This window comes from Kitasatospora sp. NPDC032150 (assembly GCF_055579945.1).
The window spans coordinates 73172-130842 of sequence record NZ_JBVIMH010000005.1 but is presented as its reverse complement, the minus strand read 5'-3'; the positions used below and the strand labels follow the sequence as shown (position 1 = coordinate 130842).

Below are 57671 nucleotides of genomic sequence, written 5' to 3'. Positions count from 1 at the left end.
GCTGGAACCGGAGCGGCACGCGGACGCCGAGGCGCTGCTGGTGTTGGCCGGCCGGCTCGAACTGGAGGTGGAGCAGATCGCGGTGTCGGTGGGCGCCGGAGAGCTGTACCTGGTGCCGGCGGGTGCGCTGCACGCGGTCCGCCCCGGGAGCTCGGGGACGCTGGTGATCCTTGAACGGGAGGGCAGTTGAGCGATTCCCTCCCGGGCAGGTCGGGGCTCGTGTCGCCGGGGTGGTCGTGGCCTCGCCGGCCACGGTGAGCCCAGCCCGCCGGCGGGCCTTCCCCGGGGCCGCGAAGAGCTGACCGCCGGGGCCGCCGAGGGGCGCCGGCGCGGCGTGCGACAGGATGGCGGTATGACAAGCGATGGCAGGACGGCGGAATCCGGGTACCTCCTCGACAACCGGCAGCGTGAGGCGGGCCGGCGGTTCGATGCGCTGGCCGAACTCTTCGACGGCTGGACCTTCGACCACCTGGACCGGATCGGGCTGACCGAGGGGTGGCGCTGCTGGGAGGTCGGCGCCGGCGGCCCCGGTGTCCCGGCCGGGCTCGCCCGGCGGGTCGGGCCGGCCGGGCGGGTGCTGGCCACCGACCTCGACACCTCCTGGCTGTCGGAACCGCTCCCTTCGCAGGTCGAGGTGGTCAGGCACGACGTGGTCCGGGACGCACCGCCCGCCGGGCCGTTCGACCTGGTGCACGCCCGTCTGGTGCTGGTGCACCTCGCCGACCGGGCGGAGGTGCTGCGGCGGCTGGTCGGAGCGCTGCGTCCTGGCGGCTGGCTGGTGATCGAGGACGCCGACCCGGCACTCCAGCCGCTCGCCTGCCCGGACCAGCGCGGTCCGGCCGAAGAACTGGCCAACCGGATCCGGACGGCCTTCCGCACCCTGCTCGCCCAGCGCGGCGTGGACCTCGGCTACGGCCGCACCCTGCCCAGGGTGCTGCGGGAGGCGGGCCTGGTGGACGTGCAGGCGGAGGGCTACTTCCCGGTCACCTCGCCGGTCGGCCGGGAACTGGAGGCGGCGACGGTCCGCCAGATCCGCGGCCAACTGATCGAGCAGTGCCTCGTCGAGAAGCACGAGATCGACACCCATCTGGCCAACCTGCAGGGGGACGGGCTGGACGTCACCACCGCCCCGCTGATCACCGCGTGGGGCCGTCGACCGGTCTGACGGCCAAGGGGCTCCCTGTGTGGGCCGGCCGCGCGATCCGGCCCCGCATCGGTCGGCCGGCGGAGCGGGACGTTAGGCTGCTGACGAATATCACGCAGTGGACGGGCCATAGGGGGGACCGTGCTGGCACGGCTTGCGGTGGTGTCGGGTGGCGGTACGGGCATCGGCAAGGCCATCGCCCGGGAGCTCGCGGCGGACGGCTGCCGGGTCGTCATCATCGGTCGGCGGGCGGAGGTGCTGGAGCGCACCCGGGAGGAGATCGACCGGGCGGTCGGAGCGGCGAGGGTCGTGCCGGTGAAGGCCGATCTGACGGACTCTCGCCAGGTCTCGGCGGCGGCCGAATCGATAGCGGAGCTGGGCCCGGTCGACGTCCTGGTGAACAACGCCGGTGCGGTGATCACCGACCCTGCGGACGACTCGTTGGCCGCACTGGCCGACGCCTGGCGGCGGGACATAGACACCAACTTGCTGACGGCGGTGCTGCTGACCACTGCCCTGCTGGACCGGCTGCGCCGTCCCGACGGCCGGCTGATCGTGATCAGTTCGGCGGCGGCCCAGCGCGGCGGTGCCGGACCGCACTCGGCGGGCTCGTACGCGGCAGCGAAGGCGGCCCTGCACGGCTGGGCCTTCGGCCTCGCGCGCCAGCTCGGCCCCGACGGGATCACGGTGAACGTGCTCGCGCCCGGCTACGTCGCCGACACCGAGATCTTCGGTGAGCGGTGGACCCCCGAGTTCCATGCCGCGAAGGTGGCCGACACCCTGGTGGGCCGGGCCGGCACCCCCGATGACGTCGCTGCGGCCGTCCGCTACCTGGCCTCCCCTGCGGCGGGCTACCTCACCGGGCAGGTCATCGGCCTCAACGGCGGTGCGGTGCTGGGGCGCTAGCGCTGCGTACCGGTCGGTTGGGGTGCGGGCACCTGGGGCCGGAGTCGCGAAGGGCGGGCGCGCACGGCGGCGGCAGGCCGCCCGCCGCTCGTACGGATGCGCACCCCGCGAGCCGTCAGGAGACCTGCCGCCGGTGCCCGGCCGGAGGATCACCCGGCCGGGCACCCAGGACCGGCCGTCAGGCGACCGGTCCGGTACGGCGACGGCGTCAGCGCAGTGCGTCCAGCAGTGCGGTGCCGTCGGGTACGCCCCAGCCGGTGACGGCGTCGTACCCGGCCAGGACCGGGTAGCCCACCGCCGGCGGATGAGAGCCGTTGTCGTGGCCGACCTTGATGTCCTGGCAGGCGGTCTGTCCGAGCCGCTGGCCGTTGGTGCCGTGCTGGTAGAGCAGCGGGGTCAGGAAGCGCTGGCGCTTGCCGTCCGGCAGCAGGGCGTTGACGCGGGCGATGAGGGCCGCCCACAGGGGGGTGGAGGCGCTGGTGCCGCCGTTGGGCGAGGGCTGGCCCACGAGCGTCAGATCGTAGAGCGGCGAACCGGCCAGCGCGGCGACATCCGGTACCACCCGCCCGTCCCTGCTGTGCTTGTTCAGGGACTTCACCTGCACGTCCTGCCAGTCAGGCCGGTCGAAGAGGATGCTGACACCGCCACCGCTCGCCCCGCCGCCCTTCCTGGTCCGGTGACCGGGCGACTCCCACCAGGCCTGCTCCTCGCCGGATCCGTTGATCATGGTGCCGCCCACACTGAGCACGGACGGACTGGCCGCGGGGAAGTCGACGTGGAAGGCGCCGTCCGCGACCTGGTCGCCGGCTCCGTCGTCACCGGAGGCGACGCAGACGGTGATGCCCAGGGCCGCCGCGGCCTGGAGCCGCTTGTCGATCTCGGTGAGCGCGGCCTGCGACCAGTCGGGGGCGTCCTCGGCGAGGCCCCAGCTGACCGACAGCGTCACCGGCTTGTCCTGGATGGTCTGGTCGAGCAGGTCGATCCAGCCCTTCTGGTCGAACGGTGCGAAGTAGAGCGAGATCGTCGCCCTCGGACAGAGCCCGGCGACGATCTGCACGTCCATCATGACTTCGGGAGTGGCTTCGGAGGCGTCGAGCTGCTCCTGGGGCGGCAGCTGCCGGAGTTCCTCGATGGAGAGCGGAGGGGTGTAGCCCAGGGGCACCACGGCGACCTGTGCCGTCTGCACCCCGTGCTGCGTGCAGAAGGCGTGCAGGTCGTCGGCGAAGTAGCCGCCGCCGAACTCGGCGATGCCGATCTTCTGGCCCTGTCCGTCGCCCTGCGGGAACTTGTAGCGCTTCTCGAGGTCGGCCGGCGTGAGGGATCCCATGGCCCCGGACCCGGGAGCTGCTGCGCGCCGGGCCACCCGCCGCTGGTCGAGCCCGAAGACACCGGTCACGATGCCCTCCAGCTCGGCCGGAATCCTCACCGCGCCCTCGCGGCCGCGGAACTCCCCCTGCTCGGTGCTGTGGTAGATCCCCAGGTTCGCCTGGAAGGCGGCGTTCATGGCCGCCACCGGGCCGCTCACCTCGATGCTGCCCGGCTCCAGCTTGGTTCTGTCGACCTTGAGGCCGTAGCGCTCCAGGACGGTCTTCGTCTTCTCGGCGTCCGCCCGCCGCTGATCCATGTCGGCACCGGTCGCCGGTCCACGCAGGGAGAGGGTCACCGAGACCGGCGCCTGGGCGTCGGCATCCCGTACGCGTGTCGCGTCGCCCTTGGCGGGCCGCTTGCTTCCTTCCAGCAGTGTGTGCTGCTCGGACATTCGAATCCCCTTCGGATGGATGTGGCCGGTGCGGGAGTACTGGGAGATCTCCTCCGGAGCCGCCGGGGCGGTTGCGCCGAGGGCGTTCCCGACGGGTGGCCGGAACCTGCAGGTTGTATCCGAACGATGGCAAGATCACGCGTCGCCGGGAGTCCCAGTCGCCCGGATGGGCCAGGGGCGCGCCGGAGCGGTGGCGCTGCTTCCGGTGTGCGAACGGCCGGAGCTGTCCCGTCGGGCTCGGTGTGCGTACGGTCGGCCCGGATGGGGGCCGGGGCGGCTGCGGCTGCTTCGACGGCCGTCCGATCGGCGGCCCGCGGCCCCGCTCTATCGGCGATCGTACGGAGGATCCGGCGTCCCGTGAGGGAATTGCCAGCGGCGAGTGACCAAACGTTACCGACCGGTCATCCGGAGTTAAGCCGGCGGGGGACCGCCGAAGGGGAGGCGGCTGCGAGGCTACCGGCCATGGAGAGCGAATCGCTGAACGCCGAAGACCACGCGTCGGTGCATCGGGCCGTACGGGAGCTGTCCGCTCGCTACCCGCACGTTCTGACGCTGAGCGCTCGGCTGGGGGCGTGGGCGGACCTCGTCGTGGACGTCGAGGAGGGCCTGGATGCCGTGTGGGCCTGGGACTTCGAGCAGGACGTCGTGGACCGCGACTGGCTCCATGACGCCTGGCCGATCCTGACCGAGCGGGTCCGCCGACTCTGTCAGCCCGAGCTCGACGCCCTGGACGACCGGTTCCGGGCCGCCACGGCGCCGATCGGCTCGCCGGGTGCGCCGGAGGGGGCGGCGGAGGAGCGGTGGTGGCAGTCCCGGTACCCGCTGCGGGTGACGGGCGACCCGCTGGTCCGGCTGCCACCGACCTGGTCGCCGGCCCCCACGTACGTCGGGTGACGCCGGGCAGGCTTCGGTGATCATCTCCGGGGGCCGTGCGGACGGCCCGGGAGCGGTGCGGGCGGATCGGAGCGGGGCGGGCGATGGCGGCGTTCAGAGTGACGTGTTCGCGACAGTAGGGCTGGGTAGGCATGCGGGACCGCCGGCCCGAGGCGACGTCCTCGGGTGACGCGGGCGGGTGCTGGACGGCTGAGGAGGTCATGGCGGAACTGCGGGCTCTCACGGACAACCAGGTTTGCCGCCGAGGCGGTTGGCCGGCGTGTGGTACGTGGGGACGGTTCGCCGGCGGTTTCCGCAGCTCTCCGTGCCGGTGTCCGGCGCTCGGCTCCGATGCTCCTCCGTACCGAAGGGAACGCCTGATGCCGTCCGACCACTTCCCAGACCCGAAGCCGTCCACGAGCGCCGGCCGGGCCGCTCGCCGCGCGTCCAGCAGGCTGCGGACGGCCGGTGCGCTAGTCCTCGTCGGAGCGCTCGCGGTGTGTGCCACCTCCGCCGCCGCCGCGAGCGCGGGCGAGCCGGGCGAGCGATCGGCGGGAGCAGCCGCGGCGGTCCCGCTGGACGGCTGGGACCTGATCCTGCCGGTCGACGCAGCCGGCGGGACCTCGGGCAACCATGCCGCGATCCTGCACCCCGCAGCTCTCACGTCCCCCTACCTGACGAGGGAGCCGGACGGCAGCCTCAACTTCTGGGCGCCGTCGGTCGGTGCGACCACGGCCTCGTCGCGGCACCCGCGCACCGAGTTGGTCGGGCGCGACAGCTGGACCGTCGGGACGCGGAAGCGGATGCTCGCCGCGACCGTCCGGGTCGGCCAGGTGCCCGGTTCCACCCATGACGTGATCGTCGGCCAGATCCACGGGGCGGGCGAGGACGACTCGGTCCCGCTGGCGATGCTGCACTACGACGACGGCGTCGTCCGGGTCACCGTCAAGGACGCCGCCGACCGGTCCACCGTCCACCAACTGCTCACCGGGGTCGGGCTCGACACCGCCTTCAGCTACACGCTCGCCGACAACGGCAACGGCACACTCACCTTCACCGCCCGGGTGGGCGCGGGGAACGCGGTCAGGAAGACCGTCCCCGTGCCCGCGGCCTACCGGGGCATGCGGGTCAGGTTCGCGGCCGGCGACTACGAGCAGGCGAGCGAGGCGCTGCCGTACGGGGACGGCGGCCGGGTGGTCGTGAGCAGGCTGGCGGCCGGATAGTGCGTCGGGGGCCGCGGCTGCGGGGGAGTCACGGGACGTCCCCGCAGCCGCAGCCCCTTCGGACTGGCGCGTGGCCTCGGAACGGACCGGAACCACGCGTCGGCTCCGGAATCGGAATCCGGACGGCCGGAGCGCTAGCGGACCATCAGGGCCAGCACGCTCCGCCAGTCCTCGCCCGGCTCGGCGCGGAGCAGCTCCGCCAGTGCGTCGGCGCGGTACCGCCAGGGGCGCAGCAGTTCGGCGTCGGCCTCGGGGTCGGGGTGTGAGCGCAGCTCGACGGCGCTGGAGGAGCCGATCAACCGGGCCAGTTCCCCGGCCAGTTCGGCCCAGGAGACATGTCCGGAGACGGCATTGACCACCTGTCCGTCCGCCCGGCCGGTGCCGTCGGCGCAGCCGACCACCGCCCGGGCCAGGGCGGCGGAGTGGACCCAGCAGGCGCCGTACCAGGAGGCCCCGTACACCGCGGGGTCGGGAAGCAGCAACGGCCGTCCGGCCTGCGCGGCCTGGAAGAGCGCCCCGGTCGAACCCCAGCGCAGCTGGTCGCGCAGCCGTCGGTGCGGACCCCAGACGATCGGGGAGCGGACCACCGAAGCGGCGCCGCGCCCCTGCGTACCGGCGGTCTCCAGAAGGATCTGCTCGCAGTCCAACTTGCCCTGACCGTAAGGGGATACGGGCAGCTCGGCCGGTACCCCCTCGGCGACCTCGACACCGGCCGGACGGCCGTAGGCGTCGATGCTGCTGACGAAGACGAAGCTGCCGCCCCGCCAGGAGTCCACCATGGCGCGCATAGCCGCGACGTCCACCTCGGGCGAGGTGAAGGTGCAGGCCGCGTGGATGACCGCGTCGACCCCCGTCACCGCGGCTCGCAGGCTGTCGAGGTCGGCGAGGTCGCCCTCCACCACCTCGACCCCGTCCAGCGCCACCAGGTGCGCCGACTCCGGCCTGGCCAGCGCGCGCACCGGGCGGCCCTGCGCCAGCAGCTCCTGCAGCAGGGCGGCGCCGACGCCGCCCGTCCCGCCGGTGAGCAGCACCGTGCCCTCGCGGACCGCGCCGCGCGCCGGGCGTCCCGGCTGCCGGGCCGCGGCCGCGCGCCGGTCGGCCTCCCGCACGTCGAGCAGGGCCGCCACGGCACGCGGGGTGCGCTGCTCCAGGATGTCCAGACCGGTGAGCGGCAGGCCGGTCCGCCCACGCAGCCGCTCGGCGAGCTGGACGGCGACCAGGGAGTGACCGCCCAGCACGAAGAAGTCGGCCTCGGGGTCGGGGCGGGAGCCGAGCAGCTCGCCGAAGGCGGTGCGGACGGTCTCCAGCCTGCCCGGTCCGGCCGGGGTGCCGCTGGCGCCCGGAAGGCGCCCGGGGTCGATCGTGCCGTCGACCCGGCGGGGCAGCGCGTCCAGCAGGGTGACGGCGGCCGGGACGTCTCGGGCCGCCAGTCGGGAGCGCAGCCGCATCCGCAGCTCGGTTCCGCCGGGCGCACCGGCTCCGGAGACCACCGCGTACGCCAGCGGGGGCAGGCCGTCGCGCTCCACCACCAGTGCCTCGGCGACCCGGGGTTCGGCGAGCAGCGCGGTCTCGGCCGGATGGACCGGGGTGAGCAGCGGTTCTCCGGGCAGCAGCGCGAGCCGCCGGCCGCCGTCCTCGGCCACCGCCACGAGCAGCGCGCCGAACGCGGTGAGCAGTTGCCGCGCGGCCGGCTCGCCGAGCACATCGGTGTCGTACTGCACCAGGCAGCGCGGCTGCGGGCCCTCCTCGACGAACAGCCCGAGGTCGAACTTGGCCAGCCCGAGGTCGACCTCCAGCGCCTCGGCCGCCAGGCCGGGCAGCCGCAGCGGGTCCGGCGGCCGGACCACGTCGCAGGTGACCGAGAGCAGCGCGGTGCCGTCCGCGCTCCGGGCCGCCGCGCCCAGGCGCTCGACCACCAGATCGAACGGGACCTGGTGGTGCTGCTGCGCGGTGAGCAGCGCGGTGCGGACCCGGTCGAGCACCTCGGTGAAGGCCGGGTCGCCGCCGAGGTCGGTCCGCACCGGCAGGGTGTTGACGCACAGGCCGATCAAGCGGCGCAGCTCGGGCCGCGAGCGGTGGCCGCTGACGCAGCCCAGGGTGAGGTCGCTCTGGCCGGTGGCGCGGTGCAGGGTGGCGAAGGCCGCCGCCAGCACCACGGCGAACAGGGTGGCGCCCTGCTCACGACCGAGCCGGCGCAGCCCGGCCAGGGCCTCGGCGGGCAGCGGCTCGGTGTGCAGTCCCGCGGTCCGCGTCCGCGGCCCGCCGTGGGCGCGGCGGGGTAGCGGCACCGGGCGTGCTCCGGCCAGGCGGTCGGCCCAGACGTCCACCTCGGTGGCGAGCGAGTCCGCGCGGGAGTGCTCCCAGCGGGCGAAGTCGGCGTACTGGAGCGGGGGTTCGGGTAGCTCGGCGGGTTTCCGGTCGAGTGCCGCCGAGTACAGTGCGGCGAGTTCGGCGGTGAGGGCGGGCAGTGAGCCGCCGTCCACGGCGATGTGGTGCAGGGTGAGGAGCAGGGTGTGGTCGTCCGGGGCGTGCCGTAGGGCCAGGGCGCGCAGCACCGGACCGGTGGCCAGGTCGAAGGGGCGGCCCGCCTCGGTGTTCAGCAGGGCGGGGGCCTCCTCCGGCGTGGCCGGTACCACGGGGACGGGCACCGGCGCGGTGGGCAGCGGCTCCTGGTACGGCTCGTCGCCGTGCTGTCCGTAGCGGGTGCGCAGGATCTGGTGACGGTCAGTCAGGGCGGTGAGCGCGTCGGCGAGCGCCCCGAGGTCGAGCGGGCCGTGCAACCGGGTGGACAGCGGGACGTTGTAGAGCGCGCCGCCCTGGCCGAGGCGGTCCATCAGCCACATCCGCCGCTGGGCGTGCGAGAGCGGCGCGGGGCCGCTCATGCCGCGGGGGATGGCCTCGGGGCGGGTGCCGCCCGCCCGCTGCCTGGCCAGTCGTAGCAGGTCGGCCTGGGCCTGGTCGGTGTGGGTCATCGGGTGCCCTCCGGGCGAGGGTCGGCGTGGGCGGCGAGCAGGGCACGTTCGACCAGTGCCGCCTGGTCGGCCACGGTGGGGTGGGCGAAGAACTCGGCCAGCGTCAGCTCCACGCCCAGGTCCTCGCGGAGGTCGTCGACCACCCACATGGCCATCAGCGAGTGCCCGCCCTCGCCGAGGAAGTCGGCGTCCGGCCGGGAGACCGGGCGGCCGAGCGAGCGGGACCAGGCCTCGGCGACGGCCTGCTGCAGCGGGGTCAGCTCGGCGGCCGGGGCCTGGTCACCGGCGGCCGGCCCGGTCTCGGCCAGGGCACGGCGGTCGATCTTGCCGGCGCCGGTGAGCGGCAGGGCGTCCAGGAAGATCCAGGCGGTGGGGACCAGATGCTCGGGAAGCCGGTCCGCCAGCCGGGCGCGCAGGCCGTCCGCGGTCGGCAGCCGGCCCTCGGCGGGGACCACGCAGGCGGTGAGCGCGCTGTCCGGCTGCCCGGCCCCGCGTACCACGACCGCCGCCTGCGCGACCTCGGGGAGCAGCCGCAGGGCGTGCTCGACCTCGCCCGGCTCGATCCGGAAGCCGCGTACCTTGACCTGGTCGTCGGCCCGTCCGTGGAAGTCCAGGACGCCGTCGGGGCGGGCGGAGGCCAGATCGCCGCTGCGGTACATCGGGCCATGGCCGGGGATCTCCCGGAACCGGTCCGCGGTCAGCTCGGGCTGCCCCCGGTAGCCCAGCGCGAGCCGGGCGCCGCCGATCCACAACTCGCCCTGTGTGCCCGGGAGTACGGGCCGCAGCCGGTCGTCCAGCACGGCGGTGGTGGCGCCGCCGAACGGCCGTCCGATCGGCAGTCGGTCGGCGCAGTCGGCGGGGCTGACCCGGTGCAGGGTGGTGAAGGTGGTGGCCTCGGTCGGCCCGTAGCCGTTCACCAGCCGCAGCCACGGGAAGGCCCGCAGCACGGCGGCGGCGTGCTGTGCGGACATCGCCTCGCCGCCGGCGACCAGGGTGCGCAGTACGCCGAAGATCCGGGACTGCCGGGCGGCCAGCTGGTGGAAGAGCGCGGTGGTCAGGAAGGCCGTGGTGACGCCGAACCGTTCGATGTCACGGGCCAGTTCCTCGGCGGTCGGCCGCTCGGCGGGGGAGACCATCACGGCGGCGCCGCGCGCCAGCGGCGCCCAGATCTCGAAGGTCGAGGCGTCGAAGCTGGTGGAGGAGTGGAACAGCACCCGGTCGTCCGGGCCCAGCGCGATCCCGTCCGCTGCCGTCACCAGGTCGATGATCGCGCGGTGCGGGATCTCCACGCCCTTGGGGCGGCCGGTGGAGCCGGAGGTGTACATCACCAGGGCGATCGCCCCAGGGTCGTCCAGGGCGGGGTGCGGCGGGGTGACGGCGGTCTCGTCCCGGAGTCCGGTGTCCGGGAGCTCCAGGGCCAGGGTGTGCTCGTCGGGCAGTCCGGCCCCGGCCAGCAGGGCCTTGTCGCCGAGCGTGAGGCGGACCCCGGCGTCCTCCAGCATCGCGGCGGTGCGCGGGCGCGGATACGCCGGGTCGAGCGGCACGGCGTGCGCGCCCGCCCACCAGACGGCGAGCTGGGCCACGACCAGGCGGGTGGAGCGGGCGGCGAGCAGGCCGATGGCGCTGCCGGGGCCCACCCCGTGCGCACCGAGATCGGCGGAGAGTTGGCCTGCGGCGAGGACGAGTTGACGGTACGTCAGGACAGTCGTGCCGTCGGAGACGGCCAGTGCGTCCGGGTGCAGCTCGGCGTGCCGGGCGATCAGGCCGGGGACGCCGCCGGGTACGGGGGAGGTCAAGGTGGTTCCCTTCCGGGTGCCCCGGGGATGTGGCCGGGGCACCCTGGTGCGACGTGCGGTCAGGAGGCGGCGACGGCGTTCGGGCGCCGGGCCTCGACCAGCTCCGCGAGCCGGCGCAGATCGGGCTGGCGCAGCAGCTGCGGAGCGCGCAGCCGTACGCCGCACTCTTGCTCCAGCGCGACCAGCAGGCGGGCGGCGATCAGCGAATTGCCGCCCGCTTCGGTGAAGTTGTCGAGCGGGCCGAGCTCGGGCCGGCCGAGCAGCTCGCGGGTCAGCCGCAGCACGGTGTGCTCGGTGGGCGAGGCGGCCTCGGCATCCGGAGAGTCGGCGGTGTCGGGTTCGGCGGCGAGCAGCGCGGCCCGGTCCACCTTGCCGTTGGCGTCAAGTGGGAAGGTGTCGACCAGCCGGACCAGCGTGGGTACGGCCTGCTCGGGCAGCCACTCCCGCACCTGCGGCAGCAGATCGGCACCCTCGCGCAGGACGGGCTCGGCGGGCTGGACGAAAGCGACCAACTGCACCCCGCCCGCCGCGCCCGCCCGGGCGGCCACGGCGGCGCGCCGCACCCGCGGATCGCGCTCGAAGGCCGCCTCGACCTCGGCGGGCTCGATCCGCACCCCGCTGACCTTCACCTGGTCGTCCAGCCGGCCCTGGAACTCCAGGACCCCGTCGGGCCGCATCAGCACGCGGTCGCCGGTGCGGTAGACCCGGTCGACCCCCGGGGCGTCCTGCGGCGCGGCGACGAAACGCCGGGCGGTGAGCTCCTCGTCGAGGTAGCCGAGCGCCAGGCAGCGCCCGCCGATGCGCAGTTCACCGGAGGTGCCGCGGGGCACCGGGTTTCCGTCCTCGTCCGTGACGGCGACGAAGACCCCGGGCAGCGGGCGGCCGATCGGCGGGGTGTCCGGGCCGTCCGGGGCCGCACCGGGCGCCATGGTGTGCACGGTGGTCGCCACCGTGGCCTCGGCCGGGCCGTAGGCGTTGTGCAGGTGCGCGGTGACCCCGGGCCCGGGGTAGCGGCGCAACCGGTCGCCCCCGACGGTGAGATGGCGGAGCGTCAGTTCCTCGCGCCACGGCAGGTCGAGCACCGGCTCGGCCAGCGGGGTCGGCAGCACGCACACCGTGATCCTGGCCCGGTGCCACCAGTCGGTGAGCGCGCCCGGGTCCCAGCGCACCTCCTCGGGGGCCACGCTCAGTGCGGCACCGGAGGTCAGCGCAGCCCACAGCTCCATCAGGTGCGGGTCGAAGGCGACCCCGATCATCAGGCTGTGCCGGTCGCCGGGGCCGAGACCGGTCAGCTCGCGGTACCAGTGCAGCAGCGCGCCGAGCGACTCCTCGCCGACGGCCACCGCCTTCGGGGTGCCGGTCGAGCCGGAGGTCAGTACCGAGTAGAAGGTCCCGGCCGGCGCGCCCACGGAGCCCTCGGCCGCCGGAGCGAAGGCCGCGACCACGGTGGCGGGGGCGTTCGTGCCCTCAGCGGGCAGCGGCAGCGTCAACTGCTCCGCCTGGCCGGCCCGGTGGGAGGACGGCAGTAGCCCGGGGGCGCCGATCAGGCAGCCCAGCCGCAGGTTCCCCGCCACCGCCTGGAGGCGGCGCTCACCCGGGCGCGGGCCGAGCGGCAGGTAGCCGGCGCCCAGCCTGGCCGCCGCCACCGCGACGGCGACCAGCGCCACCGAGTGGTCCAGGCAGACGCCGACCAGCTCGCCCGGGCGCACCCGGTCGCGCAGCGCGTCGGCCACCGAGTCGGCCAGGGCGTCGAGTTCGGCGTAGCTCCAGCTGCGCTCGCCGTCGATCAGCGCGGGCGCGTCGGGGGCGCGGCGCACCCAGTCGAGGTAGCGGTCCAGTACGGCGGCGTCCTCGTGCGGACGGCCGTGGTCGATGCTGGGCGCGGATGTGTCGGTCATGGTTCTGGTCTCCGAGTCTGTGGGCGGGACGGGCGGCCTGGATCGGCGGTACAACTCAGCCCAGACCCATGGCCCTGGCGACGATCACCTTCTGGACCTCGGAGGTCCCCTCGATGATGGTCATCATCCGGACGTAGCGGTACAGGAACTCCAGCGGATGCCCGCGCACCCAGCCGGTGGCCCCGTGCACCTGCAGCGAGCGGTCCACCACCCGCACCGCCGTCTCGGAGGCGGTCAGCTTGGCCAGCGCCGCGTTCTCCGGCGCCTCGGTACCCTCGTCGACCAGCCGGGCACAGGCCAGGGTGAGCAGCTTGGACGCCTCCACCTCGGCCCGGCTGCGCACCAGGTGCTCCTGGACGTGCTGGTAGTTGCCGATCCGCTCGCCGAAGGCCTCGCGCTCCCGGGCGTACTCCACACCCAGGCGCAGCGCGTACTCGGCGACGCCGTTGGACATCGCGGCGACCACCAGCCGCCCGCGCGAGAGGCTGTCCATGGCCAGCGCCATCGCGGCGCCGACGCCCTGCTCGCCGCCGATCACGGCGTCCATCGGCACCCTGACCTGCTCCAGCATCAGCTCGAACAGCGGCTCGCCCGACATGCCCTCGTAGCGCTGCCCGATCCGCAGCCCCGGCTGGTCCATCGGCAGGACGAACGCGGTCGCGCCGCCGGTCGGCCCTTCGCCGAGGTCGGTCGCGGTGACCACCAGGGCGAAGTCGGCCCGGTCGGCGTTGCTGACGAAGGTCTTGCGGCCGCTGATGACCCAGCCGTCGCCGTCCCGCCGCGCGGTGCAGGTCAGCCGGAAGGCGTCGGAGCCGGCCTGCGGCTCGGTCAGCGCCAGGCAGCGCGCCGCCTCGCCGCGCACCAGCGGCGCCAGATACCGCTCGATCTGCTCCGGCGTGCCGTGCCGCAGCAGCGGGGACGGCCCGTCGGAACCGGCCAGCGCGTACGGGGCCAGCGAGCAGCCGCTGCGCCCGGCCGCGTGGTGCAGCAGCACCACGGCGGTGAAGGGCATCCCGGAGCCGCCGAGCTCCTCGGGGTAGTCCCCGGCGTAGAAGCCGAGTGCGGCCGAGCGCTTGCGGACGTAGGCGCGCAGATCGGCGGGCGGCTGGTCCGCGGTCTCGGGCAGCTCGGCGGCCAGCGGCACCAGCTCGCGGCGGACGAAGCTCTCGAAGGCCTCGACCAGTTCGCGGTGGCCGTCCTCGAGAACGGAGGAGGGAGTGGAGTTCACAGTGCGGCTCCGGTCTGGACCTGGGAGGGGCTGACGGTGGTCACGCGGACGGCGCTCACGAGCGGCCGCCCGTCAGGGCGCGGGCCTGGTCGGCCAGCACGGGGTGCTGGAACAGGGTGCGCAGCGGCGGACGGTGGCCCAGGCGCGGCTCCAGCCAGGCGGCGAGCTGGGCGGCGAGCAGCGAGTGTCCGCCGATCTCGAAGAAGTGCGAGTCGGGTCCGAAACGGTCGTGGCCCAGGACCTCACGCCACGCCTCGGCGACCAGCGCCTGCGCGGGATCGGTGAAGACCGCCTGCTCCTCGGGCAACTCGGCCCCGGGCGCCGGGAGTTCGGCGAGCCGGCGGACCAGCGCTGCCCGGTCGGGCTTGCCGCCCGGCAGCGTCGGCATCTGCTCCAGCGCCACCCAGGTGCCGGGGACCAGCGCTCCGGGCAGCCGACGGGCCAGCGCGGAGTGCAGCGCGGCCTGGTCCGGCTGCTCGGTGCCCTCCAGGAAGCCCACCAGCCGGGGGCCGGCGGCCGTCTCCCGGTCCAGCACCACCGCACAGGAGCGGCCGCCGAGTTCGGCGGAGCCCGCTGCCTCGATCTCCTCCAGCTCGATCCGGAAGCCGCGCAGCTTCACCTGGTTGTCCTGGCGGCCGAGGAACCACAGCCGGCCGTCCAGGTCGCGGTAGCCGCGGTCGCCGGTCAGGTACACCCGCTCACCGCCCAGCGCGGCGGGCGCGACGAACCGGGCCGCAGTGACCTCGTCCCGTCCGAGGTAGCGATCGGCCAACGCCGGTCCGGAGACCGCGAGTTCACCGATCGCACCGGCGGGCAGCGGATGGTGGCCCAGGTCCAGCACGTGCACCCGGGTCCCGGCCAGCTCGGCCCCGAGCGGGATCTCCTCGATGCCCTCGGCCAGATCGGCCGCGGTGACCTCGTGCACGGTCGAGGTGACGGTGGCCTCGGTGACGCCGTAGGCGTTCAGCACCGTCGCCGAGGTGTCCTGCGCCAGCGGGCGCAGCGCGGCGGCGGGCAGCCGCTCGCCGCCCAGCACGATCAGCCGCGGTGACCAGCGCCCGTCCCGCAGCGCCTCGCGCAGCTCCTCCCGCACGGCCAGGAGGTAGCTGGTCGGCAGGTTGGCCACGGTGACCCCCCGCGCGGCGAGCACCGCGACCAGTTCGGGACCGGTCGGCACCTCGCGCTGCGGCAGCACCAGCGCCGCCCCGGCGGCCAGCGAGGGCAGCACCTCCTCCAGCGCCACGTCGAAGGACGGCCGGGCGAACAGCAGCACCCGGTCCGCCGTGCTCAGCCCGTACCGCTGCGCCAGCGCGCCGGTGTAGCCGGCCAGCGCGGTGCGGCTCACCAGCACCGGCTTGGGCACACCGGTCGACCCGGAGGTGTGGATGACGTACGCGGCGCCGTCGAGCACCGCCGCCGGCTCGGCCTTCGGGAACGCGGGGCCGTCCAGCAGGGCGGGGACGCGCCCGTCGGCGGGCAGGGCGAGCGCGCTCTGCCGGGTGGCCAGCACCAGCGCGGGCTCCAGCCGCTCCAGCAGCAGGCCGAGGCGGGCTGCCGGGTCCTCCGGCGAGAGCGGCGCGTACACCGCCCCGAGGCGCAGGCAGGCCAGCAGGGCGACCACGCTGTCCACTCCCCGGGGTAGCAGCACGGCGACCGGCTGACCCGGTGTCACCCCGGCCGTCCGCAGCCGCTCGACCAGCTCGCCGACCCTGCGGTCCAGATCTCCGTAGGTCAGCCGCTCGGCGCCCGCGATCACCGCCAGGCCGCTCGGGTCCTGTGCGGCCGCCGGGTCGAGCAGGGCGAGGTCCGGGTCGGTCGGCCGGTCGGCCGGTGCCGTCACCGGCGCGCCCAGCGAGGACAGCGGGGCCTGCGGCTCGTCCAGGTAGGCGCGCAGCAGGTCCAGCAGGCGCTCGGCCAGCAGCTGCGCCACCGGTTCGCCGAACAGGTCGGCGTCGTAGTCCCAGATCAGGGTCATCCCGGCGGCGCCGTGCCGCTCGCCGACCACCCGGCGGTCGTCGGGCAGCAGCACCACGTCCAGGTCGAACCGGGTGGTGCCGGTGTTGAACCCCTCGTACAGCGAGATCTCCAGGCCCGGTGCCTGCACCTCGGGCAGCACGGCGTCGTGCGCGCTGAACATCACGTCGAACAGCGGGTTGTCCGCACCACCGGTGTGCAGGCCCAGCGAACGGGTCAACTCCTGGACGGGGACGTCCTGGTGGGGCAGCGCCCGCAGCAGCGTGTCGGTGACCTCGTCCACCGCGTCGGTACCGGGCGCGACCGCGTCGAGGCGGATCCGCAGCGGCACGGTGTTGACGAACATGCCGACCGTGCCCTCGAAGCCCACCGGACGGTTGCCCACCGCCGTGCCCACCACCATCTCGTGGTGGCCGCTGTGCCTGCGCAGCAACTCGGCGAAGAGCGTGAGCAGCGTGCTGAACGGGGTGTGGCCGTCGCTCTTGCTGCGCTCGCGCAGCCGCTCGGCGAGGTCGGCGCCGATCGACTGGCGCAGCTGGCCGCCCCGGTGGCGGCGGACCGCACCCGGACGCTTCAGGCCGGGCAGGACCAAGTCGAACGACGCGTCCTGCAACTCCCGCTGCCAGTAGGCCAGGCTGAGCTCCCTGGCCTTCGCCTTGCCGCCGTCGGTGTCGGTGCGGACGTGCTCCTCGTAGGAGCGGGCGGGCGGGAGCTCGGCCTGCTCGCCGAGGGTGTGCGCGCGGTACGCCGTGAACAGGTCGCGCAGCAGGATGGCGAAGGAGTGGCCGTCGTGGATCAGGTGGTGCTCCACGTGGACCAGGCGGTGGTGCCGCTCGCCGAGCCTGACCAGGTGCCAGCGCAGCAGCGGCGCTTCCCCGGTGTCCAGCGGCTCCTCGGCCTCGGCGGACAGCAGGCGGCGGAACGCCTCCTCCTGGTCGGCCTCGGTGCTCAGGTCGCTGCTGCGCAGGCGCGGCTGTGCCCCTTCCCGTACCCGCTGGGCCGGGAGCCCGGCGGTCTGGGGCACCAACTCCAGGCGCAGACCCGGGTGGTGGGCGATCACTGCGGCCAGGCCGGCGCGCAGGGCGTCGGTGTCGAGCGAGCCCCAGAGGTCGAGGGCGGCGGTGAAGTTGTAGGCGCGGCTGCCGGGGAGCATCTGCTCGTGCAGCCAGACGATCTCCTGGGAGGAGGAGAGAGCGAACATGGACGGATCCCTTTGCTTGTGGCGGGAGTTCCCGGCGCCGCGGCAGGCGCCCGGTCGGGGCGTGTCGCGGGTCGGGATATGACGGGACGTCAGGTCTTCGGACAGTCGGGCGGCACCTCGGGGGTGGGCGGCGTGCCCGGCCGACCACGGTGGTGCGGGGTGCGGCATGCGTGGCCGACCACGGTGGTGCGGGGTCGGCCACGGTGGTGCGGGGTCGGCCACGGTGGTGCGGGGCCGTTCACGTGCTACCGCGCGCTTCGGGAGCCGGATTCGTGGACGGCTTTCGCAGGGCGGGCTCGGCTGTGGGGTGGGCCGCGCGGTTCGCCGTGCTTCCGAGGCGGTGCGGGTCTCGGTCGGCGCGCTAGTCGTGCAGGGAGTCGAGCAGGGCGTGGAAGGCGGTGTGGACCGCTTCGTCGGTGAAGTGGGCACGGTCCCAGGCGAGGCGGACCAGTAGGTCGTCGCCGTGGGAGACGGACACCGCGAACGGGGCCGTGAGCGGCCGGCCGGCCAGATGCGTCTCCCGGCCTTCCGTGCCGCCGAGCACCAGCGGAGGGCGTCGCTGCAGGTCCTCGAAGGTGAGCAGGCCGTCCAGCGCCCCGCTCCACTGCGCCCCGGCCGACCGCGCGGCGTGGACCACCTCGTCGAACGGCATGTCGGCGTGGTCGAGGTCGTCCCACCACGAGGCGCTGAGCTCGTCGAGGTCGGCCGGGCCGGGGGCCGCCGGGTGCACCAGGGTGTTCAGGAAGCAGCCCAGCGCCTGCTGCGCGGCGGCGGGCCGACCGCCCCACGGGTAGCCGAGCGCGAGCGCCCGCCCGGTCCCGAACAGCCGGTAGGCGGCCGTCGCGACGGCGGCCAGCAGGGCGGGGAACGCGATCCGGTGCGCGGGGCCGTCGCCCACGGGCAGCCGGTGGCTCAGCATTCCGGTCGGCTGGTCGCCGCCGGCGGATGCCGGAGCGGCGCCGAGGCCGGAGAGCCGGGCGGCCCAGTGGGCGTGCGCGGCGGGCGAGGTGGCCTTGGCCTCGGCGGCGAGCTGGAGTTCGACCGCCTCGCGGTAGGCGTCCACGGCGGCGGCGAGCTCGCGCGGATCCGGGTCGGCCTGGGCGTCGTCCTGGTAGGCCAGGGCGATGTCGGCGGTGACGATGCCGAGTGACTGTTCGTCACAGGCCGCGTGATCCAGGGCGACGGCCAGCACCTCCTCGTCCTGCTCGGGGTCGCGCGCCAGCAGCAGCCGCAGCGCGGGCCCGTCCACCGTCCACTCCAGCAGCGCCCGACGCAGTGCCTCGTCGGCGGTACCGCTGGGCGGCACCGGGACTTCCCGCACCTCGGCGGCCGGAGCGCCGAGCCGCAGCACGGGCGTGCCGCGCAGGGCGGTGAAGGTGCCGCGCAGCGCCGGGTGGCGGGCCGCGACCCGGAGCGCGGCGCGGTGCAGGCGGAGCGGGTCGACCGTTCCGCGCGGGTAGGCGAAGAACAGCGGTACGACGTCGGGACGGCCCTGCGGGTCGAGCCGGCGGGCGAGCAGGAACCGGCGCTGGGCGCCGGTCACCGGGAGCAGCGTGGCCGCGGCCGGGTCGGCGGAGGAGGAGAGGGCGGACCGGTAGCGCGTGAGATAGGCGTCGGTGAGGCTGGCGGGCACGGGAGGATCTCCGCTTCGGCTCTGGTGGTTCGGGGCAGCCCCGGGAGTGGTGCCGGGGAGCCAGGTTCAGCGGACGTTGTGGTGCGGGGCAGGCCCGGTGGTGGTTCCCGGGCGCCCGGTTCAGGACGGGCGGGACGGTGCCGGGGCGGCGGCGCCCTCAGCGGGCGGGTGGGACGGAAGCGGGTTCCGCGTCCGGCTCCCCGGTGCGGTCGTCGACTCTTTGCCCGGATTTGACCCCGGCGTTATCGGCGACAGAGCCGCCTCCGCCCACGGACCCGGTCTCGGCCAGGTGCTCGGCTTCGGTCGCGTACGCGCCCTCGGCGACGCGCCCGGCTACGGACGTGGACGCGCTCTCGGACGCGTACGCGCCCTCGGCGGCAGACGCGCTCTCGGACGCGCCCCCGGTCGGCAGGTCCCGCATCCGCCGCAGCGGCGACAGCAGTACCGGTACCGGCACGGCGAGGAACCCCGCGGCGCACACCCACAGCGCGGTCCTGGGCCCGGCCGCGGCGGCGATGGCGCCGCCGGCCAGCGCTCCCAGCGGCATGGTGCCCCAGACCAGGAAGCGCATGGTGGCGTTCATCCGGCCCAGCAGCGCGGGCGGGCAGATGGTCTGACGGAAGCTCACCTGGGCGACGTTGTAGGCCACGGCGCCGAACAGTGCCACGGCCGACCCGGCGCCGAACAGCACCGCGCCGGCGCTCCCGGCGGACAGCGGCCACAGCACCGCGAACGGTGAACTGACCGCGATTGACAGCCAGATAAGCCTGCCCTGCCCGAACTTCGCGGCCAGCGGCCCGGCGCAGAGCGCCCCGGCCAGACCGCCGACGGCCGACACCGACAGCAGCAGTCCGATGGTGCCGGGCGAGAGCGAGAGCACCCTGACCCAGAAGACGGTCTGCACCGCGGCCAGCAGGGCGGAGAAGAAGTTGGAGCCGGCGGTGGTGACCGCGATGATCCGCAGCAGCGGGTGCCGCAGGACGAACGAGACGCCCTCGGCGATGTCCGCCCGCAGCGACCGGTCGGGCGCCGGTTCGGGGCGGGCCTCCTGGACGCGGATCCGCAGGAGCAGCAGGGCCGAGGTGAGGTAGCCGATCGCGTCGGCCACGATGGCCAGCGGGGCGCCGAGCAGCTGGACCAGTCCGCCGCCGAGCCCGGGACCGGCGACCTGGGCCGTGGATCGCACCGTCTCCAGCGCGCCGTTGCCCTCGACCAGTTGCCGCTGCGGCAGCAGCCGAGGCAGGAAGGACTGGTGTGCGACGTCGAAGAACACCGTGGCCACGCCGGTGACCAGGGCCACCACGTACAGCTGGGCCATCGTCAGCACACCCGCGGCCGCGGCCGCCGGGACCGAGCCCACCGCCAGGCAGCGCACCACGTCGGCGCGGATCAGCACCGGAAGCTTGCGCATCCGGTCCACCCAGGCACCCGCGGGCAGGCCGACCAACAGGAAGGCCGCGGTCTCGGCGGCGGTGAGCAGGCCGACTTGGAGCGGTGAGGCGTTGAGGACCAGCACGGCGGCCAACGGCAGGGCCACCAGGGTCACCTGGCTGCCGAGTTGGCTCGCGGCAGCTCCGGACAGCAGGAACCGGAAGTCGCGGTGTCGTAAGGCCTCACCTGCCAAGAGGCGCTGAAAGGCGTTCACCTGTGCGACTTTCGACGAAAAACCCTACGAAGGCCAACCAGTGGGAATGAATCCGGACTTCTGCCGACCCGGCCGCGCGGCGTCCGCCGTGCGGGGGACGGACGGTCGCGGCGCGGTGGTGCGGACGGTCGGGTCGCCGGTGAGCCGCCGAGAACCCGTGGCCTGACTGGTTCGGCGACGATCTAGCCGGTGTCCAGATTCCGGTCCGCTATCCGGACGATCGCTGTCCAGCCATCGGACGGATGCTTTCAGATATGGCCGGATCGGATGGACTGTTGTCGACTATTCATCTTCTTGTGAAGACGGTGTGATAGATGCAGGTCCGATCGGGAACGGAACGGATCAGCGGGTCGGGGCACAGGCGTAGAGCCGCTGCTGGGTCGCGAAGTCGTCGTCGAGCGCCCGGGAGTCGCCCGGTGCGGTGGTCGGTGCGCCGACGCCGTACTCTCCGGCCGGAACCTCGGCGCAGCTGGACCGGACCCAGGACCGGATCTGCGACGCGGCGGAACCGGTCGGGCTGCCGGTGGGTGCGGAGCCGGGCGTGAGGCTGTTGCCGAGCAGGACGTAGCGCACCGCTCCGGTGTCCACCAGCCGTCGGAACTCCGGCATCGTCGGCGAGGGTGCCAGGCCCGTGAAGCCGCCCATCGGCAGGACCTTCTCCCCGGTGGCCAGGATGAACGGCGAGGCGCCGCCCCAGCTGGAGGCCGCGAACAGGTAGGCGGAGCCGTTCCGGTGTACGCGCAGATACCCGAGCAGGGCCTGCTGCGAGGCGGTCAGTCGCCCGGTGGAGTTACCGCTCGTGCTGCTGTCGACCCGGCGCAGAGGCTGCCCGGCGGCCGCCGGCCGGGCGTCCGACGGACCGACGGCGCCCATGCTGGAGCCGCCACGCTTCGCAGTCAGCACCGAGGAGGCCCAGGCGCCCGGTGCGACCAGAGCCGCTGCGACGGCCGCCGTCAGCCCGCCCGCCAGGACCAGCCGGTGACCGGCCGGCCGATCCGGGTGCCCCGGCTGCCCGGGTTGGTCCGCCACCTCGCCGAGCCGGGCCAGCCCGAGGAGGCCCAGCGCCAGCCCGCCGAGCGAGAGCACGGTGGCCGCCAGCCACGGCAGGAACTCCGGGAAGCGGGTGGCCAGGAAGACATGCCATAGGACGGTGCCGGTGATCGCGGCAGGAAGTGCCCACGCCCGCCTGCTCTCGGAGCGGAACTCCCGCCACATCAGCACCGCACCCGCGCCGCTCAGCGCCGCCAGTGCGACGGCGACCACGCCCATGTAGTAGCTGTGTCTGCCCACACTGCCCGCGCTGAACACCAGGAAGAACAGCCCCAGCCACGTCCCCCACAGGACGATGCCCGACCGCAGCGCGTCCGTACGCCGTTCGCGCCGCCGCCAGAGCAGACCGCAGAGCAGCGCCAGCGCGGCCCACGGGTAGAACCAGCCGGTCTGCGGCGCGAACTGGCGGCCGAACATCTTGGTCCAACCACCGTCCCGCGAGCCGCCGCTCGTTCCGGCGGCCGCCGGGGCGCCGGTCGGCGTCGCGGCGGGAGCCGTGGCCGGAGCCGACCCCGTACCGGCAGCCGAGGACGGGGACGCCGTGGGCGACGTGCCCGTCGCGGTCGGGCGCGGACCGCCACGGACCGCCACCACGCTCCCGGTGTCCGCCGCGTTCAGCCCCACGGAGGAGAACCGGTTCAGGAAGTTGTAGCCGACCACCATGCTGATCGCCGAGTTGTCCGTGCTGCCGTCCACGAACGGACGGTGCCCGGCCGGGACGGCGGTGACGACGGCCATCCAGGAGACCGACACGGCCAGCGCCAGCAGCCCGGCCAGCACCAGGTGCCCCAGCCGCCGCCAGAGCGGGACCGGCGCCGCGAGCAGGTACACGGCGGCCAGCGCCGGCAGCACCGTCCACGCCTCCAGCATCTTCGCCTGGAACGCCAGCCCGACCCACACCGCGCACAGCAGAAGTGAACGCAGCCGGGCCGAGAGCGCCGCCCGCTGCGCCGCGTCCGCCGCCAGCACCAGCAGCAGCGTGAAGGCGGGATCCTCGACCGAGGTGCGGAACAGCCCGACGGTCACCGGCGTGAGGCCGAAGGCGGCGGCCGCGAGCAGGCCCGCGTCGACCCCCGCCCAGCGGCGGACCGTACGGAAGAGCACCAGTACGGTCAGCACTCCCTCGGCCACCTGGGGCAGCGCCAGCACCCAGGGATGGAACCCCAGCAGGCGCGCGGCCAGTGCCTGCGGCCATAGGAAGCCGGGCAGCTTGTCCAGGGTGATGGTGTTCGCGGGATCGAACGAGCCGAAGAAGAACGCCTTCCAGCTCTCGGTCATGCTGCGCACGGCGCCGGCGTAGAAGCCGTGGTACTGGCTGTGGTTGATGCGCCAGGCGAACAGCACGGCCGCGACGCCGGCGATGCCCAGCAGCACCGGGCGGGCGTATCCGGGCTGTCCCTCGGGGGACTTCCACGGGGCTCTGCGGAGGCGGGGGGCGAGGGGATCGGGAGTCCGGGGTTCGGTGAGCGTATCTGTGGCCATGAGCCGCACCTTCGGCCGCGCCCGTGCGGAACAGCGGCCGCAGCGCGCCGGTTTGGGCGATTTTATACCTTCCGCACGCCAATCGGCCTACGGAGTCCGCTGCTCAGGATGCGGCCAGCCGCCTCAGACGGTGGCGCGGGGTGGCCCTGACCGAGCGGTGGTACGCGGCGATCAGAGCACCGGCCACCACCTGGCCGACCGTGCCCGGGCGGCCTGCGACCGTGGCCCGCGTCCGGGCCCCCGATCCGGTCCGCCGGGGCCCGCCGCCTCCGCGGCAGGAAGAGGCGCTGGCCCCGGGGGTGCTGCGGAGATCAGCAGTTGCCCCCGTTGACGCCGTCGATCCGGCCGCCGAAGTCGTCGTTGTAGGAGCGGCGCCAGTCGCCGCTGCGCACCTGCCGGGTCTCCGTCGGATTCCAGTTGGTGAGGCAGGCGTCGGTGTTCGCCACGAACGAGCCCGTGTTGTCGTGGAGTTCGGACGGCAGGTCGCGGTAGCCGCTTTTGGCCGTCCACTCCCAGCCGTAGCCGTGGAAGTCCACACCGCTCCAGAAGCAGACCGAGCCGCCGGGGCACCCGGGCGGGCCGTCGGCCGGAGCCGCCACGGCGTTCGCGGCGGGCAGCAGGACGGCGGTGACGGAAAGGACCGCGGTGGCGGCCCAGGAACGCAGCTTCACGGGGACTCCTTCGTGGTGGTGGTCGTCGAGGGGCGGGGAGCGGGGACCGCGAAGGCCGAGGTCCCCGCCGTCAGCGCTGAGCGGTCAGCACTCCCGCAGGCCCGGCGCCGGGTCGACGGAGGTGTAGATGTCCACCGCAGGGACGTTGCCCCACGGGCCGTCATCGGTCTGGGTCCAGTACCAGATGTCGTTCCCGCCCGGGTGGCGGTCCCCGTGGCCCCAGCAGGCGAACCAGCTGTACGTGGTGAGCAGGCGCCCGCGCACCGCGGAGCCGTACGAGCGGTCCGCGTACGCCTTCGCCCCGGCCTTGTTGCCGCACCACAGCTTGCCGTCGCTGTGGACGCTGCAGTCGGCGGTGGTCCGCACCCCGGCGGCCGCCGGGGCGGGGGCAGCAGCGGTGGCGCCGGGCGCGGCGGCGCCGAGTCCCGCGGTGAGTGCGGCGGCGGCCAGAGCCACCGCGAACTTCCTTCCCACAGCCATGTCTTCCTCCTGTGCTCCGGTACTTCGCTTCGCGGCGATCCGGGCGGATCGTCCGCTGTCAGCAGCGTCGGCGCCGCCTTGGGGCCGGTCCATGGGTTTCCCGTTTCCTCTCGCCACGGACGACAGGGAAACCCCTGGTGAGCACCGGTGCCGAGGCGGCCGAGGCCGCTGCCCCGGTCCTTGGCCGGCACCGCGCAGCGTCCGGGCCGCTGGTAGCCGCACGGCCGGTCGGGCCGGGTCGAAACGGGTCGGCCGCGCGGTCCCCGCGTCCGGACCCCACGCTCCGTGAACCCTCGCGCGGAGCAGCACCGGCCGCACTGCCGGCCGGGCGGCGGTAGGACGGAGGAAGACGCCGTGCTGGGAGGAGAGACCCGGGATGAAGATCGTCGTCGACCTCAACCGCTGTCAGGGCTATGCGCAGTGCGTGTTCCTCGCACCGCAGGTGTTCGAGCTGCACGGCGAGGAGGCCCTGCTGTACACCCCACTGGCACCGGAGAACGAGCGCGAGCGGGTCCGCCGGGCCGCCGCGGCCTGCCCGGTGCAGGCCATCCTGGTCGAGGAGGAGGCGGCCCCAGATGCCAGATGACCTGAAGAGCGGCCGGATCGTCATCGTCGGAGCCTCGCTGGCCGGTCTGCGAGCCGCCGAGACGCTGCGCGACGAGGGCTTCACCGGCGAGCTGACCATGGTCGGGGATGAACGCCGACCCCCGTACGACCGGCCGCCGTTGTCCAAGCAGGTGCTGCTCGGACGGGTGCGCGCCGAGGAGACCCTGCTGCCCCGGCGCCGCGAGGTGGACGCCGAGTGGAAGCTCGGTATGCGTGCCACCGGGGTGGAACCGATCGGCAAGCGCGTTCTGCTCTCCGACGGCGAGCAACTGCCCTACGACCGGCTGCTGATCGCCACTGGGACCCGGGCCAGGCCCTGGCCGAACGCCGAAGAGGGAGCGCTCGACGGGGTGTTCACCCTGCGCACCACCGAGGACGCGGCCGGCCTGGCCGAACGCCTCGAAGCCGGGCCCGGGCGGGTCCTGGTGATCGGTGCAGGGTTCACCGGCTCCGAGATCGCCTCCGCCTGCCGGGAGCGCGGCCTCGAGGTGACCGTCACCGAGCGCGGCCCGGCACCCCTGGTCGGCGCCCTCGGCAAGTCCTTCGCCACCCTCGCCGCCAAACTCCAGCTCGCCCACGGGGTCGACCTGCGCTGCGGGGTGACCGTCACCGCGCTGAACGGCCGCGACGGCAAGCTGACCGGCGCCGAACTCTCGGACGGCACCCGGATCGAGGCGGACGTCGCCGTGGTCGCCCTGGGTGCGGTCCGCAACACCGAATGGCTGGCCGAGTCCGGGCTCGCCGCCGGCCCGCGCGGCGTGGCCTGTGACGCGGGCTGCCGCGCCTTCAACATGTACGGGATCGTCACCGACGACGTCTTCGTCGCCGGCGACGTCGCCCGCTTCCCGCACCCCCTGTTCGAGTACCAGCTGATCTCCCTCGAACACTGGGGCAACGCGGTCGCGCAGGCCGAGGTGGCGGCCCACAACATGGTCAACCCCGGACCGCTGCGGCGCCCCCACCTGGCCGTGCCCGCCTTCTGGTCCAGCCAGTTCGGCCTCAACATCAAGTCCGTCGGCGTGCCCACCTTCTCCGACCAGGTGGTCCTCGCCCAGGGCTCGCTGGAGGAGCGCCGGTTCGTCGCGGTGTACGGCTACCGGGGTCGGGTGACGGCCGCCGTCAGCGTGAACCGCGCCAAGTGGCTGCCCTACTACGAGCGGCTGATCCAGACCGCCGCACCGTTCCCGCCCGAGCCGGCCACCGTCGAGCCCTCCACGCACACGCCCGTCCCCTCCGACGTGCCCGACCCGAAGGTGCTCTCGCACGGCCCGACCGTCGCGCTCACCGGCCACCTGCCCGATCTGCGCCTGACCCTGAGGCGCTGGGGCGGCTGAGCCCCGCAACACCGCGGCTGAGCCCGCGACGCCGGAGCTGAGCCCCGCGACACCCGAGACCGACGCCACCGCCACCGCCGAGGAGCCCCGCGCATGGCCGCCGCCGACACCTTGTTCCGCCGGATCACCGACTACGCCAACCGCGCCGACCCCTACCCGCTCTACGCCGAGCTCCGCGAGGCCGGCGTGGTCCGCCAGGACGACGGCAGTTACCTGGTCGGCACCTACCACGAGATCGCCGGGCTGCTGCACGACCCGAGGATCAGCTCGGACCGCCGCAACCGCACCGTCCCGGACCCGCTCGCGTTCGAGGAGACGGACCTGCCGCCCGCCTTCATCGGCCGCGACGACCCCGAGCACGAACGGCTGCGCAACATCGCCATGCGGCCCTTCGGCCCGCCCCACACGCCCGGTCGGATCGACGCCATGCACGGCGAGATCACCCACATCACCACCCAGCTGATCGACGCGCTGCGCGGCCGGGACCGGATCGACCTGGTCGAGGACTTCGCCTACCAGCTCCCGGTCACCGTCATCTGCCGGCTGCTCGGCGTGCCGCGCGAGGACGAGCCGAAGTTCCACGCCTGGACGGAGGCGGTGATCGCCGGCTTCGACCCCAGCCCCGACAGCAACCCGGAGGAACGTCTGCGCACCGCCACGGACGCCCGGACCGCGATGGGCCGGTACCTCGGCGACCTCGCCGAAGGCCGCCGGGGCAAGCCCTCCGACGACCTGCTCTCCGCGTTCGTCAACGACCCCGGACCCGAGGGCGGTTTCACCCGCCCGGAGCTGATGACCACCGCCGTCCTGCTGATGATCGCCGGGCACGAGACCACCGTCAACCTGATCACCAACGGCGTACTCACCCTGCTGCGCTACCCCGAGGCAATGGAACTGCTGCGTCGCGAACCAGAGTTGATGCCGAGGGCGGTGGAGGAGCTGCTGCGCTACGAACCCCCGGTCCATCTGCTGCCGCAGCGCACCGCGCTCACCGACATCGAGGTGGCCGGGGTCACCATCCCCAAGGGCGTGCCGGTCATCCTGGTGCTCGCCTCCGGCAACCGCGACCCCCGGCGCTTCCAGGACCCCGACCGTTTCGACCCGACCCGCCGGGACAACCAGCACTTCGGCTTCGGCAGCGGCGTACACGCCTGCTTCGGCGCACCACTCGCCCGGATCGAGGCCCAGATCGCGCTCACCGAGGTCGTCCGCCGCCTGGACGGCCCGCGACTGCTCCAGGACCCTCCGCCGTACCGGCGCAGCCCGGTCCTGCGCGGCCCCCGCCACCTGCCGCTCGAACTCGCCGGACTGAAGGACTGAACAGCGGGGACGCTCCGAGGCGCAAACGGACCGGCTGGGTTCGGTCAGGGTGCGGCGGACCAGGTGACCAGCGGGGGCCGTACCCGGGCGCACAACGGGTGGCCCTTGGCATCGGTGAGCGGTAGCCGGGCGACCAGCAGCCCCGATCGCAGCGCCTCCGCCGCGACCGCCGGTTCGACGTCGTCCAGCATCAGCTTCGCCCGGCGGAACACGGCGAACGTCCCGTGCTCGTCGACACTGCCCCAGGACAGGTAGACGAACCGTTCCGCCGGACGGCCCTGGACATAGGGGCTCCTGAAGTCCACCCCGGCCCGGGTGGCGGTCGCCGTGCAGTCGAACGTCCAGCACGCCGAGGCGGCGTCGCCGGGCTGCGGATCGAGCAGCTCCTCCCGCCGCTCCCGGCGCTGCACCGCGACATGGATGTTCTCCGCACCGGGGAAGCCGGGACCCGGGGCGCAGCTGCGCCCCGGCAGGTCGAACGCTTCGATCCGGATCAGCATGACGCCATCATGCCCCGACAGGCCGGCGGCCCCGTACGGGCGGCGGCGCACCGCTCCTGGTGGTCGCCGCCGGCTTCGACGAGATCCCCTTCGCCCGCTACGGCGCCTTCCAGCGGTGCGGCTACGCGGTCGTGGGCGTCAACATCCCGCTGCAGGCCGGATGACCGACTGGCAGGGAACTCCACGGCCACCATCCGTTCCCGGGACACCCGGTCGAGCAGCACCACCGAGGCCGCTTCCGGCACGGTACGCATGCCGTGGTGGGAGAGCCCGTGCAGCAGTCGGCCGAGTCCGCGCCGGTGCCCGGTGAAGACACGGCGGGACGCCCACCGGCCCCGCGCCCGCTGGCCGGCGAGGGCCTCGGCGGCGCCGACGTCCAGCACCACGAGGTGCAACTCACGCCCGCTGCGCTCGACGGTCAGCGACAGCCAGCGCCGCATCCAGGACCGGCTGCCGCAGTCGTGGACCAGTACCGGATCCCCGTCCCGGGCCCGCGCGTTCAGCCGCAGGAAGTAGTCGAGCCGTGCTCCGGGACGGTACACCGGGTACGGGAGCCAGTCGGGCATGACGGCCTGCCAGGCGACGTGGGCGGCACGCGGGTCGATCACCGCGGTGCTGCGGGACCAGCGCCGCAGCAGGGTGCTCTTGCCGGCCCCGGGCAGGCCCGAGACCACCACCACGGAACCGGGCGGGTACGACAGCGTCACCGGATCGCCCGCCTGCGCGCGCAGATCCACCAACCCGCGCGGACGGACCACCACCCCCGGCCGCTCCGGTACCGCGGCCTGCTCGTTCAGTGCTTCCATCCCTTGATCTTCGCAGGGAATCCCGGCCTTCAGGCCGGGTGGGAATGCGATCCTTGGCCCGGAGGCGCGGAGCGCCGGAGTTCTCTGCGTCCTGGGGTGACGGTCAGGCTGGCCGTTTCTGGTTCTCGATGTACTCCTTGACGATGCTCAGTGGTGCGCCACCGCAGGAACCCACGAAGTACGAGGGTGCCCAGAACACCGAGCCCATCCCGATCCGGTTGATTCGTCCCGTGTACTCCGCCCGCAGGTAGCGGGAGCTGACGCCTTTCAGGCTGTTGACCAGCCTGGAGACGGTGACCTTCGGTGGGTAGTGCACCAGCAGGTGGACGTGGTCGCCTTCGCCGTTGAACTCCCGCAGCTCACCGCCGAAGCTCTCGCACACGTCCCGCATGATCGCCTCGCAGCGGCTCAGCATCTCGTCGTTGAAGATCTCACGCCGGTACTTCGTGACGAACACCAAGTGCGCATGCAGGTTGTGAACAACGTGGTTTCCGCGTCGGATATCAGGGTCTGGCTCCCAGCGTGGTGACATACACCGATGCTAGTGTGACCACGTTCACATGAGCGAGGAGGGGGTGGGCTGGATGATCCGTGCGTACAAGTTCCTCATGCGGCCCACCACGGGGCAGGCCCAAGCCCTCGCCGAGATGCTGCGGGATCACTGCTCGCTCTACAACGGCGCGTTGCAAGAACGCCGCGACGCCTACCGGCACGTCTCGAAGACGAGCATCAATTACGGGATGCAGTCCGCGCAGCTCAAGGAGATCCGGGCGTTCGATCCAGAGCGTCAGGGCCGGTGGTCGTTCTCCTCCCAACAGGCCACGCTGCGCCGTCTGGACAAGGCGTTCGCCGCGTTCTTTCGTCGGGTGAAGTCCGGCCAGACGCCCGGCTATCCCCGGTTCCGGGGTGGCAACCAGTTCGACACGGTGGAGTTCCCGAAGGACGGCGACGGATGCCGGTGGGATTCCACCCCCTACGACCCGGTGACCCGCGTCCGGCTCCAGGGCGTCGGCCATGTGAAGGTGCACCAGCACCGCCCGGCGGTCGGCAAGGTCAAGACGATCTCGGTGAAGCGCGAGGGTCGTGGGTGGTTCGTCGGGCTGACCTGCGAGCAGGACCGGCCCGAACCACTCCCGGCCACCGGCTCCGTGGTTGGTATCGACCTGGGCATAACCAACTTCCTCGCCGACTCCGACGGCGGGTTCGTGCCCAATCCGCGCCACGGTCGGACGGCTGCTGCGAAGCTCGAAGCCGCGCAACAGGCCCTCACCCGGTGCCAGCGCCGCGGCAATCGGCGGCGCAAGGCCGTTCAGCGCGTGGCCACCCTGCATCGCAAGGTCCGCCGTCAGCGGCTCGACCACGCGCACAAGACCGCGCTCACCCTGGTCCGCGCACATGACGTCATCGCGCACGAAGACCTCAAGATCCGCAACATGACCCGCTCGCCCGTGCCGAAGCCCGACCCTGACCGGCCCGGTGCCTTCCTTCCCAACGGTGCGGCGGCCAAGGCCGGGCTCAACCGCTCGATAGCCGATGCCGGTTGGGGGGTGTTCCTGACGATCCTGCACGTCAAGGCTGAAAGCGCCGGACGGGAAGTCATCGCCGTGGACCCTCGCAACACCTCCCGCCAGTGCCCGCTTTGTGGGTACACCGCGCGGGAGAACCGGCCCACACAGGAGGAGTTCCACTGTCAGTCATGCGGCCACACGGCGCATGCTGACACGGTGGGAGCGATCAACGTTCTACGGGCCGGGCTGGTCCGTCGCGAGGCCAACCCGGCATAGCGAGAAGCCCCGGCGCGCACGCCGGGGAGGAGTCACGTCCAGCCCGTCCATCGCGTCCACGTACTCGTTCCCGGCTCAATCATCGGCGATGGCCGGCTCGACCGCGGACGACAGGTCCCGGGCGAGGATCCGACGATCGCCGCCCGACCCGGCACCGCCTCCGCCGTGCAGGGACAACTGGCCGGCGTTGCCGGGCGTTGACGCCGAATCCTGCGAAAGGCGCTGGGCGGGCGGGTCGTCAAGTGATCGCCCGCCGCCACCTGGTGACCGGCGCCGACGGCGGAGCACGGCTACGCGTACTCGGGCAGGGCGATGTTCCCGGCCTTGGCGAACTGCGCGGCCATCAGGTTCCGCATCGGCCAGCGGGTCATCGAGCGCATCGAAGCGGCCCGCAGGCGGATGGCCAGCGCGCTGGACGGCGCGTACCCCTTGGCGCCGCCGGGCGGCAGTTCCTGCGCCTGGTCGACATACGGGCGCATGATCCGGTCGTAGTTGCGGAAGGCGACGCGGTGGTCGCCGTCGGCCGCGGCCAGCTCGCCGGCCAGTACGTAGGCGCCGACCAGGGCCAGGCTGGTGCCCAGGCCGGTGAGCGGTGTCGCGCAGTATCCGGCGTCGCCGAGGAGTACCGCGCGGCCGCGTGACCAGGAGTCGAGGTGTACCTGGCCCATCGAGTCGAAGTGGAAGTCGGATGCGGTGCGCATGGCCCGCAGCAGCCTCGGGACCTCCCATCCGGCGCCGGCGAACCGCCGGGCCAGCAGCTCCCGTTGGGCGTCGGTGTCGCGGCGGTCGTAGGCGATCGGGGCGGAGCGGAAGCTGAGCCCGGCCTTGACCTCACCGGGGAGGCGGCCCGGCCGGGCCGCTGCGACGAGTCCGCCGGGGGCGTTGTACATCTGGTACCAGCCGTCGAGCTCCATGGCCTCGGTGGCGGTGAACCAGGCGTGGTGGACGCCGAGCGGGCGGACGCACTCCGCCTCCGGGCCGAAGGCGAGAGCGCGCACCACCGAGTGCAGTCCGTCCGCGCCGACCACCAGTCCGAAGCGGCGCGGGGCGGACTTCTCGAAGGTGACGGTGACTCCGTCCGCGTCCTGGTCGAGCCAGGTGACGGTGTCGTCGAAGAGGTACTCGACGTCGTGACGGGTCGTCTGGTGGAGCAGGTCGCCCAGGTCGCCGCGGAGGATCTCGATCTCGGAGACGATGCCCTCGCCGCCGAAGCTGTCCTCCGGCATCCGGGCGGTGAACCGGCCGGCGGTGTCGACCAGGGCCAGGCCGCGCTGGTCGACGCTCAGTGCCCGGGCCTGGTCCATCAGCCCCATCCGGGTGATCACGGTACGGCCGGCGCCCCGCAGGTCCACGGTCTGGCCGCCCGGCCTGGGGGCCGGCGCCCGCTCGACCACGGTCACGGTGAAGCCTGCCTTGCGTAGCCAGTACGCCAGCGCGGGTCCGGCGATGCCGCCGCCGGAGACGAGGATCTCGGTGTTCTGCATAGAGCAGAATGTATGGCGTACGCAGTGCACTATGCAAGTCATAAAACCGCTGCTGACTAGGCGAGTTGGCAATCCAGTGCACTAGTGCGGGTGGCTCTTCTTGGTGCCGTTTGGTGCTGCGGCTAAGCTGGCGTTGCCATTCGAGGTGCACTAGTGCGGAGAGGGAGACGTGGAGAAACAGGACATGCCGCGCTACAGCCGGATCGTCGCGGAACTGCGCGGGCGCATCGAGTCGGGTGAGCTGGCGCCGGGTGACCGGGTGCCCTCGACCCGTGAGATCACCCGGCAGTGGGGAGTCGCGATGGCGACCGCCACCCGGGTGCTCACCGAACTCCGGCAGGCGGGTCTGGTCCATGCCGTACCGGGCGTCGGCACCGTCGTCGCGGCCCCCGCCGCGGCCCCCGCCGCGGCTCCCGGCACGGTTCCTGCCGGGCCTGTTGCCGGGGCCGGGGAGCGGGCGGCGCGTACCCGGCGGAGGGGTGGAGCGGAAGCCGGGCTCGCATCCGAGCGGATCGTCGCCACGGCCGTCGAGGTCGCCGACCGGGAGGGGCTCGCCGCGGTCTCGATGCGCCGGGTGGCGGCCGAGCTGGGGGTGGCGACCATGTCGCTGTACCGGCACGTGGCCGACAAGGACGACCTGCTGACGCAGATGCTGGACCGGGTCTTCACCGAGTCGCCGCTGCCCGAGGAGCCGCCGGAGGGCTGGCGGGAACGGCTCGAACTCGGCGCAGGGATGCTGTGGGCGATGTTCCGCCGGCATCCCTGGCTGGCGCTGGCCCTCTCGATGACCCGTCCGCAGCCGGTCGCCGGCGCGATTCCGTACACCGAATGGGCACTTGCCGCCCTGGACGGCCACGGTCTCGACCTGTCGACGGTCTTCACCGCGCACCTCACGCTCTTCAACTACGTCCGGGGCACCGCGGTCAACCTGGAGCTGGAGATGGACGCGGAGGCACTCACCGGCCTCGACAGCGAGGAGTGGCTGGCCAGTCAGGAGCCCGCGTTGGACGCGATCCTGGCCGCCGGTGACTTCCCGAACATGCGACGGCTCACCGAGGTCGGGTACGACTTCGACCTCGACGGCCTGTTCGAGTTCGGCCTGCAGCGCATTCTGGACGGCATCGCGGTTCTCCTCGAGCGGCAGCGTTGACGCCGCTTTCCGCGAGCCGCACTTAATCCCAGCGATCAAGGAGGAATGGGGCGTATCGTCATGAACTCGCCCGTAGTGAGCGGAGGTTAACCAGAGATGGGACTGTTCAGGGACGCCCCGCCCCGTGAGCATCCGGAGTACGCCCAACTGCGTTTCATGGCAGCCGGATCACCGTCGTGGTGGAAGCAGAACCGGCACAAGGTGCTGGCGGTCGCAGGCCTCCTGGTCGGCTTCTGGCTGGCCGGCCACCACGACGCCGCACCCAAGACCTGCGCCCCGGCCATCACTTCGACCGGCGCCAACTGATCCCACCGGCAGGCCCGTCCCCGTCGGCCGACGGGGACGGGCACTCCTGCCTGCCCGGAGATGCTCGTGACCCCGCACCGGCGGACGGCGACCTGCCACAGTGCCGCCGGTGGACCGTGCATGCCGTGCCGTGGTCACGACATGGCCGGGCCCGGCCCCGACACACGGTCAAGCGTCCCTCGAGCAACGGGGTCACCGAGAGCCGGTGGCGAGACCGCCGGCCTCTACGATGTGGCAGGCGCAAGCGTGATGATCAGCGGGTTACGGGGGCTTCGAGGATGTATCAGTCATGGGACGAGTTGGTGGCGTACCGCTCCAGGATCCGGGGCTGTGTGCTCGGCGGGGCCATCGGGGACGCCCTCGGGTATCCGATCGAGTTCCTCCCCCTGAGTGCGATCCGGGAGAGATTCGGGGCCGCCGGTGTCACCGGCCTCGTTCCGGACCACGAAGGTGTGACCGGGCGGATCAGCGATGACACCCAGATGACCCTCTTCACCGCCGAAGGGGTCCTGGGCGCCTACCGCCGAGCCGCGGCGAAGGGCATCGGCGGGGCGGAGACGGCGATGGTCATGGACGCGTACCTGCGCTGGCTGGACACCCAGCACCACCCCGCCCCGCCGCCCCGGGACAGCAGCCTCCGGCACCACTCCGGATGGCTGCGCGAGCAGACCTGGCTGTACGCGCGGCGGGCTCCCGGCAACGCGTGCCTCTCCGGCCTAAGGGAGGCCCACACCCCGAAACCGTGGGGCGGGCTCGACGGAACGCCCGGGCCGGTGAACCCCGACTCCAAGGGCTGCGGCACCGTCATGCGCTCCGCACCCTTCGGTTTCACCGGAGCGGGCGCGCAGTCCTCCTTCGAACTCGCCGCCCGCTGCGCCCAGATCACCCACGGCCACCCCACCGGTTACTACGCCGCCGGCGCACTCGCCGCCATGATCAGCCGACTGGTCAACGGGGACAGCCTGGAGGGCGCCGCGCTGCGGGCGATGCAGGTCCTCGCCCGCTATCCGGGCCACGAGGAGACAACCGCCGCGCTGCGCAAGGCGATCGACCTCGCGGCCGAGGGCGATCCGACCCCTTCGACGCTGGAGAGCCTGGGCGGGGGCTGGATCGCGGAGGAGGCGCTGGCCATCGCGCTCTACGCGGCGCTGGCCGGGCGCACCGTCGAGGCGGCGCTGCTGCTCTCCGTCAACCACTCCGGCGACAGCGACTCCACCGGGGCCATCTGCGGCAACCTGCTCGGCGCACGCCACGGGGACGTGCGCCTCCCGCACGACTGGCTGACCCGGATCGAGGGCCGCGCCGTGCTGACGCTGCTCGCGGACGACTTCGCCGCCGAGGTCAACCCGGGCAGCGGGCGGGTCTGGAACTACTGACCGGACACCACCTCTTCCAGGGCCGTGCCGCCGCCACCCGACGGGTTCTCGTCGGGTGGTACCGGCACGCCACCCGTCGGCAGTGGTCTTCGGTGGTACGGCCAGGCCGACACCTGGCGTGGACGGGCCTTCGCGAACGCGCCGACCTCCTATCGTGGTCGGGTGTCGTCAGGCAGTCGGATGGGACGAGGAGTTGGCGTGCCGCGGCTCGAGGCAGTGAGCAAGCGTTACGGACGGGGGGAGTGGGTCGTCAGAGACGTCCACGCGGAGATACCCACCGGGGAGGTGGTGGCGTTCACGGGCGGCAACGGGTCGGGGAAGTCGACGCTGCTGCGGATGCTGGTCGGTACCTCCCGGCCGACGAGCGGGGTGGTCTCCGGCCGGCCCCGGCAGGTCGGTTACGTCCCCGACCGCTTCGCCCCCGACGGGCACATGTCGGCCGTGGCGTACCTGACCCACATGGGTCGCATCCGGGGCCTGGGCACGCGGGTCGCCGCCACCAGGGCGCACCAACTGCTGGACCGCCTCGCGCTGGTGGGCGGCAAGGAGGCCCGGCTGCACACCCTGTCCAAGGGCAACGCGCAGAAGGTGGCGCTGGCCCAGGCGCTGCTGGTGGAACCGGAGTTGCTGGTGCTCGACGAGCCCTGGTCCGGGCTCGACGCCTCGGCGCACGGCACCCTGACCGAGATCATCTCCGAGGTGGCCCGTGCCGGCGGTTCGGTGGTCTTCACCGACCACCGGGAGTCGATCACCAGGGTGCTCTCCTCGCGCACCTACACCGTCAGCAAGGGGACGGTGGCGCTCCGCCCGCCGCAGGAGCAGCCCGCTCACCGTCCGGTTGCCGAGGTCGCCCTGACGTTCCCGGAACACGGCGGCACGCCCGGCGAGCCGGACTGGGACGCGCTCGGCGGTGTGCGGTCGGTCGCGCGGCGCGACGCCCGTCTCGTCGTCACCGTGGACCGTGACTTCGTCGACGCGCTGCTGCTGGCCGTGCTGCGCAGCGGGTGGTCGGTACTGACCGTGACCCGGGAGGAGCGGGGCCGGGCCACCGCGCACCCGGTCGAGGACATGGGCGCCGTGCCCGGGGGGAGTGTCCGGTGATCGCCCTGATCCGCTACTCATTCGCCACCGCGCTGCACACCCAGCGGTACCTCGCGCCGTTCCTGCTGTTCACCGGTCTGATGGGCGTGCTGACCGCCAACGGCAGCGGTCCGCTCCCGCCGGCGTACGCCTCCTCGGCGGGGGCGCTGTTCGTCGCCTCCACCTGGCTGACCACCGCGCTGATCGGTATCGACAGCCCGGTGCAGCGGGCGATCGTGGTGGTCGGCAGCGGCAGGGCGGTCAAAGTACTGGCCGGCTCGATCGCCACGGTGCTCATCAGCTGCATGTTCCTGATGGTCTTCGGGCTGCTCTTCCCGCTCTGGGTGGGCTCCTACCACGTCCGTCCTGCCGACCTCCTGCTCGGGGTGATCGCCCAACTCACCTGCGCGCTCACCGGAATCGCCATCGGACTGCCGTGCTCGCGGCTGGTGTTCAGGCGCCAGGGCCATGCCCTGGTCGCGGCGCTGGCCCTGGTCATGGGCTTCCTCTTCACCCAGGGCGCGCCACCCGTCAACCGGCTCTTCCGGCTGATGGCGACATCCACCGACTCCGCCGCCCTGCTGGCCCCGTCAACCGGCATGCTGGCCATCGCGACCGGCCTCTGCCTGGCATCCGCGTGCACCACCCACTACCTCACCAGCCGCAGGGAGTGACCGGAACGACCTCCGTCGCACCCGCCGAGGCCGTTCCGACCCACCCCGGGCGGCCCGAGGAGCCAGGGCCGCATGCCGCGCTGACGAGCCGGGCCTCCTCGTCCGAGAGCCCGCAGACCGGCGGCGTTGTCAGTGCCTACCACCATGATGAGCGGCATGAAGGAAACAGCCGTTCTGGTCTCTCCCGCCGCCTACGCCGATGCCGTCACCACCGCCGTCCAGGCGGCCGCGGCCTACTACGCCGACGGCAGCACGCCGCTGGGTGACGACGAGTACGACGCGCTGCTGCGCGCGATCGAGGCGTACGAACTCGCGCACCCCGACGGGGCGCTGCCGGCGTCACCGACCGGCAAGGTCGCCGGCGGAGCGGCGGTCGGGGACATCCCGCACTTCGTGCCGATGCTCAGTCTTGACAACGTCTTCTCCGCCGAGGAGTTGACGGCCTGGGCCGCCGGGCTGGAGCGCAGACTCGGGCAGCCGGTTCAGGGCTGGTGCGTGGAGCCCAAGTTGGACGGCCTGGCGGTCGCCGCCCGTTACCGCGAGGGCCGGCTGGTCCAGTTGATCACCCGGGGCGACGGACTGGCGGGCGAGGACATCACCCACGCCGCCGACGCCGTGCTCGGCCTGCCCGCCCTGCTCACCGAGGCGGTGGACGTCGAGCTGCGCGGCGAAGTCCTGCTCACCCAGGAGCAGTTCGAGGTGGCCAACCGGGTGCGCGTAGAGCACGGCGCGACCCCGTTCGCGAATCCGCGCAACGGCGCCGCCGGCACCCTGCGCGCCAAGGACCGTCCGTACCGCATCGAGCTGACCTTCTTCGCCTACGGGGCGGTCGGCCTCGCCGGGCTCGCCCACAGCGAGCTGCTCGCCCGCCTCGCCGAGCTCGGCGCCAACACCGCGGCCACCACCCCCGCGCACCCCGTGCGCTGCGAGGAGCTGTCGCAGATCGAGTCCCGCATCGAGGAGATCGCAGCCCTGCGCGCATCGCTGCCGTTCGGGATCGACGGGATAGTCGTCAAGGCGGACGCCGCCGCTGACCGGGAGCAGGCCGGCTCCGGTTCCCGGGCGCCGCGCTGGGCGGTCGCCTACAAGCTCCCCGCCGTGCACAAGGTCACCCGGCTGCTCGCCGTGGAATGGAACGTCGGGCGCACCGGTGTGATCGCCCCGCGCGCCGTCCTGGAGCCGGTGGTGGTCGACGGGGTCACCGTGACGTACGCGACGCTGCACAACCCGGCCGACATCACCCGTCGCGGCCTGCTGATCGGTGATCAGGTCTTCGTCCACCGGGCCGGTGACGTGATCCCGCGGGTGGAGGCCCCGTTGGTCGAGCAGCGCACCGGCGCGGAGCAGCCGATCGTCTTCCCCGAGGTCTGCCCCCGCTGCGGCGACGGGATCGACACCTCGCAGCAGCGCTGGCGCTGTGTCCGTGGCCGTGGCTGCCAGGCGGTCGCCTCCATCCGCTACGCGGTCGGCCGGGACCAGCTGGACGTCGAGGGACTCGGCGGCACTCGCGCCGTGCAGCTCGTCGATGCCGGGCTGGTCGCCGACGTCGCGGACCTCTTCGCACTGACCAGGGAGCAGCTGCTCACCCTGGACCGGATGGGCGGGACCAGTGCCGACAACCTGCTGGCCGCCATCGAGGCGGCCCGGACGAGGCCGCTGAACCGGGTGTTCTGCGCACTCGGAGTCCGGGGTACCGGCCGGTCGATGTCGCGGCGCATCGCGAACCACTTCGGCAGTATGGCCGCCATCCGCGCGGCCGACGAGGCGGCCTTGGCCGACGTCGAGGGCATCGGCGCGGAGAAGGCTTCGGTGATCGTCGCCGAGCTCGCCGAACTCGCCCCCGTGCTCGACAAGCTCGCCGCTCAGGGCGTCGGGGTCGGCGAGACGGCTCCCGCCGCGGCTGTCGTGCCGGCCGGTACCGACGGTGTCGTCGGCCCGCCGCTGGTCCAGGCGGGTCCGCTCGCGGGAGAGGCCGTGGTGGTCACCGGCAGCATGACCGGTCCACTCGGAGCGCTCTCCCGCAACGAGATCAACGAACTGATCGAGCAGGCCGGCGGCAAGGCCTCGTCCTCGGTCTCCAAGCGCACCACTCTCCTCGTCGCAGGAGAGAAGGCCGGCTCCAAGCGGACCAGGGCAGAGGAGCTCGGCATACGGATCCTCACCCCGCAGGAGTTCGCCGAGCTGGTGGCCGACCTGCTCGCCTGACGGCCCGCGCTCCGCGAGGACCCCTGGCGGACCACCGCTGACCTCGGCGTCGGCGGTCCACCACCGACCGGGGCGCCGGCGAACGGGCGGCCACGGCCGTGCTCCGAGCTGCCGCATCCAGCGGAGATCGGTTTCAACGTCGTCGCCTTCGTCCCGTGCCGGGCCGGCTGCGACGTCCAGGACGTCGGGGTCGGCCTGCCCGGCCCGGCACCGGTACTCCTCAGCGGCCCTTCCGCCCGCCTGGTCGTGCACCGTTTCCGGCGGACTCGAACGCCGCACCGGCGGCGGTGCGCCCCAGCCGTACGTAGGTGACGACGGCCGGCACCGCGAGTGCCGGGCTGGCGGAAACGGCCACGGCCCACGGCAGTAGGCCAGCGGCGGCCGGCAGGACGAGCGCGAGGAGGACCGGCACTGTGGACAACAGGGCGATGCTGAGACGGAGTCGAGAGGACATGTCCACTCCTGGGAAGGTGATCACTCCGGACAGGGCGTCACATCGAAGCGCGGGCGCGGTCGAGGTAGTCGGTCAGTTCGGGCCAGCCGCCGGCCGGGGTGGAGGGGTCACCTGACAGTGCGGCGGGTTCCTCCCGCCAGGCGGCACGGACCGCCGTCGAGATGCCGGTGTCGCCTCCGTTGAACAGCGCACTCAGCTCGTCCATCCGCCGGACCAGCTTCCGCACCTGCGGTGCGCTCGGCTCGACCCCCGAGGTCCGCAACGCCTCGGCCCTGCGGTACAGCTCGGGCCACTCGACCTCCAGGAGGTAGTGCGCGGCTGGTCCGAGGGCCGCAGTCCGCTCGCGCAGGGCCCGGATCTGGTCCTCGTCGAGGCGGCGCCGCAGCGCGAGTTCGGCTTCCGGGCCGGCACCGCGCATCGCCCGGAGCACACCGACCAGGGTGGTGGCGTCCGGCTCGCGTTCGGCGGCCAGCTCGCCGTGGATGTGGGCCAGCCGCTGCCGCAGGGTCTCAAGGGCGGTGACGGACTCCTCGACCCGGTCCAGGTGTTCGCGCAGCAGCCGGACCGGGTCGACCCCGGCGTCCAGGCAGGTGGCGATGGACTCCAGGCCCAGGCCGAGCCCGCGCAGCGCGAGCACCTGGTACAGCCGGACCACGTCCTGCTCGGTGTACTCGCGGTGCCCGCCGTCCGTGCGCCGCGAGGGGCTGAGCAGCCCGATCTGGTCCCAGTGGTGCAGGGTGCGTACCGTCAGCCCGCTCGCCTCGGCGAGCGCGCCGACCTTCCATGTCTGTTCGAAGCTCATGAAGCAAACGATGCGTCCTGACGTCGCGTGAGGTGCAAGCCCGGCCGCCGGAGAACCACCGCGACCGTTCGCGCCGCGCATCGGTGCCGGGAATGATCTTCGCCCCGGTCGGTGGTCCACTGGCCGGGGTCAATCCGCAGGCGCCGTACGAGCTCGGCCGGAGCTCCGGCACCGCCGCCGTACCGTCCTCGCCCGCGGTGTCGCCGCACGAATGGCCCGGGGAACCCGGCCGGACACCTCCTCCTGCCCAGGTCGCCTACTGCCGATGCCCCGGCCACCGTCGGATGCCGAACGGTGGCCGGGGCGCGGCGCCCGGTTCAGCAGGGGACCCGGAACCCGTCGACTGCCGTCCGGACGGCGGCCTCGGCGCGCCGCCCGGCACCGCCGGCCGAAGCCGCCGAGCGCGGTACCGCGAGTTCGCCGATCCGGGCGCCCCGTCCGGCGGCGTTCTTGACCGAGACCCGGTTCAGCGGCGCCGGGCTGATCCGCTTGCGCGCCTTCACATAGGCGGCGAAACTCTCGAAGTCCCTGGTGTGCCTGAAGGGTTCGGTGTAGCCGGCGAACGCCGGGTACCCGTCACCGTTGACCAGCGTGTACGCGGGCATCGCGATCCGGTAGGAGCGGGCCAGGTCCAGTGGCTTTCCGTCGATCAGGACCTCGCGGGGATCGACCCGGTGGCCGGCCGGGCCCGTGGCGTCGAAGCTGTAGTGGACGTTGTGCGAGACGGCCAGCGGCGCGAACTGCAGCCCGCCGCCCCCGACGTCCGTCCACTGCTGTTCCAGGGCGTCGTGGATCTGCGCCCCGGTGACGGTTACGGTGATGATCGCGTCGCCGTACCCGACGGCGTTGAACACCTGCCCGAAGGTGACAGTCCCGCCCGAATGGGCGTCATGGTCGAGGTCCGCGCCGATGATGCACTGGCCGAAGCGCGGTGCGATGGCGATGACGGCCAGTTCGGCCGGCGTGTCGGGGAAGGCGTTGCCGTCGTTCATCGGGCCCTGCGGCTGCCGTCCGGCCCAGTAGGCCCAGTCGGCCACCAGGTTGCCCAGGGTGCTCTCACCCGCCCGGTTGGTCCGCCGGGTGAAGGAGGCGGTCTGTTTGGCGATGGCGGTCCTCGCGCGCCGCTCGGCGTACCCGGCCCAGTAGTCCACCACCTGCTTCAGCTCCGGATCGGGTGCCACGTCACGGGTGTTGGGGTGGTTGACGGAGGTGGTGAGCGTGCGCACCACCCGGCCGGTCGCCGGATCGAGCCGCAGGTTGATCTCGTTGATCAGCTGGCCGTAGCACCCGGCCTCCACGAACGGGCGCGGTACGCCGTTCGGATCGGGGACCATCATGTTGAACGCGCAGTGCCAGTGGCCGGTGACGATCGCGTCGATGTCGGGGGAGACCCGCAGTGCCAGCTCGTAGGCCGGCCCCGAGGGGTTGCTGCCGCTGTTGAAGTCGGTGCCGGCCACCGCACCGTCGTGCATGCTGAGTACGATCGCGTTGACACCGCGTGACTTGAGCTCCGCCGCACAGCGGTTGGCGCTCTCGATCTCGTCCAGGGAGGCCAGCGCCGGCTGGAAGGACGCCGGGAAGGACTCGGTGCCGATCGCGGTCAGATGGATGAAGCCGATCGGGAGCCTGTGCCCCCGGCCTGCGTCCACCCACTCGATGTTGTACGGCGGCAGGACCGTGCGGTTGCTCGCCTTCCACACCATGTTGGCGCTGTAGTAGCGGAAGTCGGCGCCCTTGAACCGGCGCCCGCCGGAATCCTGGAAGGAGTCGTCCCAGCCGGCCTGCGGGAACGGGACGCCCTTCGCCATGTGCTGGGTGAGGAAGGCCGGCGACTTGTCGAACTCGTGGTTCCCGGCCGAGGCGAAGTCCAGCTTCATCCGGTTGAGCGCCTCGATGGTCGGCTCGTCGGCGAAGGCCGCCGCGTCGAACTCCCAGCCGGAGAACAGGTCTCCGGGCGCGAAGAAGATGGAGTTCCTGCGCCCCGCCCGGAGCCTGTTCAGATGGGCCGCCAGATAGGCCACCCCGCCGACGGTGTACTTCTGGCCTGCGGTGCCGGTGATCACCGAGTCTCCGGCCGGTGCCGCCTGCAGATAGCCGTGCAGGTCGGTGATGTTGAGGAGTTGTACGTCGACGTACTCGTCGGCCGTGGCCGCGTCCCGGGCATGGTCGCCGGCGAAGGCCGGAGTGCCGATGGCGGCGACGGTGGCGACGGCGCCTGCGCTGGTGATGAAAGCCCGCCGTCCGATCTGTCGCACTGGCTTCACTCTCCTGCGGATGTCTCCTACGGTTGAGGGACACATGACGGGGAGACAGGGAACGCCCTGTCATCGGTCCCTGTACCGCCAGGGTGCCGAGCCGCAGGTGGCGGCCGGAATCCGCCCGGCATGAACAGTACGTGCACATCCGGCGTCAGCCGTGCACTGCCGCGACTGCCACCGCTCCGCGCCCGGTCAGGGCTCCTCGGCGCATCGGACCCGGGGGACGACCTTCCAGCCCTGACCGGCGTACGACCGGCGCACGACCGGCGCTCGGCCGACGACTACTGGCAGTGGTCGGCCCCGGCTGGCGACGGATGGAAACGGCTGGTCAGGAGGCGCGGGCGAAGGCGTCGACACCGGTGAGTTCGGCGGACAGCTCCCACAGACGGGCGGCCTGACCGGGATCGGTGGCATAGGCGCGCACACCGGTGAGCGGGGCGTCCTCGGGCGTGGTGAGCTCGGCGACGTCGCAGTCCTCGCAGTAGAGGCCGCCCAGTTCCGCGAGCCCGGGTGAGGTCGCCGCCCACACCTGGGTGGCCGCGCCCTGCTCGGGGGTCTTGAAGCCGGGATCCGCAGGTTCGCCGTCCTCGTCGATCCAGCCGAAGGACGTCATCTCCGCCTTGGTGAGGTGGCGTTGCAGCGGGGTGAGGATGCTGCCGGGGTGCAGCGAGAACGCCCTGATCCCGAACTCCCTTCCGAGCGCGTCGAGATGCAGTGCGAACAGCGCATTGGCGGTCTTCGCCTGACCGTACGCCTGCGTCCGGTCGTAGCCGTGCTCGAAGTGCGGGTCGTGCCAGCGGATGTCCGAGAAGTGGTGTGCCGCCGAGGAGACCGAGACCACGCGCGCGCCGCCGTCCACGATGGCCGGCCAGAGGTGGTTGACCAGGGCGTAGTGACCGAGATGGTTGATCGCGAAGTGAGCCTCCCACCCGGGACCGATCCTGGTCGGCGGCAGCGCCATGACGCCGGCGTTGTTGATGACGATGTCGACCGCGCGACCCGAGGCGAGGAAGCGTTCGGCGAACCCACGCACGCTGTCGAGGTCGGCGAGATCGAGCTCGTCGACCTCGACCCCCTCGATCCCCTCGACCGCCGCCAGGGCGGTCGCCCGTCGCCGGGCCGGGACGATGATCCGGGCACCGGCACGGGCCAGTGCACGGGTGGTCTCCAGCCCGATGCCGGAGTAGCCGCCGGTGACGATCGCGAGCCTGCCGGAGAGGTCGATGCCGCGCAGGACGTCGTCCGCACTGCTGCGCGCCGAGAAGCCTGAACCGATCCTGTGCTGAGAAGTCGTGGTCATGGAGCCGAGGCTAGGAACTGGAGTGCGCTCCAAGTCAAGGAAGGCCGGCGGGTGGAGGGGCGGGCCACGAGGGGCGCGCCGGCCGACGGACCGTGTCCGGTGGGTCCGCCCGCCCGGACCCGCGACCTCCGGAAAATCCCTGGCGCACCGCCAGATGCCACCGGCATCCTGTCCGCATGCTGATCAGGGAAGCCACCACCGAGGACTGGCCCGCCATCTGGCCCTTCTTCCGGCAGATCGTCACCGCGGGGGAGACCTTCCCCTACCCGGTCGATCTCACCCAGGCACAGGGCCGCGACTGGTGGCTGCTGCCGGCCCCTGACCGTACGGTCGTCGCGGTCGACGAGAGCGGTGCCGTGCTGGGCACGGCGAAGATGAACCGCAACCGCATGGGCAACGGCTCGCACATCGCCAGCGCCAGCTACATGGTCGACCCGGCACGCTCTGGGCAGGGCATCGGCCGGGCCCTGTGCGAGTACACACTGGAGTGGGCACGCGCCGAGGGCTACCGGGGGATGCAGTTCAACGCCGTCGTGGAGACCAACGAGCACGCCGTGAACCTCTACCGCTCGCTCGGCTTCGAGGTGCTGGGCACGGTTCCGGAGGGCTTCCGGCATCCGGCGAAGGGCTATGTGGGCCTGCACATGATGTACCGCCCGCTCTGAGCCGGACACCCCCGGCCTGCCCCGTACGGTCTTCGCGGTGGTCCCGTGCCCGGCGACCAGCAGCGTGACCAGTTCGTCGCGGATCAGCCGGTCGGTGTACTCGGGCCGGCTGGTGGCCAGATCCAGCACGACGTGCAGCGGGCCCGGGCCGTCCGGGCCGGCGACGCCCCGGCGGGCGGCCGCTATCGCGTGCCCGGCGACGGCGTCGATCCGGGCCAGGTCCGCGGCCACCGCCGACTCGACGGCGGCCTGCGCGGCGGGCACCCCGGCCGCTGGCGTCGTGGGGGTGGTCGGCAGGGCGGCCACCACCGCCTCGATGGCGGCAAGTTCGTGATGGGTCGCGGTCGCGAACAGGACATGTGGCGTTCAAGCGGGCGAGCGGGTCAGCCCGTCGCACCGGCGTCGGCAGGCGTGCGTCAGTCCAGGACGGTGATCGAACGGACAGACGCAGCATCGAAGAACACCGTCCACGCGGCGGACCACCGATCCCGTCGACCTGACCGTCCCGGATGCGCCACTCGCTCGGCACGCGCCGACCACGTCCCCGCACGGACCGCTGGACCGGCCGAACCGGGTCGGACGCCACCCGCCGGAGCTCGCCTGCGCCCCTGCCGGTGACGCCTCGCCGACCCCTCATCCGACAGCTCGCGAAGCCGCGCCGGAGCATTGGTCCAAATCGGTTCGCCTCGCGCCGAAACCGCTGCACCGCGCGGGCGCCCGGGGATCCTTCGCGCGGCGAGAAGCCATCCGACGAAAGGATTTCCATGCCGGACCAACTGCTCAACCGCGCCGCACGAGTGGCGGCCGTCGCCGCCGTCGCCCTGGCCACGGTCGTCGCCTCGGCGGGCGCCGCGGGCGCGGTGTCGCCCGAGGAACACCCGATCGAGGTCAAGGTCGACAGGGCGGGCATCCAGGCGCCGCAGAACCACCTCGGCGGCCTGGTCAGCTTCCGGGTCAAGACCGACGACCCGAACGGCCGTCAGCTCCAGTTGCTACGCCCGCACGCCGGAGTGGCCATCGGCAAGGTGCTGCACGACCTGGCCGACTCGATGAGCCGCAGGCCGTCCACCGCAGCCGCGGGCATCCGGGCGGTCCGCCACGAGGCCGAGGCGCTCGGCGGCGCCATGGTCACCCCGAGCGTCCACGAGCAGTTCACCGAGGAGGTCGCCCCCGGCACCGTCTACCTGTTGGACCTCACCGCCTTCCGGGCGGACCCGGCCCACCCGGTGATGCGGACCATGGAGCTGGCCGGTACGAACGGGATGAACGCCAACCAGGCCCGTTACCCGCACGGCATCGTGGTCCACCGCACCACGCCGGACGGTCCGCGCTTCCAGACCGACGATCTGGACCACGTCCACCTGGCCTACCTGGTGCACAACGGCTCGCGCCAGATCCACGAGACGCAGCTGCGGCCGGTCGCCCCCGGTACCACCGACCAGCAGGTCCAGACCTACCTGGCCACGGTCGCGCAGGGCCGTAAGGCGCGGTCCCCGTTCACCGGCCCGCCCACCGGCCTCGGCGCCTTCTCGCCGGACCGCAGCGCGTCGATCCAGGCCCATGGCCTGCAGCCGGGCCGGTACGCGGTGCTCGACATGATGCCCGACGAGGAGACCGGCCTGTCGCACGCCGTCCTCGGCATGCACGAGGTCGTCGACCTGAAGTGACGCAGGGCGGCGGACGGTCGGTCGGCGGGGCGAGACACCGCCCGCAGACCGCCTGCCAGCCACGCCGCCGGGACCGGTCCGGCCGGACCGGTCCCGGACCCGGTCACAGGAATGGGTCTACCTCTCAGTCCTCGAAGTCCGTAGCGCGGCCGATGGACTCCCAGGCCAGGGCCTGCGCGCGAGCGCCGTCCAGATGGCCGAGGATCCCGTCGACGGCGTCGTTGCCGAGCGCCAGCCGCAGCGGGGTGTGCTCGGCGTCCAGCGCGGCCAGGATCGCCGCGGCGGCCTTGGCGGGGTCGCCCGGCTGCTTGCCGTCGCTGCCCGGCAGCCCGGACCGGACGGGGCCGACGGTCTCCTCGTAGGCGGGAATGGCCGCGGACTGCTGCAGGGCGCCGCCCCCGGCGAATCCGGTCCGGAACGCGCCGGGTTCGACCACCAGCACCTTGATCCCGAACGGAGCCACCTCCTGGGCGAGCGCCTCGGACAGGCCCTCCAGCGCGAACTTGCTCGCCGAGTAGGCGCCGACACCCGGGAACGAGAAGCGCCCGCCCATGCTGCTCATCTGCACGACCGCGCCCGAAGCCTGACGCCGCATCTGGGGCAGCACCGCGCGGGTGAGCGCGGCGGGGCCGAAGAAGTGAAGTTCCATCAGATCGCGCAACTCGCGGTCGGTGGACTCCTCGACCGCACCGATCAGCCCGCGGCCCGCGTTGTTCACCAGTACGTCGATCCGCCCGTACCAGAGCAGGACCTCGGCCACAACGGCGCTGATCCGGGCCGGATCGGTGACGTCCAGGGCGACCGGGATCACCCGGTCGGGATGCGCGGCGGCCAGTGCGTCCAGCGCCTCCGGCCGGCGGGCCGCCGCCACGACGGTGTCACCGGCGGCGACGGCGGCCTCGGTGATCGCCTGGCCGAAGCCGGACGAGGCGCCGGTGATCAGCCAGACCCGGCCGTGGGCCGTGCGCTCGGCGGGCTGGGCTGGGGACACGCTGGACATCTGCATCTCCTCGGTCCGCGACGCCCGAATGCTCCTGGTTTCCGGGCACCGCTTGGTGGTTGACGACTTCAGTTATGCCAGCCGGCTCATCCGGCCGTCCAAGACACAGGCCCGGTGGCTCGATAAAGGCGGCTTATGATCGCCGGATGGAGCTCCGTCAGTTGCACTATCTGGTCGCGATAGCCGAGGAGGGAAACCTCGGCCGGGCCGCTGCACGGCTGTACGTAAGCCAGCCCGCGCTGTCCTACGCCCTGAGGAACCTGGAGTCGGAACTCGGCGTGCGGCTGTTCGAACGGCACTCCGGAGGCGTCACCGCGACGGCGGCCGGTCGCGACGTGGTGGCCGAGGCCCGCCGCACGGTACGCCAGGCCGAACGGGTCGCGGCCGCCGCCGAGCGGCACCGCCGCGGCGAGACCGGGGTGCTGCGAGTGGGCTTCGAGGCCAGCGGCGCCGGTGAGTTGACCACCCGCTCGCGGGCCGAGTTCGCCCGCCGCCACCCCGGCGTCCGGGTGGAGCCCAAGCGCTTCGACTGGGGGCAGGAGGCGGCCGCGCTGCGGGACGGCCGGGTGGACGTCGCCTTCGTCTGGCTGCCCGCCGACCTCACCGGTCTGTGCGCCGAACCGGTGCACGCCGAGCCCCGGGTCGTCGGCCTGCCGACCGGGCACCCGCTCGCCGACCGGGACGGCCTCTCGGTGCTCGACGTCAACGACGAACCGCTGATGTGGACCGAACGCGCCCCTCGGGAGTGGGTCGACTGGTGGGCCGTCAACCCCAGGCCCGACGGATCCAGCCCCAACTGGGGTCCGACCAACGACAACGTCGAGGAGATGCTCGAACAGGTGGCGGAGGGCGCTGCCGTCTGCTTCGCCCCGCTGAGCATGACCCGCTACTACGCCCGCCCCGATCTGGCCTGGGTCCCGCTCACCGACGCCGATCCGCTGCGGGTCGTGCTGGCCTGGTCCGAGGGCACGGACAACCCACTGGTCCACGGCTTCGCCGAGGTCGTCCGAGAGCTCGCGGCCCAGGTGTGACCGGCGGTGCCACGGCGCTACCCGGCAGTGGGGACGGCCCGACCCGGTCGGCGGTCCTGCGGCTTCCCGAACAGTCCGGACGAGACGGTTCCCCGGTCGGGTTCGTGTCGACCGCGTTGTCGACCGAGCAGTCGCTCGCCTTCTTCGCCACCGGCGAGCTGCCGTGGCGCACCGGCAACGGCTGAGCGGACCGCAGCTCACGCATCCCGGCCGGTGCCGGGCAGCGGTGTGTCCCAGTCGAGCAGGCGGATCAGCTCGTCGTCCACCCGGGAGACCGGGCGTGCGGAGTCCCGCACCTGTGGGCCGGGCGAGCCGGGCGAGCGGGTCCGGCTCGCGGTGAGCTGGGCGCTGACCGTGATGTTCTGTTCGACCCGGGGCCTGCGGTGCAGTTCGTAGCAGTCAAGCGCCGCGGCGGTGGTGTCCGCGTCGCGCAGCGCCTTGGCCAACACCACGGCGTCCTCGAGCGCCATCGAGGCGCCCTGGCCGGTCGCCGGTGAGGCCGCGTGCGCGGCGTCGCCGATGAGCACCGTACGGCGTCCCTGCCAGCGGGTGCCGGGAGCCAGGTGCAGGGCGTTGGTCACCATCAGCCGCTCGTCCGTCGCCGCGACGATGTCGGCCGCCGGTGTGCGGTCGGGGCGCAGCAGCGGCAGCAGGTGTTCCCGCCACTGCTCCGGCGTCGCCCGGGCGATCTCCTCGGCGGTCGCCGCCGGGCCGGGCACCCGCGCGAACCAGTAGGTCTCGGCGGCGGGGGAGACCAGGTAGCCGAACGCGGCGCCGCTGCCGCGGACCATGGTGATCCGGTCCGGCTCGCCGTCCACGGGCGCGGCGGCCGTGGTGTAGCCGTAGAAGACGCGCTGGCCCGCGTACTCGGGTCCCGGTGCGGCCGGATCGAGCTGGCTGCGCACGGTCGAGCGAAGCCCGTCGGCTCCCACGACCAGGTCACCGGTGGCCGAACTGCCGTCCGCGAACTCCACGGTGGCGCCCGTCTCGTCCTCGCGGAGGGCGGTGAGCCGCGCAGCGTGGCGGATCGGGATCCCCCGCCGCCGGACCTCGCGCTGCAGCGCCGCACCCAGTTCGGCACGGCGCAGGCAGCGGTAGCGGGTCAGCGGTTGGTCGTGTTCGCCGAGCGGCACGGCCGCGAGTTCGGTCCCGTTCTCGTCGATCACGTTCATCCGGCTGATCGGGAAGCCGAGGCCGGCCACCGGTCCGGCCGCGTCGATCTGCGCCAGCGCGCGCATGCCGTTGCTCGCCAGGGTGAGGAACGCCCCGATGTCCTCCCCGGTGTTCGGATGCGCCTCGTGGACGGTGACTTCGAATCCCGCCTTGTGCAGTGCCAGGGCCGTCGCCGTCCCGGCGATCCCGCCCCCGATCACCATGATCCCCGCCAACCCGAGTCCCCTTCCCCCTGTCGCCCCGGCGGTCACCGGCGCGGAAGATGCCGCTGATGTCCAACCCTGACCATAGCGCCGGGGCGCCACGGCATCCGGCCGGACCGGTACACCTGACCGGATCCCGGCTCGGCCCGGTGCGTCGGGCCGCCAGCGTGGACGGCCGCGTCTCCCGGGCCTGCGGGGCAAGCGGATCAAGCTTCGCGGACCCGGGCACGGAACGCGTGCGTACGGCTGCTCACCTCGTCCCGGCCTGGCCGGAAGGGGGTGCTACGCGTTGCTCGGTCCAGATGGTCTTGCCCGTCGGGGTGTGGCGGGTGCCCCAGTGCTGGGTGAGGTGGGTGACGATCAGCAGGCCGCGGCCGTTCTCGTCGTCCGGCGCGGGGTGGCGGGGGTGCGGGGTGGTGTCGGTGGCGTCGGAGACCTCGCAGACGAGCGTGTCGTGGTCGTACAGGAGCCGGACGTGGATGGGGCCGGAGGCGTGCTGGATGGCGTTGGTGACCAACTCGGTGAGGATGATCTGGGTGGTGAACACCTCCTCCTCCAGGCCCCAGCGGGCGAGCTGCCGGGCGGCGGCGGTACGGATCGCGGCAACGGCCGTGGGGGCGAAGAGCACGTCCCAGTCGGCGATCCGCTCGGGCCGCAGCAGGTGGGTACGGGCGACCAGCAGAGCGGTGTCGTCGGTGGGGCGGATGGGGGTGAGCGCGGCGAGCACGTCGTCGCAGATCTCCTGCGGGGTGCGGTCGCGCTGGTCGGTGAGGGCGGCGACCAGGGCGCGCTCCCCGGCGGCGAGGTCGTGGGTGTGGTTGGTGATCAGGCCGTTGGTGTAGAGGACGAGAGTACTGCCCTCGGGGAGGTCGAGCCGGGTGGTGTGGAACGGGTGGTGGCCCAGGCCCAGCGGCGGGTTGGTGGGGACGTCGGGCACCTCGACGGTGCCGTCCGGGCGGATCACGACGGGCGCGGGGTGACCGGCACCGGCGAGGGCGCAGGTCCCCGCGGTGGGGTCGTAGATGGCGTAGAGGCAGGTGGCGCCGGCGATGACGGACTGCGAGTCGGAGGTCTCCTGGTCGAGCTGGGTGACCAACTGGTCGAGGTGAGCGAGGAGTTCGTCGGGCGGAAGGTCGAGAGTGGAGAAGTTCTGCACGGCGGTGCGCAACCGTCCCATGGTGGCCGCGGCGTGCAGGCCGTGCCCGACCACGTCGCCGATCACCAGGGCGGTGCGGGTACCGGGCAGCGGGATGACGTCGTACCAGTCGCCGCTGGCACCGCTGGGGGCGGGCAGGTAGCGGTGGGCGATGTCGAGGGTGGGGTGCGGCGGCAGGGTCCGGGGCAGGAGGTGACGCTGGAGCGTGGTGGCCATGGTGTGCTCGCGGGTGTAGCGGCGGGCGTTGTCGATGGCCAGCGCGGCGCGGTTGGCGAGCTCCACCGCCAGTGACAGGTCGTCCTCGTCGAAGGGCTGGCTCTCCCGGGTGCGCCAGAAGTTGACGACGCCCATCATCACGCCCCTGGCCTGCAGCGGCGCGGTGACGAGGGAGTGGAAGCCGAAGTCGATCACGGCCTGGGTGCGCTCGTGGTCCTGGGTCAGCCAGCCGGCGTCGGCGCTCAGGTCCGGGACGAGCACGGGCTGGCCGCTGACGAAGCCGGTCGCCTGCGGGGTGGTGCCGGCGAAGGTGTGCAGCTCGTCCTCCTGGTAGAGCGGCGAAGGGCCGGGACCGGCGATCGCGACCCGCCGCAGCACGGCCGACGCGCCGCTGCCCAGGGCATGGGGCTCCTCGCCCTCCAGGACGGGCTCGGCGAGGTCGACGGTGGTGTAGTCGGCCAGCCGCGGGGTGGCGATCTGGGCGAGCTCCTGGGCGGTGCGCCGGATGTCCAGGGTGGTGCCGACGGCGAGGCTCGCGTCGTACAGCAGCCTGAGCCGGTTGCGGGCGGTTTCGGCTGTCCCGGTGAGCGTGTGGAGTTCGGTGGTGTCCCGCAGGGTGGCCACGCTGCCGGGCGGACCGCCCTTCCGGTCGGTCGGCCGGTTGTTGATCGCCAGCAGCCGGTCCCCGAGCGGGACCACCTCGTCGGTGACGACCCGCCGGGAGGCCAGCAGCTCCGCCATCCGCGGATCCAGGTGGAGGTCCGGATCGGCGACGGCACGGCCCTCGGCATCGGTGGGCAGGTCGAGCAGGCGGCGCGCCTGGTCGTTGGCGAGCAGGATGCGGCCGGTGCCGCCGACGATGACCACCCCTTCGCGGACCGCGTGCAGGACGGCGTCGTGGTGCTCGTACATCCGGGTCATCTCGGCCGTTCCCAGACCGTGGGTCTGGCGGCGCAGCCGGCGGCCCACCAGGGCGGTACCGGTGGTGGCCAGTGCGAGGGCGGCCGCTCCGGTGCCCAGCACCAGGGGGAGCTGGTGGTTGATCGCGCTGCTCACCCGGCTGACCTTGAGCCCCGCGGACACGATCCCGATGATGCTCCCGCCCGTGTCGTAGACCGGGACCACGACCTGGAACTCGTGCCCGAGCGGGCCGTGGACGCTCTCGATGGTGACACGGCCCTGCTCCAGGGAAGGGGCGATCGTGCCGACGAACTTCTTCCCGATCAGCTGCGGTTCCGGGTGCGTGAAGCGGATGCCGTTGCGGTCGGTGACGACGATGAAGTCGACGCCGGCCTGCTGGCGGGCGATCTCCGTCCGCGGCTGGAGCACCGCGCTGGGGTTCGGGCCGAGCATGGTGGCCGCCAGGCCCGGAGTGTGCGAGAAGGACTCGGCTGCGGCGAGCGAGCGGTCACGGGCTTCGTCGAAGCGGTCACTGCGTGCCTGGATCAGCAGGGTGACGACGGCGGCCACCACGAGCAGCAGCACGATCAGCACCTGCAGCAGGAACATCTGCCCTGCGACGCTGCGCATGCCCGGTCGGCGACGTGCCGACGAAACGGGCGGGACAGCGTCTGGCTGTCGCCGCTCGCGGCGGCCGCTCGGTCGGCGTCGGAACGGCCAGGAGGAGCGGGGCAGGGCTCGGGCCATGGGTAAATGTCTATCCCGGCCCCGCCGTGAGCGGGCCGCACCACGCTGTGGACCTTGCGCCGAGCGAGCGGAAAGCCACTCCCGCACCCGGGTGGCGTTCCCGGTCACGGCGGGCCGCAGGGCCAGCGTGACCCCTCGCAACAGACCGGAACCGCTCCGGCACCCCGGCCGGGTCGGTCAGCGCTCCCGTCCGGGGACGGCAGCGTCAGCCTGGTGGAGTACCGCGGTCTCAGCCGGCCGGGGTACCACGGCGTCAGTCGGTGACCGGCCGCCAGGCGGGCCGGGCGCCGTCCCGTCGCACCCGGCCGAACACCACGTCGGCGAAGTGGACACCGAAGCCGATGGTGTCGGGGCGCGCCAGTTCGGCGACCAGCTCCCGGCGGTGGCGTGCGGCGAGTTCGGGGTCGTGATCGGGCGCCGCGGACCACTCCGGGTGGTCGATCTGGATCGACGAGTGCATGGCGTCGCCGAAGGCGATCAGCCGCCGGCCGCCCCCGGTGACGGTGTAGGCGGCGTGCCCGGCGGTGTGGCGGAGCTGGACACCGAGTTGGACCTGCGCCTGGACACCGAGGTGTGCTTCCTCAAGCTCGTTCCTCTGGTGGGTGGCTGATGGCGACGACGGACATCCTCGACGCGGCCGCGGCGCGGCTGCTCGACGCGCTCGACTCCGGCCAACCGGGCGCGGTCGCCGAGGCGCTGCTGGCCATCGACACCGAGGTCGATGGCCACCCGTCCACCGAGAGCCTGGTGCGCGCCCGGGCACGGGTGATGGAGCTGCCCGCGGGGCCGGGCCCAACTGGTGGGGCTCCTGGTGCGGATGCTGGAGGACTGCCACACCCCCGTACCGCGGATCGAGCGGCGCCGCCAGGCCGTGGTCCGGCTGGCGTCGATGCTCTCCCGGGGCGTACCGGACGACGCGATGCGCGATGCCCGGGAGGACTGGCTGCACGTACTGGGCCGCCAGTGGCACATCACCGACCGCTCCCGGGCGGAGCGGCTGATCCGCGGCGAGATCGAGGCCACAGAGCCGTCCGAGGGGGTGCCGTCATGTCGGACGCGCGCCGGAGGGGCGCCCGCGTGGTGAACCGCGCCCTCGGAGCTCGAGTCGCCGTCAGTCCTCGTAGCCCTTCTCGGCCAGGATCTTCTCGATGCGGGCGCGATGCGCCTCCTCCCACGCGTCGAGGGATCCGCCGGCCTCCTTGGCCAACTTCGCCTGGGCGTCGAGGAGTACCCGCTCCCGGCGACCACCGGGGGTGACCACGATGCCCTCCTCGTCGGCCACCACGATGTCGCCGGCGTTCACGTGCACGCCGCCGCACCGCACCCGGCCGTTGAGCGGTTCAACTGCCGCCTTGGTGCCCGGGACGGGGATGACTCCCCTGGCGAAAACGGGGAAGCCCATCTCGCGCACCTCGGCGAGGTCACGGATCACCCCGTCGACCACGAACGCCGCGATTCCCCGACGCTGGGCGACGGCACAGACGTTTCCGCCGGCGACCGCGTAGTCCACGTCGCCCGCTTCGACGACGATGACCGAGCCGGGCTGGGCGCGGTAGATGGCCGCGTGGAGCATCAGGTTGTCGCCCGGAGGGCACCGCACGGTGAACGCCGGTCCGGCGACCCTGGGAACCGAGGGCCACAGCGGGCGGATGCCGACGTCCATGACCTGCTCGCGCCCCAGCAGATCGGCCAGGGTCGTCGGGGGGACGCTCTCGAATCCGGCGACGTCGTTCACGGTCTTCCTCCACCTATCGGGCGCGCCCCTGCTCGTCCGATCCGACGATCCGAGAGACGGGCCTGAGATCGGTGAGCAGCCTGTCCTGAGCCAGTCTCGATGTCAAGATACTTGATATCGATATAACTGGCGCCGGGCGGAGCCCGGTGGCCGCGGGGGCGGGACGTCTGGACGCCTCCGGCTGGCAGTCGCCAACCGCCGGTGCCCGGAGATGCGTTGAGGTCAGTCCCGGGCGGTGGGAGGTACGGCGGCCGCGCGGCCACAGGCACTGTTCAGCGCGTCCCAGCCGCTCAACTTGACGCGTTCGCCCCGGCCCAGCGCGGCGGCGAGTTCGCGCTCCCGCTCGTCGATGCCGAGCCAGTCGGTGTAGCTCACCGGCCGCACACCGCGTGCGGCGAGCAGGTCGGGGAGCACCGGAGCCGCGGGATCCGCGCGGTGAACGGGCGTCACGCCATCCACCCGGTCGGCGAGGAGCGTGCGGACGGTCTGCGCGGCGTCGGACTTGTTGCTGCCGATCACACCGGTCGCCCCGCGCTTGAGCCAGCCGGCCACGTACTCGCCCGGCTGCGGGGTGCCGTCGGTTCCCAGAACCCGGCCATCGGCGCTGGGGACGACGGCACGCCGTTCGTCGAACGGAACCCCGGGAAGCGGCACGCCCTCGTAGCCGACCGATCGCAACACCAGCTGTACCGGGATCTCCGCGAACTCGCCCGTCCCGGTCACCTGACCAGTCTCTGTCGGCACGGTCCGCTCGACCCGCAGCGCCGTTACCCGTTCGGCGCCGATGATCTCCACCGGCCGCAGCCAGAACCTGACCGACACGCGCCTCGGGTGTCCCTGCGACGACCGCTCGGCCCAGCCCCGGATCACGGCCAGATTGCTGCGCACCCGCCGGTCCGACTCCGCCTCGCCGCCGATCTCTCCGATGGGATCGAACCCGTCGGTCCCGGCCGTGTCGACCGTGATGTCGGCGCCCGGCACCTCTCCGAGTTCGCGGAGTTCCTTCGGGGTGAACCTGGCCTGCGCCGGCCCGCGGCGGCTGATGATGTGGATCTCCTGGACCCTGCTGGCCGCCAGCGCCGCGAGTACCGGCTCCGGTACGTCAGTGGCACTGAAGGCGGCCGCGGGCTTGGCGAGGATCCGCGCCACGTCGAGCGCCACATTGCCGGCTCCGATCACGGCCACCGCCTCGGCATCGAGTTCGAACATCGCCGGGTCCGAATCGGGGTGCCCGCAGTACCAGCGGACGAAGTCGGCCGCCGCGGCACTGCCCGGCAGGTTCTCGCCGGGCACCCGCAGCCGGCGGTCGCGCGGCGCGCCGGTGGCGTACACCACCGCGTCGTAGCACGCGAGGAGCATCTCGCGGGTGACGTCCCGGCCGAAGCACAGACCGCCGAGAAACCGGACCTGCGGGTGTTCGAGCACCCGCCTGAGATAGTCGGCGATCGACCTGATCGACGGGTGATCGGGGGCGACGCCGTAGCGCACCAGGCCATAGGGCGTGGGCAGGCGGTCAAGCACGTCCACCGCGACCTCGAAGCAGTCCGCGGACGCCGAAGCCTGCTTGATCACGGCCTCTGCGGTGTACAGACCGGCCGGCCCCGAGCCGACCACCGCCACCCGCAGCCGGGTCGCTGCGGAGTGAGGGCCGCGCGCCACCGCGTGACCGGACGCGGCAGCCGGAGCCGCGCCGACTTGGACCGGGTCAACCGTCATCGGCCCGGCCTGCCGGTGCCGACCGCTGTCGGCCGACCGACGCCGACCGGCCGGACCGATCCCGGACGGCTTACCCGGCACCGAGCGGCCGGAGCGCACGGGCGGTCGGACGGACGAGACGAGCCCACCTGCGCTGTCATGGCATCCCCTTCCGCTCCCGGCCGAGCACGGCGGTCGGACCGACGGGCGGCGCCCTGACCGCCCGGCCCCGGCTCCCGACCCCGGCGCTCCGGCGGCTCGGAGGGCGCCCTCGGCTCCATCGTTGCACCTCTCCAGCGTCGACGGCGGTCGCCTCCACCACGGTGGTCGGACGGTGCCAGCCGGTACGGACCAGCCCTTCGCGCTGCAACTGGGCGAGGCCCTCGCGTTCGACTCCGCGGTTGCCACGGCGGCGTTGCACATCGGCTCGCGTGGAGCCTTCCGCGGCGAGCCGGACCATCCCGCGTACGGCGCGAGCAAGGCCGCGCTGCACGCGTTCGGCCAGTCCCTCGCCGTCGCCCTGGCACCGCACGGGATCTCGGTGACCTCGGTCGCCCCCGGCTTCACCGCCACCGACAGGGTCGCCGACCGCCTGACCGGCCCGTCGGGGGACGCCCTGCGCGGCCAGAGCCCGTTCGGCAGGGTCGGCACTCCGGAGGAAGTCGCCGCCGCCGTGGTCTACCTGGCATCGGCCGAAGCCACCTGGGCCTCCGGCACGATCCTCGACCTCAACGGGGCATCACACCTGCGGCTGTGAGCCCCCGATCGCAGAGGTAGCGGCCAGGGGCGAGAACTGCGGTCACCGGCGGGCGGTTGCCGGTAGCGGATGCAATCGGTCGATGAAGCTACGGGTCAGCACGCGGGTGGTGCTGCCGTCGTCCTCGGCAATGTCCCGGACGTGCTCGAAGCCGATCCCCTTCAGTAGGGCCAGCGAAGCGCTGTTCGGTGCAGCCACGGTGGCGTGCACTTCCGTCAGCCCCAGAGTGCCGAAGCCGTGGGCGACGATCGTCTCGGCCAGTTCTCGCCCCAGGCCGGATCCCCACGCGTCCGGGGTCAGCGCGTAGACGATCTCGTGGCCCTGGACCTCCTCGCTCGGCTTGATTTCAGCGTGTCCGACGTAGCGGCCGTCGCGACGAACGGCCCAGACGTCGAACAGGTCCTTGGCATAGACCTTCGTGAAGATGCGCCCGAACAGGGCCCGGTCCTCAGCCTCGGTAGAGGGGCCGTCACCCATCCACTGCGACACCCTCCGGTCCTGGAACAAGGCGACGAAGTCCTCCTCGTCCTCGGGGGAGTACGGCTCAAGCTGCAGACGCTCGGAGTGCAAAGTCGGGGGCACGGAAGGGACGCTATCAATCAGTACTCGACGCGTGAAAGGCATTTGTCAGCGATGACCCTCCCCAGCGCAAGGCCGCACGCCCACCGCACCACGATTCACCGCCCGGTGCATGGCACCCGCCACCGACTTCTACGTCGTCAAGGGCGGCTACACGTTGGGAAAGTGATCGCGACCGGCGATCGCGGCCGGTGAGCGGCCGGACTTCGAGCCCGACTTCGAGCCAGACCTCGGGCCGGATGTCTGGCCGGGCGTCGCAGCACGGACGCCTCCTCCCGTCGGCTCAGGGAGGGCAAAGGGCGGGGCCGGCTCCTGGCGGCCCCGCCCCCTCGGCCGTGCCGGTTCAGGGGAGCTTGGCGGCGAGGACGTCGATGGTGCGGATGTCGGGCGCGGTGGCCAGGTGGGTGGGGGCGATCTTCATCAGGGCGGCGGCGATCCGGCCGTTGATGTGTGCGGCGCGGCCGGTCTCGTCGGCGAAGGTGTCGAAGATCCCGAACACGGTGGGGCTCTCCTTGAAGGCGAACCAGGTGACGGTGAGCTCCTCCTCGCGAGCCGATGCCAGGGCGTCGCGCAGCAGCGTCTCCACCTCCTCGGCATGCTCGGGGAGGGCCTCGATGCGGGCCAGCAGACCGATGTTCGACGTCATGTGTTCCGTCCTCGCTCGTTGTGGTGGGTCGCGGGTTGGGGGGACCCCCGAAGACCCCTGTGTCCCTGCTCCCCAGGGCGGTGGAGGTGCTGTAGAGGTTGGGCAGGTTCTTCCACGGGTTTCCTTT

General features: G+C 73.0%; 47 protein-coding genes and 1 pseudogene (1 of these 48 cut by a window edge). 21 read left to right on the top strand and 27 right to left on the bottom strand.

From position 1 onward, the window contains the following. From ACZ5ON_RS08650 to ACZ5ON_RS08640, 3 genes are all read left to right on the top strand, one after another. A protein-coding gene (locus ACZ5ON_RS08650) for a cupin domain-containing protein (RefSeq protein ID WP_465587527.1) crosses the window boundary here: on the top strand, positions 1-190 show its 3' portion. It extends 116 nt beyond the left edge of the window; the window shows 190 of its 306 coding nt (coding positions 117-306); its start codon lies beyond the left edge, outside the window; the stop codon is at positions 188-190. 162 nt (positions 191-352) lie between these two features. Beyond that, positions 353-1165, top strand: coding sequence for a class I SAM-dependent methyltransferase (locus tag ACZ5ON_RS08645; RefSeq protein WP_465587524.1), 813 nt, complete (start codon positions 353-355; stop codon positions 1163-1165). A gap of 120 nt (positions 1166-1285) precedes the next feature. Next, the gene (locus ACZ5ON_RS08640) at positions 1286-2050 is read left to right on the top strand and encodes an SDR family NAD(P)-dependent oxidoreductase (RefSeq protein ID WP_465587522.1); all 765 of its coding nucleotides are present in this window, start codon (positions 1286-1288) and stop codon (positions 2048-2050) included. 208 nt (positions 2051-2258) lie between these two features. Here the strand turns inward: ACZ5ON_RS08640 and ACZ5ON_RS08635 are convergent, their stop codons facing one another. After that, positions 2259-3809 (bottom strand): S53 family peptidase, encoded by a 1551-nt coding sequence (locus ACZ5ON_RS08635; protein ID WP_465587519.1) that lies wholly within the window; start codon positions 3807-3809, stop codon positions 2259-2261. Between the two features lie 462 nt (positions 3810-4271). Here ACZ5ON_RS08635 and ACZ5ON_RS08630 point away from each other — a divergent pair, with 462 nt between their 5' ends. Continuing rightward, a complete protein-coding gene (locus ACZ5ON_RS08630) occupies positions 4272-4703 on the top strand; it encodes a hypothetical protein (protein WP_465587516.1) in 432 nt (143 codons plus the stop codon). 359 nt (positions 4704-5062) lie between these two features. Next, positions 5063-5905 (top strand): polysaccharide lyase family 7 protein, encoded by an 843-nt coding sequence (locus ACZ5ON_RS08625; RefSeq protein WP_465587513.1) that lies wholly within the window; start codon positions 5063-5065, stop codon positions 5903-5905. A 134-nt stretch (positions 5906-6039) separates the two neighbouring features. On the opposite strand, the gene ACZ5ON_RS08620 is transcribed toward ACZ5ON_RS08625, so the two are convergent. The 10 genes from ACZ5ON_RS08620 to ACZ5ON_RS08575 all read right to left on the bottom strand — a co-directional run bounded on the left by ACZ5ON_RS08620 (position 6040) and on the right by ACZ5ON_RS08575 (position 23935). Further along, complete coding sequence (locus ACZ5ON_RS08620) at positions 6040-8877, bottom strand: condensation domain-containing protein (protein WP_465587510.1); 2838 nt, start codon at positions 8875-8877, stop codon at positions 6040-6042. After that, positions 8874-10673, bottom strand: a complete 1800-nt coding sequence (locus tag ACZ5ON_RS08615) for an amino acid adenylation domain-containing protein (protein ID WP_465587508.1) — start codon at positions 10671-10673, stop codon at positions 8874-8876. Before ACZ5ON_RS08615 ends, ACZ5ON_RS08620 begins: the two co-directional genes overlap by 4 nt. Before the next feature lie 59 nt (positions 10674-10732). Then, positions 10733-12571, bottom strand: a complete 1839-nt coding sequence (locus tag ACZ5ON_RS08610) for a non-ribosomal peptide synthetase (RefSeq protein WP_465587503.1) — start codon at positions 12569-12571, stop codon at positions 10733-10735. A 55-nt stretch (positions 12572-12626) separates the two neighbouring features. Then, entirely contained in the window at positions 12627-13799 is a 1173-nt protein-coding gene (locus ACZ5ON_RS08605; protein ID WP_465587500.1) for an acyl-CoA dehydrogenase family protein, read from the bottom strand. 55 nt (positions 13800-13854) lie between these two features. Further along, positions 13855-16974, bottom strand: a complete 3120-nt coding sequence (locus ACZ5ON_RS08600; protein WP_465587497.1) for a non-ribosomal peptide synthetase — start codon at positions 16972-16974, stop codon at positions 13855-13857. A 361-nt stretch (positions 16975-17335) separates the two neighbouring features. Beyond that, the gene (locus tag ACZ5ON_RS08595; protein ID WP_465587494.1) at positions 17336-18607 is read right to left on the bottom strand and encodes a condensation domain-containing protein; all 1272 of its coding nucleotides are present in this window, start codon (positions 18605-18607) and stop codon (positions 17336-17338) included. A gap of 157 nt (positions 18608-18764) precedes the next feature. Then, positions 18765-20252 (bottom strand): MFS transporter, encoded by a 1488-nt coding sequence (locus ACZ5ON_RS08590; protein ID WP_465587491.1) that lies wholly within the window; start codon positions 20250-20252, stop codon positions 18765-18767. Positions 20253-20594: 342 nt separating this feature from the next. After that, positions 20595-22784: an ArnT family glycosyltransferase gene (locus ACZ5ON_RS08585; RefSeq protein WP_465587488.1), complete on the bottom strand. Its 2190-nt coding sequence runs from the start codon at positions 22782-22784 to the stop codon at positions 20595-20597. Between the two features lie 311 nt (positions 22785-23095). Continuing rightward, entirely contained in the window at positions 23096-23455 is a 360-nt protein-coding gene (locus tag ACZ5ON_RS08580; protein ID WP_465587485.1) for a peptidase inhibitor family I36 protein, read from the bottom strand. 84 nt (positions 23456-23539) lie between these two features. Continuing rightward, positions 23540-23935, bottom strand: a complete 396-nt coding sequence (locus ACZ5ON_RS08575; RefSeq protein ID WP_465587482.1) for a hypothetical protein — start codon at positions 23933-23935, stop codon at positions 23540-23542. A 376-nt stretch (positions 23936-24311) separates the two neighbouring features. Here ACZ5ON_RS08575 and ACZ5ON_RS08570 point away from each other — a divergent pair, with 376 nt between their 5' ends. From ACZ5ON_RS08570 to ACZ5ON_RS08560, 3 genes are all read left to right on the top strand, one after another. Further along, positions 24312-24521, top strand: a complete 210-nt coding sequence (locus tag ACZ5ON_RS08570; RefSeq protein ID WP_465587479.1) for a ferredoxin — start codon at positions 24312-24314, stop codon at positions 24519-24521. Next, positions 24511-25875, top strand: coding sequence for an NAD(P)/FAD-dependent oxidoreductase (locus ACZ5ON_RS08565; protein WP_465587476.1), 1365 nt, complete (start codon positions 24511-24513; stop codon positions 25873-25875). The genes ACZ5ON_RS08570 and ACZ5ON_RS08565 overlap by 11 nt, the downstream gene beginning before the upstream one ends. Positions 25876-25968: 93 nt before the next feature. Then, on the top strand, positions 25969-27195 hold the full coding sequence (locus ACZ5ON_RS08560) for a cytochrome P450 (protein ID WP_465587473.1): 1227 nt from the start codon (positions 25969-25971) through the stop codon (positions 27193-27195). 44 nt (positions 27196-27239) lie between these two features. Here ACZ5ON_RS08560 and ACZ5ON_RS08555 read toward each other — a convergent pair whose 3' ends face one another. The 3 genes from ACZ5ON_RS08555 to tnpA all read right to left on the bottom strand — a co-directional run bounded on the left by ACZ5ON_RS08555 (position 27240) and on the right by tnpA (position 29033). Then, positions 27240-27695, bottom strand: coding sequence for a DUF5990 family protein (locus ACZ5ON_RS08555; protein WP_465587469.1), 456 nt, complete (start codon positions 27693-27695; stop codon positions 27240-27242). Next, the gene (locus ACZ5ON_RS08550; RefSeq protein ID WP_465587466.1) at positions 27689-28501 is read right to left on the bottom strand and encodes an ATP-binding protein; all 813 of its coding nucleotides are present in this window, start codon (positions 28499-28501) and stop codon (positions 27689-27691) included. The genes ACZ5ON_RS08555 and ACZ5ON_RS08550 overlap by 7 nt, the downstream gene beginning before the upstream one ends. Positions 28502-28604: 103 nt before the next feature. After that, a complete protein-coding gene (gene tnpA, locus ACZ5ON_RS08545; RefSeq protein WP_465587463.1) occupies positions 28605-29033 on the bottom strand; it encodes an IS200/IS605 family transposase in 429 nt (142 codons plus the stop codon). Positions 29034-29085: 52 nt separating this feature from the next. On the opposite strand from tnpA, the gene ACZ5ON_RS08540 reads away from it, so the two are divergent. After that, positions 29086-30285: an RNA-guided endonuclease InsQ/TnpB family protein gene (locus tag ACZ5ON_RS08540; protein ID WP_465587948.1), complete on the top strand. Its 1200-nt coding sequence runs from the start codon at positions 29086-29088 to the stop codon at positions 30283-30285. 290 nt (positions 30286-30575) lie between these two features. Here ACZ5ON_RS08540 and ACZ5ON_RS08535 read toward each other — a convergent pair whose 3' ends face one another. After that, positions 30576-31769 carry an FAD-dependent monooxygenase gene (locus ACZ5ON_RS08535; protein ID WP_465587460.1) on the bottom strand — a complete coding sequence of 398 codons (1194 nt, stop codon included), beginning with the start codon at positions 31767-31769 and terminating at the stop codon, positions 30576-30578. A gap of 184 nt (positions 31770-31953) precedes the next feature. Here ACZ5ON_RS08535 and ACZ5ON_RS08530 point away from each other — a divergent pair, with 184 nt between their 5' ends. From ACZ5ON_RS08530 to ligA, 6 genes are all read left to right on the top strand, one after another. Beyond that, on the top strand, positions 31954-32919 hold the full coding sequence (locus tag ACZ5ON_RS08530) for a TetR/AcrR family transcriptional regulator C-terminal domain-containing protein (RefSeq protein WP_465587941.1): 966 nt from the start codon (positions 31954-31956) through the stop codon (positions 32917-32919). 96 nt (positions 32920-33015) lie between these two features. Continuing rightward, a complete protein-coding gene (locus ACZ5ON_RS08525; RefSeq protein ID WP_344637710.1) occupies positions 33016-33225 on the top strand; it encodes a hypothetical protein in 210 nt (69 codons plus the stop codon). Between the two features lie 278 nt (positions 33226-33503). Further along, entirely contained in the window at positions 33504-34601 is a 1098-nt protein-coding gene (locus ACZ5ON_RS08520) for an ADP-ribosylglycohydrolase family protein (RefSeq protein WP_465587455.1), read from the top strand. A gap of 198 nt (positions 34602-34799) precedes the next feature. Continuing rightward, positions 34800-35702 carry an ATP-binding cassette domain-containing protein gene (locus tag ACZ5ON_RS08515; RefSeq protein ID WP_465587452.1) on the top strand — a complete coding sequence of 301 codons (903 nt, stop codon included), beginning with the start codon at positions 34800-34802 and terminating at the stop codon, positions 35700-35702. After that, a complete protein-coding gene (locus ACZ5ON_RS08510) occupies positions 35699-36355 on the top strand; it encodes a hypothetical protein (protein ID WP_465587449.1) in 657 nt (218 codons plus the stop codon). Before ACZ5ON_RS08515 ends, ACZ5ON_RS08510 begins: the two co-directional genes overlap by 4 nt. A gap of 147 nt (positions 36356-36502) precedes the next feature. After that, a complete protein-coding gene (gene ligA, locus ACZ5ON_RS08505) occupies positions 36503-38560 on the top strand; it encodes an NAD-dependent DNA ligase LigA (RefSeq protein ID WP_465587938.1) in 2058 nt (685 codons plus the stop codon). 220 nt (positions 38561-38780) lie between these two features. Here ligA and ACZ5ON_RS08500 read toward each other — a convergent pair whose 3' ends face one another. The 4 genes from ACZ5ON_RS08500 to ACZ5ON_RS08485 all read right to left on the bottom strand — a co-directional run bounded on the left by ACZ5ON_RS08500 (position 38781) and on the right by ACZ5ON_RS08485 (position 43374). After that, entirely contained in the window at positions 38781-39014 is a 234-nt protein-coding gene (locus ACZ5ON_RS08500; RefSeq protein ID WP_465587446.1) for a hypothetical protein, read from the bottom strand. Positions 39015-39051: 37 nt separating this feature from the next. Next, positions 39052-39816, bottom strand: coding sequence for a MerR family transcriptional regulator (locus tag ACZ5ON_RS08495; RefSeq protein ID WP_465587443.1), 765 nt, complete (start codon positions 39814-39816; stop codon positions 39052-39054). 317 nt (positions 39817-40133) lie between these two features. Continuing rightward, entirely contained in the window at positions 40134-42071 is a 1938-nt protein-coding gene (locus tag ACZ5ON_RS08490; RefSeq protein WP_465587440.1) for a bifunctional metallophosphatase/5'-nucleotidase, read from the bottom strand. A 331-nt stretch (positions 42072-42402) separates the two neighbouring features. Continuing rightward, the gene (locus ACZ5ON_RS08485) at positions 42403-43374 is read right to left on the bottom strand and encodes an SDR family NAD(P)-dependent oxidoreductase (protein WP_465587437.1); all 972 of its coding nucleotides are present in this window, start codon (positions 43372-43374) and stop codon (positions 42403-42405) included. 176 nt (positions 43375-43550) lie between these two features. Between ACZ5ON_RS08485 and ACZ5ON_RS08480 the strand changes: the two genes are divergently transcribed. After that, on the top strand, positions 43551-44039 hold the full coding sequence (locus ACZ5ON_RS08480) for a GNAT family N-acetyltransferase (protein WP_465587434.1): 489 nt from the start codon (positions 43551-43553) through the stop codon (positions 44037-44039). 764 nt (positions 44040-44803) lie between these two features. Beyond that, a complete protein-coding gene (locus ACZ5ON_RS08475; protein WP_465587431.1) occupies positions 44804-45706 on the top strand; it encodes a hypothetical protein in 903 nt (300 codons plus the stop codon). A 124-nt stretch (positions 45707-45830) separates the two neighbouring features. Here ACZ5ON_RS08475 and ACZ5ON_RS08470 read toward each other — a convergent pair whose 3' ends face one another. Continuing rightward, entirely contained in the window at positions 45831-46706 is an 876-nt protein-coding gene (locus ACZ5ON_RS08470; RefSeq protein WP_465587428.1) for an oxidoreductase, read from the bottom strand. A gap of 146 nt (positions 46707-46852) precedes the next feature. Between ACZ5ON_RS08470 and ACZ5ON_RS08465 the strand changes: the two genes are divergently transcribed. Both ACZ5ON_RS08465 and ACZ5ON_RS08460 read left to right on the top strand, forming a co-directional pair. After that, the gene (locus tag ACZ5ON_RS08465; protein ID WP_465587425.1) at positions 46853-47737 is read left to right on the top strand and encodes a LysR family transcriptional regulator; all 885 of its coding nucleotides are present in this window, start codon (positions 46853-46855) and stop codon (positions 47735-47737) included. Then, positions 47734-47922: a hypothetical protein gene (locus ACZ5ON_RS08460; protein ID WP_465587422.1), complete on the top strand. Its 189-nt coding sequence runs from the start codon at positions 47734-47736 to the stop codon at positions 47920-47922. The genes ACZ5ON_RS08465 and ACZ5ON_RS08460 overlap by 4 nt, the downstream gene beginning before the upstream one ends. Before the next feature lie 12 nt (positions 47923-47934). On the opposite strand, the gene ACZ5ON_RS08455 is transcribed toward ACZ5ON_RS08460, so the two are convergent. From ACZ5ON_RS08455 to ACZ5ON_RS08445, 3 genes are all read right to left on the bottom strand, one after another. Beyond that, entirely contained in the window at positions 47935-49125 is a 1191-nt protein-coding gene (locus ACZ5ON_RS08455) for an FAD-dependent oxidoreductase (protein ID WP_465587418.1), read from the bottom strand. A gap of 238 nt (positions 49126-49363) precedes the next feature. Further along, positions 49364-52015, bottom strand: a complete 2652-nt coding sequence (locus tag ACZ5ON_RS08450) for a SpoIIE family protein phosphatase (protein WP_465587414.1) — start codon at positions 52013-52015, stop codon at positions 49364-49366. Between the two features lie 370 nt (positions 52016-52385). Then, complete coding sequence (locus ACZ5ON_RS08445; protein WP_465587410.1) at positions 52386-52592, bottom strand: hypothetical protein; 207 nt, start codon at positions 52590-52592, stop codon at positions 52386-52388. 351 nt (positions 52593-52943) lie between these two features. On the opposite strand from ACZ5ON_RS08445, the gene ACZ5ON_RS08440 reads away from it, so the two are divergent. Further along, the gene (locus tag ACZ5ON_RS08440) at positions 52944-53216 is read left to right on the top strand and encodes a hypothetical protein (protein WP_465587406.1); all 273 of its coding nucleotides are present in this window, start codon (positions 52944-52946) and stop codon (positions 53214-53216) included. 27 nt (positions 53217-53243) lie between these two features. On the opposite strand, the gene ACZ5ON_RS08435 is transcribed toward ACZ5ON_RS08440, so the two are convergent. Then, positions 53244-53867 carry an RraA family protein gene (locus tag ACZ5ON_RS08435; protein ID WP_465587403.1) on the bottom strand — a complete coding sequence of 208 codons (624 nt, stop codon included), beginning with the start codon at positions 53865-53867 and terminating at the stop codon, positions 53244-53246. 222 nt (positions 53868-54089) lie between these two features. Beyond that, positions 54090-55583: an FAD-dependent oxidoreductase gene (locus tag ACZ5ON_RS08430; RefSeq protein ID WP_465587400.1), complete on the bottom strand. Its 1494-nt coding sequence runs from the start codon at positions 55581-55583 to the stop codon at positions 54090-54092. Positions 55584-55980: 397 nt separating this feature from the next. On the opposite strand from ACZ5ON_RS08430, the pseudogene ACZ5ON_RS08425 reads away from it, so the two are divergent. Beyond that, a pseudogene (locus tag ACZ5ON_RS08425) lies at positions 55981-56319 on the top strand (SDR family NAD(P)-dependent oxidoreductase); the annotation flags it as partial. Between the two features lie 42 nt (positions 56320-56361). Here ACZ5ON_RS08425 and ACZ5ON_RS08420 read toward each other — a convergent pair. Both ACZ5ON_RS08420 and ACZ5ON_RS08415 read right to left on the bottom strand, forming a co-directional pair. After that, on the bottom strand, positions 56362-56901 hold the full coding sequence (locus ACZ5ON_RS08420; protein ID WP_465587397.1) for a GNAT family N-acetyltransferase: 540 nt from the start codon (positions 56899-56901) through the stop codon (positions 56362-56364). A gap of 340 nt (positions 56902-57241) precedes the next feature. Continuing rightward, positions 57242-57544: a putative quinol monooxygenase gene (locus tag ACZ5ON_RS08415; RefSeq protein WP_465587394.1), complete on the bottom strand. Its 303-nt coding sequence runs from the start codon at positions 57542-57544 to the stop codon at positions 57242-57244. Positions 57545-57671 lie beyond the last annotated feature (127 nt).

Coding starts and splice junctions, on each gene's coding strand:
- tnpA (WP_465587463.1), bottom strand. CDS start 29,033: ATGTCACCACGCTGGGAGCCAGACCCTGATATCCGACGCGGAAACCAC.
- ACZ5ON_RS08525 (WP_344637710.1), top strand. CDS start 33,016: ATGGGACTGTTCAGGGACGCCCCGCCCCGTGAGCATCCGGAGTACGCC.
- ACZ5ON_RS08575 (WP_465587482.1), bottom strand. CDS start 23,935: ATGGCTGTGGGAAGGAAGTTCGCGGTGGCTCTGGCCGCCGCCGCACTC.
- ACZ5ON_RS08465 (WP_465587425.1), top strand. CDS start 46,853: ATGGAGCTCCGTCAGTTGCACTATCTGGTCGCGATAGCCGAGGAGGGA.
- ACZ5ON_RS08565 (WP_465587476.1), top strand. CDS start 24,511: ATGCCAGATGACCTGAAGAGCGGCCGGATCGTCATCGTCGGAGCCTCG.
- ACZ5ON_RS08480 (WP_465587434.1), top strand. CDS start 43,551: ATGCTGATCAGGGAAGCCACCACCGAGGACTGGCCCGCCATCTGGCCC.
- ACZ5ON_RS08450 (WP_465587414.1), bottom strand. CDS start 52,015: ATGCGCAGCGTCGCAGGGCAGATGTTCCTGCTGCAGGTGCTGATCGTG.
- ACZ5ON_RS08570 (WP_465587479.1), top strand. CDS start 24,312: ATGAAGATCGTCGTCGACCTCAACCGCTGTCAGGGCTATGCGCAGTGC.
- ACZ5ON_RS08610 (WP_465587503.1), bottom strand. CDS start 12,571: ATGACCGACACATCCGCGCCCAGCATCGACCACGGCCGTCCGCACGAG.
- ACZ5ON_RS08495 (WP_465587443.1), bottom strand. CDS start 39,816: ATGAGCTTCGAACAGACATGGAAGGTCGGCGCGCTCGCCGAGGCGAGC.
- ACZ5ON_RS08500 (WP_465587446.1), bottom strand. CDS start 39,014: ATGTCCTCTCGACTCCGTCTCAGCATCGCCCTGTTGTCCACAGTGCCG.
- ACZ5ON_RS08475 (WP_465587431.1), top strand. CDS start 44,804: ATGCCGGACCAACTGCTCAACCGCGCCGCACGAGTGGCGGCCGTCGCC.
- ACZ5ON_RS08620 (WP_465587510.1), bottom strand. CDS start 8,877: ATGACCCACACCGACCAGGCCCAGGCCGACCTGCTACGACTGGCCAGG.
- ACZ5ON_RS08520 (WP_465587455.1), top strand. CDS start 33,504: ATGTATCAGTCATGGGACGAGTTGGTGGCGTACCGCTCCAGGATCCGG.
- ACZ5ON_RS08540 (WP_465587948.1), top strand. CDS start 29,086: ATGATCCGTGCGTACAAGTTCCTCATGCGGCCCACCACGGGGCAGGCC.
- ACZ5ON_RS08470 (WP_465587428.1), bottom strand. CDS start 46,706: ATGTCCAGCGTGTCCCCAGCCCAGCCCGCCGAGCGCACGGCCCACGGC.
- ACZ5ON_RS08485 (WP_465587437.1), bottom strand. CDS start 43,374: ATGACCACGACTTCTCAGCACAGGATCGGTTCAGGCTTCTCGGCGCGC.
- ACZ5ON_RS08585 (WP_465587488.1), bottom strand. CDS start 22,784: ATGGCCACAGATACGCTCACCGAACCCCGGACTCCCGATCCCCTCGCC.
- ACZ5ON_RS08625 (WP_465587513.1), top strand. CDS start 5,063: ATGCCGTCCGACCACTTCCCAGACCCGAAGCCGTCCACGAGCGCCGGC.
- ACZ5ON_RS08550 (WP_465587466.1), bottom strand. CDS start 28,501: ATGGAAGCACTGAACGAGCAGGCCGCGGTACCGGAGCGGCCGGGGGTG.
- ACZ5ON_RS08445 (WP_465587410.1), bottom strand. CDS start 52,592: ATGCACTCGTCGATCCAGATCGACCACCCGGAGTGGTCCGCGGCGCCC.
- ACZ5ON_RS08630 (WP_465587516.1), top strand. CDS start 4,272: ATGGAGAGCGAATCGCTGAACGCCGAAGACCACGCGTCGGTGCATCGG.
- ACZ5ON_RS08600 (WP_465587497.1), bottom strand. CDS start 16,974: ATGTTCGCTCTCTCCTCCTCCCAGGAGATCGTCTGGCTGCACGAGCAG.
- ACZ5ON_RS08560 (WP_465587473.1), top strand. CDS start 25,969: ATGGCCGCCGCCGACACCTTGTTCCGCCGGATCACCGACTACGCCAAC.
- ACZ5ON_RS08635 (WP_465587519.1), bottom strand. CDS start 3,809: ATGTCCGAGCAGCACACACTGCTGGAAGGAAGCAAGCGGCCCGCCAAG.
- ACZ5ON_RS08645 (WP_465587524.1), top strand. CDS start 353: ATGACAAGCGATGGCAGGACGGCGGAATCCGGGTACCTCCTCGACAAC.
- ligA (WP_465587938.1), top strand. CDS start 36,503: ATGAGCGGCATGAAGGAAACAGCCGTTCTGGTCTCTCCCGCCGCCTAC.
- ACZ5ON_RS08535 (WP_465587460.1), bottom strand. CDS start 31,769: ATGCAGAACACCGAGATCCTCGTCTCCGGCGGCGGCATCGCCGGACCC.
- ACZ5ON_RS08555 (WP_465587469.1), bottom strand. CDS start 27,695: ATGCTGATCCGGATCGAAGCGTTCGACCTGCCGGGGCGCAGCTGCGCC.
- ACZ5ON_RS08415 (WP_465587394.1), bottom strand. CDS start 57,544: ATGACGTCGAACATCGGTCTGCTGGCCCGCATCGAGGCCCTCCCCGAG.
- ACZ5ON_RS08530 (WP_465587941.1), top strand. CDS start 31,954: ATGCCGCGCTACAGCCGGATCGTCGCGGAACTGCGCGGGCGCATCGAG.
- ACZ5ON_RS08430 (WP_465587400.1), bottom strand. CDS start 55,583: ATGACGGTTGACCCGGTCCAAGTCGGCGCGGCTCCGGCTGCCGCGTCC.